Genomic DNA, 57,671 nt, shown 5'->3' on the forward strand with positions numbered 1-57,671 from the left:
CACCCGGAAAACGACACGCCATCCCCACAATCGCAATCGGCTCATCCACCACCCCACCACCCGACGACACCTCAACCAACCGCTCCGGCACACCGAGGATCAGTCCCAGCAGGTAGGTCGTGACCGCATCGACGTTCGGGTGGTCGAAGGCGAGCACGGTCGGCAGTCGGAGGCCGGTGCGCGCGGTCAGCCGGCTCCGCAGCCGTACCGCGTCCAGGGAGGTGAAACCGAGATCCTTGAAGGACCGTCGACCGGAGGCGTCCGCCACGCCGGTGAGTCCGACGACCTCCTCGGCGACGATGGCCCGCACGTACTCGCGCTGCTGTGCCTCTCCCATCTGTGCCAACCGGTCGCGTAGCGAGGCGACCAATGCGTCGTCGGGCGTCATTGCCGCCGCCGGCAGGTCGATCAGGGCCCGCAGTGGCGCGGGGACGGGGACGGTACCCAGCGTCGCCGGCCCGAGTCGCATCGCGACCGGCGTGACCGCCCCGGTCGTGCCGGCCGCGTCGAGCATGGCCAGCGCTTCGATCGTGCTGAGCGTGTCAGGACCACCGTCGGCGTCCCACGGACCGAGGCTGAGCGCGAGGCCGGGTAGTCCGTGCGCGGTGCGCTGTTCGGCGAGCGCGCAGGCGAAGGCCGCAGGCCCGGCCTCCGGCCCGCCGAGGACTCCGGTCGTGGAGGTGAGCAGGACGAAGGCGACCAGGTCCAGGTCCCGGGCGACCGCGTCGAGGGTGACGGTGCCGGCGGTGTCCAGTTCGGTGTGGAAGATCGTGCGGACGGGGTGCCGCTGCCGACCGACGAGTCTCCGGACGGCCGCCTGGTCACGTACCTCGCAGGCGCGCAGTTCCACCTCTGCGCCCAGGCCGGTCAGCTCGGCGGCCAGTCCGGCGGCCCGGGGGGCGGCGGTGCCGTGTCGGCTGGTCAGCAACAGACGCCGGGCACCGTGCGCGGTCACCAGATGGCGGGCCACCTCCGCGGCGACGGGCGACTCCGCGCCGGTGATCAGTACGGTCGCGGCCGGGTCGACGAACTGGACGGCGGCGGTGTCCAGCGGTGGGGTGACGCGGCAGAGCCTTGGCAGCAGCGTGATCCCGTCCCGGATGGCGAGCTGGGATTCGCCGGTGCCGACCGAGGTGGGCAGGGCGGCTGCGGACACGTCCCCCAGATCGAGGTCCACGATGGTGATCCGGTCGGGGTGGCGGGCCTGCGCCGTGCGGACGGCGCCCCAGACCGCCGCCTGGGACAGGTCGGTGAGTCGGTGGTCGCCGGTGGCGGTCAGTACGGCGCCGCGGGTCGCGACGACGAGGAGGGTGCCGGTCAGGTGTTCGTCGGCAAGCGCCGCGTCCAGCGTCTCGGTGATGGTGGCGGCGGCGGCCCCCGCCTCGTCGGCGAGCGAGCCGGCGGACCGCAAGCCACGGCCGGTGGAGAGCAGCAGCGCCTCCGGGGCGGCAGCCCCGTCGGCGACGGCACGGCGCAAGGCGTCGAGGTCACGGAACGTCTCGACCGTCACACCACCTGCGGTCAATACTGCGGCGAGCCCGAGCGGGTCCGCTCCGGCGACCGCCCACCCGTCGATCCGGGCCGCCACCGGCGGTACGGACGGCTGCGGTATCCAGTCCAGCCGGAACAGCGACTCGAAGTGTGCGCTGCTGGCGGCGCGCAGCCGGGCGGGCCGGTGCAGCAGGGCATGCCGGGTGATCTTGCCGGAGGCGGTACGCGGAATGCGGTCGATCTCGTACAGTTCCTCGGGCACCTTGAAGTAGGACAACCGGTCCCGGCACTGCGCGATGAGTTCCGCAGGGTCGAAGCCCTCGGGCCCGGGAACCAGGAACGCGACCGGCACTTCGCCCAGCACCTCGTGGGGCTTGCCGGCGACCGCCACGTCGGCGACGCCCGGCATCCGACGCAGTACCTCCTCGACCTCGCCGGGATGGATGTTCTCGCCGCCCCGGATGATGAGTTCCTTGATCCGGCCGGTGATGGTGAAGTACCCGGCGTCGTCGCGCCGGGCCAGGTCTCCGGTGCGGTACCAGCCGTCGCGCAGCGCCTCGGCGGTCGCCTCGGGCTGGTTGTGGTAGCCGACCATGACGCTGGGGCCCCGGACCCAGACCTCGCCTTCGTCACCAGCCGGCACGTCCACGCCGGTGGTCGGGTCCACGACCCGGACGCCCAGTCCCGGCACGGGCAGGCCGCAGGAGCCCTCGACCCGAGCGCCGGTCGGCCAGTTGATGGTGATCGACCCGCACGTCTCGGTGCTGCCGTAGGCGTCGATCAACGGCGCTCCGAAGGTCTCCTCGAACGACTGACGCAGCGCGGCCGTGGTGACGGCGCCTCCGACCAGACACATCCGCAGACTCGGGGCGCGGAATCCGGTGCGACGGCCGGCCTGCACAAGATGGTGGTAGACGGTCGGCACCCCCGCCAGGAAGGTCGAGTCCTCCTCACCGAGCACCCGCAGCACCTCCTCGGCGGAGTACCCGTCGAGGATGCGCGCGGTGGCGCCGACCGCGGTGACGCCGAGCACGCAGGCGATGTGCGACAGACTGTGGAACAGCGGCAGCGGCCAGAGCACCCGGTCCTCGGCGGTCAGCCCAGGGATCGGCACATAGCAGGCCGCCACGGACCAGAGGCAGTTCCGCTGGGTGGAGAGCACGCCCTTGGGCCGGCCCGTGGTGCCGGAGGTGTAGAGCATCCAGGCGATGTCGTCGAGCCCGAGGTCGTCGCGGGGCGGCAGGGCCGGGGTGGTGGTGGCCAGGGTGTCGTACGAGACGGCGCCGGGAATCGCGCCTTCCGGAGCCGTGACCACCACACGCAGGTCCGGGCGGGCCGCTCGGAGCGCCGCCAACATGCCCACGTGCGCCGGATCGGTGATGATCACCCGTGCCCCGCTGTCCTCGATGAGGTAGGCCAGCTCGGTCTCCGTCACCCGGGGGTTGATCGGTACGCCGATCGCGCTGGTGCGGGTGATCGCGAAGTAGCTCTCCACCAGTTCCACGCAGTTGCCGAGCAGCATGGCGGCGCGGTCGCCGCGCTGTAGCCGCATCTGGGCGAGGTGACCGGCGATGCGGCCGGTGCGTGCGTGGAGTTCGGCGTAGGACACCGACCGGCGGTCGTCCCGGAACGCGATCTTGTCGCCAAAGGTCTCAGCCTGCATCCGCAGCAGATCGTGCAGGGGCCGGATCAGTTCGGTGCGGAGCATGCCACCATCCTTGGCTCGACGGGGAACCACCGTGCTGCGCCGAAATCGCCGTACACCGACAGGCACGCGGCACGAGGCTCCCCGTCATTGTTGTGCCACCAGCGGCCGCCCCAACCCCTGCCGTACCCCCTATCTGGTCCCTGAAATCGAGGCACCTCAACAGCGCGATGGAATGCTTCGACCGATCGCCAATACGATGCACCGGGAACGCTTCGGGGCCTGCCGAGCCGCCCCTTTTCTCCGTTCTTCGCTTTCATTCTCGACCGCTCCGGAAAGGATCTGCGGTGACCCGCGACTGGTCCTTGTACTGCCTGCGCCGCGCGACGCCCGGTACGGCCGACCTGGCCGTGCCGGACGTCTCGGACCGGCTCCTCGCCTTCGCCGACGCGCTGCGCGCGGCCGACCCACGGGCACGCTGGCTGTTCCAGCGGCTCGACAACGGATCCCGGCCCTACCTCGGGGTCTGGACGGACTGCGACCCGGCCGCGGGGTCGGGGGCGGCGGCTTACGCGGCCCTCGCCGTCGACCCCGCCGCTGCGGAGGTGCCCGAGCGCTATCTGCCACCGATCGCCCGCTACCCGGACGGACCCGGTCGCGAACTGGCCGAACTGCTGGCCATGGCCTCCAGCGAACTGATCGCCGAGACACCGGTTCCGGCCGCCCTGCCCGTCGTGGTGCTGCACCTACGTGAACTGGTGGAGTTGCTGCCGGCCGCAGACCGGCCTGGCTTCCTCTTCACCTGCTGGCAGGAGTGGTCGAGCGAACTGGGACCACGCCGTCGGGTGGAACTGGCGGTGGAATCCGACTACCAGGCGGAGCTGCTCGGCACGGCCATCCTGGATCCGGCGCTCGCCGGCGAGCGTGGCCCGGCCTGGGCGGGCTATCTCGACACGCTGCGGCACGTCGCCGGCGCGGCGCACGCCGATCCGCAGACTCCCCTGGGTTACCTGTTGTTCGACCACGCACACCTGACACACAACCGGCTCGGCGTCACACCGGACCTGGAGGCGATGGCCGCCCGGTTGCTGCGCGCCGTGCTGCGGAACGGCTCGGGCGCGCTCGCGACTGCGCACCACAGCCGGCAACAGCTGCTCGATGCGGGCCGCGGCGGCACCTCATGATCACCGCTCCGCCCCACGCCGTGATCGACGTTCCGCTCGGCGAGCGGGCCTACCAGGTGATCGTCGGAGCCCGCGTACGCGAGTTGCTTCCCGCGCTGTTGGCCGGGCTCGGCGCCGGTCGGGTGGCGATCGTGTCCGCCCGTCCCCCCGAGTGGGATCCACCCACCGGCCTGCCCACGTTGCGGCTGCCCGCTCAGGACGGAGAGCGGCACAAGACCCTGGCCACGGTGGAGCGGTTGGGTCAGGCCTTCGCCGAGTTCGGCCTGACCCGCGGGGACGCGGTGGTCTCCTGCGGCGGTGGGACCACGACGGACACCGTCGGCCTGGCCGCCGCGCTCTACCACCGTGGTGTGCCGGTGATCCACCTGCCCACGACGCTGCTGGCCCAGGTGGACGCGAGCGTCGGTGGCAAGACCGGGGTCAACCTACCGGCCGGCAAGAACCTGGTCGGCGTCTACTGGCAGCCGCGGGCCGTGCTCTGCGACACCGACTTCCTCGGCACGCTGCCGGAGCGGGAGCGGATCAACGGGTACGGCGAGATCGCGCGGTGCCACTTCATCGGCGGTGGGGACCTGCGCGATCTCCCACTGGTGGACCAGATCGTGGCGAGCGTGACGCTGAAGGCGTCCGTCGTGGCCGCCGACGAGCGCGACGCGGGTCTGCGCCACGTGCTCAACTACGGCCACACGTTGGGCCACGCGCTGGAGCGCGCCACCGGGTACGCGCTGCGACACGGCGAGGCGGTGGCGATCGGTACGGTCTTCGCCGGCCGGCTGGCCGCGGCGCTGGGCCGTATCGGCGAGGATCGTGCTGCCGAGCACCTCGACGTGGTCCGTGGGTACGGTCTGCCGACCCGCCTTCCCGACGGGGTCGACGCGACCGGTCTGGTCACCCTGATGCGGCGGGACAAGAAGGCCACCGACGGGCTCACGTTCGTCTTGGACGGCCCGTCCGGCGCCGAGTTGGTGACCGACGTGCCGGAGGCCGTGGTCCTCGCCGTCCTCGCCGAGCTCGTCTGACCCGAAGGCGCGCGAGCGGGCCGGCGGTCTGTGGAGGATCCGCAGACCGCCGGCCCGTTCGCTCTCAGACGGCCACCGTGGCCGTCAGGATCGTGATCAGCTCGTCCGGTGAGCCGGCAGCCAGATCGGGGCCGGCAGCGAGCAGGCGTTGGGCGTCGCACTCACCCCACAACGCGGCGATCGAGGTCACCCCGGCCGCCCGGGCGCTGGCCAGATCGGTGACCGCGTCCCCTACCATCACGGCTTCCTCGGCGCGCACGCCCATCAGGTCCAGGGCACGTCGCACGATGTCGGGGGCCGGCTTGGGCCGGGCCACCTCATCGGATCCGATGACATGATCGAAGAGGTCCAGCACGCCCAGGTTGTCCAGCAGTGAACGGGCCCGGGGGCCGCTCTTACCGGTGGCCACGGACATCCGCAGCCCTCGGCGACGCAGATCGGCGAGCATGTCCGGTATACCGTCGAACATGGTGACCCGCCCGGCGAGCCGGTAGCTCTCCCGGACGAACGGCCCCTCCATGGCCAACGGGAGATCCATGATCCGCATGATGTCCGGGAAGTAGCGCCCCAGGTGCTGCTCGTACTCCTCGAACGGGGCCGGGCCGGGCCCGACCACCTCGGCGTAGGCGACGGAGAAGGCCTCTCGCATGACCGCGAAGCTGTCGACCAGTACGCCGTCGAGGTCGAAGACCACCGCGCGGAGCGGATGTTCTCGCGGTGTGGCCGTGGGCATGATGACGGTTGGCACGTGCATGACGTTGTCTCCTTCGATTGACCAGGCCCGGGGGTCGTGTCCCCGGGGAGGCCTCAGCCGCGGCGCGCCGGTGTGGCGGTGCGTCGCGTCCGGGCGGACTCGTAGAGCCGGCTGATCAGGGCGATGGTCCGGTGTGCCTCGGTGACGGAGCGGCCGCGGGTGGCGGGCTCGGCGAGCAGCGCGGGCAACTCGTCGAGCTGCCGGTCGTACTCCGAGCCGACCGGCTCCGGAGGTACCTCGGCGACGACGACTTCGCCGTCGCGCAGGAGGGTCAGGACGGGGCTCGGTAAGCGGTTGGGACTGAAGCCGAACGTGCAGCGCAGGTGGACGGTACCGGCGCTGCCCTCGACTCGGATGGATGTGACGTCGCAGGGTTCGTGGGAGGCCCAGCTCGCCCGCAGCGACACCGCCGTGCCGGCCGGCGTCACGAGGAAGCTGCGCACCGTGTCCTCAACGTCGATCGGTGCCGCGTCGGCGGACGGCGGTGCGTCCTCGTGGTGCCGCCACGCCGCCGCGGCGTCGGAGGCGTGGACGAAGTCGTCGCTGGTGGTCGCCACGGCCTGCTCGAACTCGACCTCCCCGAGTATCGGGCCGACGATGTCGAGCAGGTGCCACCCGAGGTCCATCAGGGCCCCGCCCCCGGCGAGGCGACGCTGGGTGAACCAACCGCCGCCGTCCGGCACGCCGCGCGCCCGCACCCAGGCCAGGTCGATGTGGCGTATCGGGCCGACGGTCCCGGCCAGTTCGTAGAGGCGTCGCACGTCCGCCCGGCAGCGGGCGGCGCTGCCCGCCACCAGGACGCCCTGACCGTTCGACTCGGCCTCGGTCAGCCGGTCCGCCTCGGCCGCGCTGAGGCAGACCGGCTTCTCCACGAAGACCGAGACGTCGCGCCGCAGCAGGCGGGTGGCGACCTCGCTGTGCAGGTGGTTGGGGACGGCCACGACGGCGAAGTCCACCCGTTCGCGGTTCAGCTCCTCGACGGTGGCGAGCACCGGGACGCCGGCGCTCGCGGCGGCGGCTGCCGCATCCGGCCGAGGCGCGGGGTCGACCGCCGCGACCAGGTCGAAGGCGGGGTGGCGACGCAGGCGGGGCAGCCAGATCGCGCTGCCCGCCCAGCCGAGTCCGATCACCGCCGCCCGCACCGGGCCGGGCCGGTCGTCCATCACGCTCCGACCAGCACGTCGCGGACGATCTCCGCGATCCGCTCCATCTGCACCTCGTCGGCGAGCAACGTGCGGTGATGCAGCCAGATTGCGTCCCGGGTCAGCTCCTCGGTGACCGGGCAACGCTCGGCCAACTGCGTCTCGGTCAGGTGGGGCGCGCCGGCCTCCCAGAAGCCGTTGGACCGGTAGATCGCCCGGAACGCGGCGAAGGCGGGCAACCCGCGTGCGATCAGCTCGTCCACCAGGCGGTTGCGCCGCTCCTCCGTGCAGCCCGGGATGCGGAACATCGCCATGTAGTGCGGGTTTCGATCGCACCGGTCGTCCCGGCCCTGCGGCACCACGCCGGGGATCTCGGCCAGCAGCCGGGCCAACACCGGCCAGCGACGTTCCCGGGTGTCGATCTGCTCGCCGAGGCGTGCGAGCTGAGCCCGCAGCACGCTGGCGGTGAACTCGTTCATCCGGAAGTTCGACCCGGAGGTCTGGTGGAAGTAGAGGCGGTCGGTCGGGGGTCGGCCACAGCTGTGCCGGAGGAAGCCGTCCTGGTACGACTCGTCGTCGGGGAAGAGCACGGCACCGCCCTCACCTGCGGTCATCAGCTTGCCGTTCTGGAAGCTGAACGCGGCGATCGAGTCGAGTTCGCCCATTCGCCGGCCGTTCCAGCGCGCGCCGTGGGCGTGCGCCGCGTCCTGGAGGATCGCCACTGACGCGTCGGCCGCGAGCTTGTTCAGGGCGTCCATGTCCGCGACCTGACCGGCCATGTGCACGGGCATGATCACCTTCGTACGGGAGGAGATCGCCTCCGCCGCGGCTGCCACGTCGATGCAGTAGGTCTCCGGGTCGACGTCGACCGGAATCACCGTCGCACCGAGACGTTGGGCGGCCTGCGACGATGAGATGAAGGTGAACGCCGGGACGATGACCTCGGTCCCCGGACCGACACCGAGCACCTCCAGGGCGAGTTCCAGCGCGTGCGTACCGTTGGTGACGGCCAGCGCCCGCGGCGCCCCGTGGTACGCGGCGAACTCCTCCTCGAACGTCCTGACCTCGCTCCCGGTGATGCGCCACCACTGTCCCTGTTCGAGCGCCCGGATCAGCCCCGCCCGTTCCTCGTCGCCGAATTGCGGCCAGGCCGGGAATTCCGGACCGCCGGAAGGTGAACCACTCATGATGGACCGTCCTATTCCGGAGTCGTTCATACGGAGGGCGGCGCCGATTCACTGACGCCGCCGGAATACCGCGACCGTACGTCAGCGCCGACGGCGGGAGCCTCCCCTAATCGCCCCCCTACCGAACCCGAAGCATTCCGGCCGGCAGCAATTCACCGCTACCAGCTGCTATAAAAGCCTCAGTCAACCGAGCGGCCGAGGGGACAACCATGGAATTGCTGCTGCTGAATGGGCCGAATCTCGGTATCCTCGGCCGACGCGAGCCGGAGATATACGGCACGGACACGCTCGCCGACATCGAGGAGGCCGTGCAGGCCGAGGTCGTCGACAGAGGATGGAAGGTCGTCTCCCGGCAGCACGATTCCGAGGGCGACCTCATCAGCACCATCCAGGGCGCGTACCACACGGTGGGCGCGATCGTGAATCCCGGCGCGTTGATGATCGCCGGCTGGTCGCTGCGGGACGCGCTGGCGAGCTACCCCCGCCCCTGGGTGGAGGTGCACCTGTCGAACGTCTGGGCGCGTGAGTCCTTCCGGCACGAATCCGTCATCGCCCCGCTGGCCAGCGGCGTCGTCGTCGGGCTGGGCGCGCTCGGCTACCGCCTGGCAGCCCGTGCCCTGACCGAACTCGTGGCGTGAGCGGCGAGGGTGTTCCGGATGAGCGCGACGACCGCAGCGGCGTGATCGACGAGAAAGAAGTGGCCGCCGGGGAAGGTCCGCAGTTCGCAGGGCCCAGTCGTGTGCTGGGCCCAGGCGGCCGCGTCGGCGGTGCTGGTCACCGGGTCGGCGTCCCCGGTGAGGACGGTGAGCGGACTGCGTAGTCGCCCGCCCGACGCGCACTGGTAGGTCTCCACAGCCCGGTAGTCGCCCCGTACCGCAGGCAGGATCACCGCCAGCATCTCCGGGTCGTCCAGCGCCCGCTCGTCCGTACCGCGCATCCGACGCATCTCTCCGATCAGGCCGGCGTCGTCCAGCAGGTGCACCTGCTCCCCGGCACGGCGCAGCGATGGCGCCCGTCGACCGGAGACGAACAGATGCACGGGTCCGCCGCCCGGTTGCGCCTCCATCCGCAGGCCCAACTCGTACGCGACGAGCGCGCCCATGCTGTGTCCGAAGATCGCCACCGGGCGGTCGTCTGCAGGTGGAAGGGCCGGCAGGATCGCGTCGGCGAGTTCGGAGATGCTGCCCGGCACCGGCTCCCGCCGCCGCTCCTGCCGACCCGGGTACTGGATGCTCAACACCTCCACGTCAGGCGACAGCGCGGTGGCGAGAGGCAGATAGAAGGGGGCGGATCCACCCGCGTGCGGCAGCGCGACGAGCCGAGGCGCATCCGGGGCTGCGGGGCGGAAGCGGCGTACCCACAGATTGTCCATCATGTCTCCCTGCGGCTCCCGAACACGGCGTCGAAGGCCGACGATATGAGCCCCACGGGAGCCCGACCACCCCTGCCCGCCCCCTCAATCGGCCCGTACCCGGCCGCCTGTCTGCGTCGGCCGACCTCGACGTCAACCGACAAGGGCCTGTTTCATGAGGGCGGTCGAGCCGAGGCGGAGTCCAGCCGATGGCCGACCGTGGCGTGCGACTGTACGGCGAGCCGGGTGCCGGTCGAGTCGCCGGCCCGGTGCTCGGCTGCGGCCCGGGCGGCGAGTGCCCGGCCTTCGAGCAGCCGATAGCCGCACTGCCGCGCGATGGACAGCGCTGCGTGGCACCAGGCGAGTGCGGCGGGCTCGTCGAGGTCGGCGAGGCTGACGATGATGTCGGCCTCGATGTAGCGGTCCGCGGACGCGCGTGCGTACGTCAACGCGTCCAGCAGGATGCCGACGTTCCGGTCCACGACGCCCAGGACGTGCAGTGCGAGCGCTTCGAGTCGGGGCTCGGCCGGCTCGCGCGCCATGTCGAGTGCCTGACGGGCGAGCGAGGTGGCGCGGGCATCGTCACCGCGTGCGTGGTGCACCCGGGCCAGTGCGCACAGGGTGCTGGCGCGGCCTCGACTGCCCGTCTGCTCGTGCAGCTCAAGCGCGGTCGTCAACGTCCGCACCGCATCGTCGAAGCGGCCGAGGAGGTGATAGACCGAGCCCAGGTTGCTCAGGATCAGCGCGCGGCTGCCCACCGCCTTGTTCCGCTGTGCCAGGGCGAGCGCCGCGTGGTGGTGGTCGGCGGCTTCGCCGAGTCGGCCGAGGTCGGCGCAGACCAATCCGAGGTTGTTGTGGTTGACGGCGACGCCTGCCGAACGGCCGCTGCTCTCGTTCAGCTCCAACGCCTGTCGCACGACCCGCAGCGCTTCGTGTGGCTGGCCGGTCATCCGGTAGACCGGGCCCAGGTTGCCCAACGCTGCCGCCTGCCCTTCGCGCCATCCCGACCGGTTCGCCGACCGCAGCGCCAGGCGGTACTCGTCGATCGCCTCGGAGAACCGTTCCAGTCGCCAGTACAGGGCCGCCAGGCTCAGTCGGGCTGCCGCCTCGGCCTGGTCGTGGCGGGCGGCCCGAGCGGCGGAGAGACCGAGGCGGGCGACCTCGGACCATTGGGCGGTGTGCATTCCCAGCCACAGGTATCCGCGTAACGCGTCCGCCAGTGACCAGGCCAGCGTGTGCAGTTCCTGACGCGTCGCGTGTCGGGTCGCGGCGACGAGGTTGTGCCGTTCCGCGTCGAGCCAGGCGAGAGCGTCGACGTGGCTGGTGAACCGCAGGTGCCCACGCGCGGGGACAGCTGACTGCACGGGTACGCGCAGCACCTGCGGATACAACCGGTCGGCTGCGGCGTACACGCTGAACAGGTACCAGGAGAGCAGGTCGTCCAGGGTCCGTTGGTTGTCGTCGAGGCTCGCGAGCTCGGCGACGTACCGGCCGAGCAGGTCGTGGGTGCCGAAGCGGCCCGCCGTCCGCTCCTGCACCAGATGGGCGTCGGCCAGGCGGGAGAGCAGTTCGGCCGCCTCCGCGGTTCCACATCCCAGCATCACGGCGGCCGACTCCGCTGTCACCTCGGCACCGGGCACCAGGCCGAACAGTCGGAAGAGTCGCCGGAGTCGCGGTGACAGGGTCCGGTAGGAGGCAGCGAACGCCGATCGGACCGCGATCTGCTCGTCCTCGCGGACGGTCAGCATGGTCAGCGGGTCGCCGGCGCGCAGCCGGGCCAGGTAGTCGCTGATCGTCTCGTGCCGGCGGGTTTGCAGGTCCGCCGCGGCGATGCGCAGTGCCAGCGGCAGATGGGCGCAGTCCCGAGCCAGTTCGGCGAGCGTGGCCTCCTGCCCGCTGACGCGGTCCTCGCCGATGACGCGGGCCAGCAGCTCGGTGGCCTCCGAGGGTGCGAGCACGTCCAACGACAACCGTTGCGCGTCGTGTCGGGTGGCCAGCCCACCGAGGTGGCTCCGGCTGGTCACGATCACCAGGCAGCCGGCGCCGCCGGGCAGCAGCGGCTGGACGTGGGCCGTGTCCCGGGCGTTGTCGAGCAGGAACAACATCTGTCTGTCGGCGACCACGCTGCGGTAGAGATTCGCCGCCTCGTCGACGTCGTCCGGCACCTGGGTGGGCGGCACACCGAGCGCGCGAAGGCAGCGTGACAAGGCGTCCAGCGGTGCCAGCGGCGCCCCGGGTGAGTGTCCGCCCAGGTCGAGAAAGAGCTGGCCGCCGTCGAACTGGGACCGGACCCGGTGTGCCCACCGGATCGCCAGGGCCGTCTTGCCGACCCCGGCGGTGCCGATGATCGCGACGACCGCCAGGGCGCCGCTCGCGCGCGCCCGCTCCAGCATCGCGTCCAGTTCGGTGAGCGCGTCGACGCGACCGGTGAATGTCGACAGGCCGGCGGGCAGTTGGGCCGGGCGCGGGCTCGGGCCGGTGTTGACGACGGCGGGCGCGGGCCGGCTCGGCGGGAACTGCTGCCGCAGCACCTGTCTGTGGGTCTCCGCGAGCCGCGCTCCGGGCTCGACGCCCAATTCGTGGGCGAGTCGGCGACGGATCCGCTCGAACACCCGTAGCGCCTCGGCCTGATGGCCCGATCCGGCCAGGGCCGTCATCAATCGCACGACGAGGCCCTCGTGCCAGGGGTTCGCGGCCGTCAACCTGCGCAACGGCGCCACCGCCTCCGCGTGCCGGCCGAGTGCGAACTCGGCGTCGAACAGGTCCTCGGACGCGGCCAGCTGTTTGTCGTGCAGGCTGGCGGCGGCCCCCGGCACGAACGCGGCGGACGCGCCCGCGAGCGCCGGGCCGCGCCACAACGCCAGCGCCTGTCGCAGCAGGGTGGTCGCCGGCTCGTGCTCGCCCGCGTCGGTGTGGCGGCGAGCATCCGCGACGAGACCGGAGAAGACCGTCGTGTCCAGGTCGGCGTCATGGAGGTCGAGACGGTACCCGCCGGATCCCGAGAAGATCATTTCGGGTAGGTCCGCGGTACGGGTCAGGTGCCGTAATCGGGAGACGCAGACCTGGACCTGCGCGCGTGCCCGTGCGGGCGGCGCCCCGCCCCACAGCGCTTCGGCCACCTGTTCGGCCGACACCAGCACGTTCGCGTTGAGCAGCAGATAGGCCAGCACGGCGCGCTGCTGGGGCCGCCCCAACGGCACCGGCTCCCCGCGCACCACGGCCTCGACCGGACCGAGCAGGCGCCATCTCATTGGTCCCCCACCTCAGCGCATCCATCGCATTCTATTCGCCGCCACCTGGGCGGCTATCGGACGGCTAGCCGATGGCAAGGCGGCCCGCGCAGCCTCAGAGATGACCGGGCGAACGACCCGGATCGATATCGCGAAGGAGCTTCAATGGGAGGAAGAATCCGCGCCGCCGTGGTCGCCGCAACCGTGCTCGGCCTGCTCGTCGCAGCAGCCGGCATGGCACAGGCCGACTCGGCGTCGCAGCCCGCGTTGCGGGACGCCCGGGCCGCCGCGACAGCCTCGGACGGGCTCGGCACCGCTGCGAAGGGTGGCATCGGCATCGCCGCGACCTGGTTCACCGGCACGGTCGCAGTCGGCGGCACGCAGGGGTGGACCTGGAACAACGCCCCCGCCGACGCCGCCTACGTGGTCGGCTACAACCCGGCCGGCGCCACCACCTCGACCATGTGCCAGTTCGAGACGATCAGCAGCCAGTACGTCCAACTGTGGGGCGGGCAACGGCAGTTCCAGTTCACGCTCAAGAACGTCGGCTCGATCGCCTGTGGCGCGACGGTGCAGCTCGCCGCGGTGAGCAGCTCGGCCTACGCCTCCACCGGCGGCGTCAGCCCGGGCGGCACCCAGACGCACCTGTGGAACATCCCCTGGCACACCAACTGGGTGGTGGGGCTCAACCCGAGTGGCGCCACCAGCTCGGCGGCCTGCCAGTTCCGGGTGACCCGCACCTGGTTCGTGCAGCCGGGTGCGGCGGGTGCGCTCCGTCAGTTCTGGGTGGAGGTCAAAAACGTGGGCTCCATCGCCTGCCAGACCGATATCCGACTCGGCTCCACCGCCGTCTCGTACAGCTTCAACATCGCCTCCATGGCGTCCGGCGCGACGTGGTCCACGACCTGGACCAACGCGAACCCCGTCACCTCGGCCTATCTGGTCGGCGCGTCACCTCAGGGCAGCTACCCCATCACCTGCCAGTTCGAGGTCACCCGCATGATCTACCGCCAGCGCATCAACACCAACGGAACGTCCGAACGCCAGATCACGATCTCGTTCAAGAACCTCGGCGGGACCACCTGCGGAGGACTCGCCGAACTACAGACCCTCGCGGCCTGATCCCGTACCGCTCCCGCGACCGTCGGGCGACAACCACCGTTGTCGCCCCACGGCCGGGCGCGGTCACCGCACGGTGGGAGCGGATCCGATCGTCGTCACACCGCCCAAGGTGTCCTAGGAAGTCATCCTGATCGTGGTAGACGCCGAGCGCCCGTCACGTACCCTGGCCCCTCGCCGACGTCTGTATGTGGGCACCGAACCGGCGCCACAGCTTCGGGCGTCCCGGCGTGTCGGCGCGTGGCACGGTGCGGTCAGGCCGCGCCTGCCAGCAGCAGGGCCAGCACCTGCCCGAGCAGGTTGTTGGTGACGTGTACCGCGACGGCGGGCCAGATGGAGCCGCTGCGGCGGAACACTTCGGCGGCGACCAGGCCGACGACCAGTGCGGTCACGAAGACGAGGTTCAGGCCGTGCATCAGCGCGAAGATCAATGAACTGCCGACGACGCCGACGACCGCGCCGTAGCGCAGCAGTGCCGTGGTGACGATCCCGCGGAACAGGAACTCCTCGCCGATGGGCGTCAGGACGGCCAGAAACAGCAACGACAGGATCAGCGTGAGGATCCCGTCGCCGGCCGCGTCGAGATACGGCTGCTGGACGTTCTCGGACGGACTGGTGAGGTAGTAGACCGCGGCGGCGACGATCCGGGAGACGACCAGGGCGACCAGGCCACCCGCTACCCCGAGCAGGAGCCAGCGGCCGGTCGTCGGACGGACACCGAGGTCGCTCCAGTTCGTGGAGCGGATGCGCGCGGCGGCGGCGAACGCGATGAGACCGGCGACACCCGAGAGGGCGGCCAGAATGAGGCCGGACGTGACCGGGCTGAGCGCATCGGCCGCTCCGGTCCGGTCGAGGGTGATGGGGAGGCCGTAGCCGACCAGCGCCATCACGGCCAGCCCGACGAGGATCTCCGGCCATCCGGGCCTCTTCGTCTTCACCGACGCGTCAACGGCCATCGCGAGAACCTCCACTGTGTACTCCGAATCGGGCCGAGGCAGATAGTTGCCCTTGTTGTCCTATCCCAAACCGAACGATTCGGACCTTGCTGAGCGCGCTGTCCACCAGCGGACTGCGGGCGGGGCCGTCCGGCGGCCATGGTGGACAGTAGGCTTCGATTCAGGGCGATCGGTCGTGAACTTCGGCCCACTCGCGGGCGTAGTAGGCAGCGGATTCCATGACGAGGAGGGTCGCTGTGCAGGTGACGTCTGGCGCCGACGCCATCCGTCGGATCGGCGACCTCGCCGTGTCCCTGGCCAGGCGTCTCGTTGCCCGCTACCGCCGGCTCGACGTGCGGCTGCGTCGGGCGGTCGCGATCACCGGAGTGCTCGCCATGCTCGGGGTCTCCGCCGTGGCGTCCAGCATCGGCACCGCGACCGCCGAACCGGCCGTTCTGGTCGGCAAGGACGTACCAGCCGACCAGGCGACGGCGATCGTCGCGGCGGCACTGTCGTGTCCCGCGCTCACCCCGGCGCGTCTCGCCGGCCAGGTGATGGCCGCCTCGGGTTTCGAGGTCAACCAGCGCTCCGCCGCCGGCGGTGCCGGTGTGGCCGCCCTCACCGAGGCGACGTGGCAGCGGTGGGCACCGTGGCCGCAGGCGCCCCGGCTGGACGCCGCCGCGAACATCCTGGCGCTCGCCCGGCACATGTGTGACCTGGTCGGCCAGGTAAGGCACGCCGGTGTCAGCGGTGAACCGTGGCGGTTGGCGCTGGCGGCGTACCACTCCGGCACCGACGCGGTCCGCGCGGCCGGCGGGGTACCGACGTCCGCCGAGGACTATGTCGCGACGGTCGCCGCCTACGCCGAGGGCTATGCCGGCCGGTCGGACCTGGCCGTGACCGTCGAGCCGACTCCGCCGCCGCGTCCGGTCGAGGCCGCACCGACGCCGGGCACCACGCCCCGGCCGGTCCCCGGCGCCTACCTCGACCTGGTGCTCGCTGCCGGGAAGGTGTGCGCGACCGTGACCCCGGCCCGGGTGGCGGCACAGCTGATGGCGTCGTCCGGCTTCAATCCCAACCTGCTCGGCCCCAACGGCGGACAGGGCATCGCGCAGTTCCTGCCGGCCATCTGGGCCCGGTACGCCGCACCGTCGGCCTCGCCGTGGGATCCGACCGTGGCGATTCCGACTCTGGGGCGGGCGATGTGCAGCCTCTCCGGTGAGCTGGCCGGGCTCGGGACCGACCCGTATCCGATCGCCCTGGCCGCCTACCAGTGGGGCACGACCGTGGTGCAGCAGGCCGGTGGGGTACCGGACGCGGCCGGGCTGCGCGATTTCACCGGCATGGTGCTGGCGTACGCCGAGCACTATGCGCGGGACCCACGGCTCGGTGCGCCCCCGGCCGCGCCGACCACCGGCCCGAGGTCGGGTAGCCCGTCGGCACCGCCACTCGCCGAGGCTCCCCCACCGGCCCCGCCGGCACCACCGACTCCGGCTCTGCCGACCCCGGGCCGGGCGACGCCGGCGCGCACGACGCCACCTCCGGCGACGACCGCACCACCCAGCTACCCCGGACGACCCATGATCGGCTGGGAGGACCGGTGCATCGAGGTGCCCGGGGCCAGGTCGGTGGATGGTGCCCAGTTGCAGATGGCGCGCTGTGTCTCCGGGAACGTCGGCCAGAAGTGGTCGTTCAGCAAGGGCACGATGATGGCGCTCGGCAAGTGCATGGATCTGGCCTGGGCGGGAACGACCGACGGTACGGCCATTCAGCTCGCCGACTGCAACGGTGGCTGGGCTCAACAGTTCCGGCTGACCAGTGCGGGCGACATCGTCAACCCGCACACCGACAAGTGCGTCGACATCCGGGACTGGGGCACCCGCCTGCAGTTGTGGACCTGCTCGGGTACGGCCAATCAGAAGTGGCGTCGGGGCTGAGGCTCAGCCGGTCGGCGTGGGGGTGACGGGGTCCAGGCGGGCCGAGACGACCGGGCCGCCGTCCGTCCGGGCGACGGTGAAGAAGGTCAGCTCGGCGAGGGTGGCGTCGAGTTCGCCGCTGACCTCCTGCGCGCCGGGCCGGCCGTCCCACTCGACCACCTCGTGGGTCTGTCCGTCGCGGGTGACCCCGAAGAGTCGGTAGCGGATGCCGCTCTCCAGCCCGACGACGCTGGCGACGATCGTCGACCGGCCCTCGGTCTCGGCGATGGAGACCGACAGGCGTGCCGAGCCGCCTCCCACGCCTTCGGCGGTCGCGACGCCGACCGGCGTGACCACCGTCGGCTCACCGGTGAGCCGGGGCAGACCGACGGCCAGGCCGCCGACGAGGACGACGGTCGCGGCCAGTGCGCCGGCAGCAAGCCGTAGCCGGCGGGAGAACCGACGCCGGGGGTCTCCCGGTCGGACGCCCTGAGGTCCGGTCGGAGCCGTCCGCCTCGGCGTGCCGGCGGAGGTCGGTCGGGTGCCGGGCTGGTCCTCGACCTCGCCGGACCCGGCTGTCGGTGCCACGGCGGATCCGGCCGCGTGGGTGGTGTGCGCGGGCGCGGCCACGGAGCCGGGCTCGGCGTGCGGGTCGAGGTCGGACGGCTCGTCGTCGAACTGCGCCAGGGCCAGCGCGAGGGGCCCTACCCGGTCGCACTCGTCGAGGCACTCCGTGCAGCCGGCGAGGTGCACCTCGAAAGCGGCCTCGGCCGCCGGGTCCAACGCGCCGGCCAGGTAGAGGGCGCAGGTCTGCCGCGCTGCTGCGTGGTCGTTGTCGAGGTCAGTCATCGGGCAGGTCCGGATCGGCGCGGTGCTGCGGCGGATGGCACATGTCATACCCCGTCCGTCGGCCCGACGATGGCGCGCAGTGCCCGCAGCCCGTAGTGGGCGCGGGACTTGACCGTACCCTCGGGGATGTCGAGCCGGGCGGCGATCTCGGCGGTGGACCGTCCGTGGAAGTACAGGTCGATCAACACCGTACGCTGCTCCGGCTTGAGCCTCGGCAGGGCGTCGTGGACGGTGTGCACGGCGACGATCTCCTCGACGTGGTCGGTCGTGGTCGGCATCCGGGAGACGTCGACGGCACCGACCTCGGTCGGGCGGGCCTGTCGGGCCCGCGCCGCGTCGATCGCGATCCGCCGGGCCACGGTGAACAGCCAGCGGCGCTGGGTCTCCGGGTCCGACGACAGGTGGTCGATGTTGCGCCAGGCCCGAACCATCGTCTCCTGCAACAGGTCCTCGGCGATGTGTCGGGCCCCGAGCGAGAGCCTGAGCAGGAAGCGGAACAGAGGTTCGGAGTGGGTCTCGTAGATCAGGCTCATCCGGGATTCGGCACCGGGTGTCGGTGTCTCGTCCGGTGTGGCGCAGGCGTCTGCACCGGCCCCGCTCGACACCGTCGCCACCGACCCGCCTTTCCTGTCCGGCCACCGTCGGTGCCGGGGCGGGGCCCACTTCTCGGCCCTGCCTGGCTTCGTGTACCGACGGTGCGGGCGAAAGCATACGGGCGTCACTTCACGATCCGGTACCGACTCGCGCATGGTCGCCGATGTCACATGTGGACAGTCGTTCGGGCCCGGACGTCGTCGACTCGCAGCGTCCGCAGGTCGTCGACGCTGGGGGCGGTGACCGAGCGGAGCCGGCGCGCCTGCCGGGTGACCACCTCGTCGAGCAGTTGCCGGGCGTACCGGCCGTTGCCGAACGTACGGCCGGTCTCCACCTGCTCGAAGTGGCTGCGTAGGGCCGTCAACGTGTCTCCCGGGCATTCGTACCCGCTGGCCCGGGCCAGTCCCTCGAAGATCGCGACGAGTTCGTCCGGCGAGTAGTCGTCGAAGTGGATCCGGCGGGTGAACCGGGACTGCAGGCCGGCGTTGGCGGCCAGGAAGGCGGCCATCTCCGTCTCGTAGCCGGCGGCGATCACCACCACCTCGTCACGGTGGTCCTCCATGAGCTTGACCAGGGTGTCGATCGCCTCCCGTCCGAAGTCGTTGCGGGCGTCCAGCGGCGCGAGGGTGTACGCCTCGTCGATGAACAGGACGCCACCGCGAGCCCGTTCGAACGCCTCTTTGGTCCGGTGCGCGGTGTGGCCGACGTACTCACCGACCAGGTCGGCGCGGGCGACCTCGACCAGTTGCCCGGCCGTCAGCACACCGAGCGCGTGGAGCAGCCGGCCGTAGAGGCGGGCGACGGTGGTCTTGCCGGTGCCGGGCGGGCCGGAGAAGACCAGGTGCCGCGAGACCGACGGGGCGGGTAGTCCGGCGCGGACCCGTTGGCGGATGTTGGCCAGCAGGTCGATCAGCTCGGCCACCTCACGCTTCACCCCGGCAAGTCCGATCATGTTGCCGAGTTCGCCGAGCAGCATGTCCAGTTCGGAGAGTCGGGGCGTACCCGGGCTGCCTTCGGCTTCGGGCGCGACACCGAGGTCCTGGGGCAGCAGTTGCGCCAGTTCCACTCCGGAGGAGGCACCGGCCTCGGAGAGCCGGTAGGCCTGCCGGCCGATCATGTCCTCGAACACCTTGCGGGCGACCCGGGCGTTGCCGAACGACTCGCCGCGCGGCATCGCCCGGAACCATCCGGCCAGCGCCAGGCGGGTGTCGTACTCCAGCGAGTAGTGGTGGGTGCTGCACAGCCGCTCGACGATGGTGACCAGCTCGTCGTCGGTGTAGCTGTCGAACTCGACCGTGCGGGAGAAGCGGGACGCCAGCCCCGGGTTCGAGTCGAGGAAGGCCCGCATCTGCGGGGAGTATCCGGCGACGATCACCACCACCTCGTCGCGGTGGTCCTCCATGAGCTTGACCAGGGTGTCGATCGCCTCCCGTCCGAAGTCGTGACCGCCGCCGCCGTCGACCGGCGCCAGCGTGTACGCCTCGTCGAGGAACAGCACGCCGCCGATCGCTTCGGTGAACCGTTGCGTGGTCTTCACCGCCGTGCCGCCGACGTGCTCGGCGACCAGGTCGGCGCGGGACACCTCGACCAGTTGTCCGCCGGGCAGCACCTGGAGTGCGGCCAGGATCTGGCCGTATAGGCGGGCCACTGTGGTCTTGCCGGTTCCGGGGGCGCCGGCGAAGACCATGTGCCGGGACATCGGCGGCATCGGCAGGCCGGCGGCGCTGCGCCGTCGCGCCACCCGGTGCAGTCCGACCATCGTCGCCACCTCGCGTTTGACTGCGGCGAGTCCGACCAGGGCGTCGAGTTCCGCCAGCAGCGGGGTGGCCGGGTCGTCGCCCGGCCGGTCCGGTCCGTCCGCGGCGACGGGCGGTGCCGGGCTGCCGGGCGGTGCCGGTGCCGGGCGGGCCGCCGGTGCCGGGGCCTCGTCCGACCGGCCACCGTCCGCCGGCACGGATCCCGTCGCGGGTACGGTCCGGCGTACCTGCTGGCCGGCGTTGCCACGGACGGTCGTGCCGTCCATCGGCACCGGCTCCAGGGTCTCCACCACCACGCCGTCGCCGGTGTTGTCGAAGACCTCGCACCGGTCGAGTCGTCCCCCGGACCGGCTGGCGAACCGTATGCCGTGGCCGGTGCAGCCGTGCACCCGGGTCTGCACGAGACGCAGCCGTGCGCCGGCACCGACGTCGGCACCCGATCCGCCGGTCTGCGCGACGTCGCAGGAGGTGGCGGTGACCGATCCGTCGTCGGCGACGAGCAGCCCGACGCCGCCGCCACGGATCCGGCAGTCGGTCAGGGTCAGCGCGCTGTCGGCGGCCACCCGGACCGCGGCCGTGCCGCCGGTGACCGTGCCGCCCTGAACGGTGCCACGGCCGCCGTCGACGGACTCGATGCCGTAGCCGGTGCAGTCGCGGACGGTTGCGTCGGTCAGCACCGGGTCCGCACCGGCGCGCACCAGGAAGCCGGTCCGGCCACCGTCGACGGTCACTCCGGTGAACGTGCCGCCGACCGCACCGTCGAGCAGCACCGCGATCCCGGTGCCGCCGCCGATCCGGCCGCCCTCGACCCGGGGCGTGGCCTGTCCGGTGACGGCGAACGCGGCGGCCCCGGTCGCGCCGATCTGGCAGTCGACAAGTGTGCCGGTGGTGGTGCCCAGCACGATCACGCCGTGGCCGGTGGTGCCGGTGACGGTGCACCGACGGGCGGTCGGATCGGCGTCCCCGGAGACGACGATGCCGTGGCCGCCGAGGTCGCGGAACTCGCAGTCGTCGAGTACCGGTCGACCGCCGGTGGTGATCAGCCCGGAGCCGGGGCTGTCGTGCACGACGCTGCGTTCGACGCGTACCGTCCCGTCGTGCTCGACCGCGACGGCCGGGCCGTCGACCGCGCTGATGTCGCAGCCGTCAACCAGGCCCCGACCGGCGCGGGTGGACAGCACCCCGGCACCCCGCACGTCGGTGACCGTGCAGCGGCGGAAGACCGGGTCGGCACCGCCTGCGATCACGACGGCCGCCGCCGCCACGTTGCGCACGGTGGTGTCGGTGACCGTACCGGCCGCACCGCCGTCGATCAGGAAGCCGGCGCCGCCCGGGTTGCTGACCAGGCAGTCGCTCAGTTCGAGGCGGCCGGCGGCGGCGTGCACGCCGACCACCGCGTCGGCGTGCACCTCGCACTGGGCCATGCGCAGGGTGCCGGTGGCGACCTGGACCGCCGGGAACGCCTCGTCGCCGCCGGTGAGGACCAGCCCGCGCAGCGCCACGGTGCCACCGGACTGGAAGACCGCCGGGCCGCCCACGCCGTGCACGGTGACCGACCCCCGGCCGTCCTCGGCGACCAGGGTCACGTCGCCGGTGAGCCGTAACCGTTCCTGGTAGATGCCGGGCTGCACGACGACGGTGACACCCGGACGGGCCAGGGCGAGTGCCTCGGAGATGGTCGGCAGGCAGTCCGGATCGGTCTGGGAGACCGACAGCACACTCTGGCTCACGGTCGGGTACCTCCACGTTCGGGGTCGGATGCCGGGCCGGTGGCCTCGGATGGCTCGGGGACGAGACGCCGGCCGTCGTCGTGCAGGCCGGGGGCGAACCGCAGCAGCCGGCTGGTCCCGTGGGGGTCGGTGGCGTCGGACGGTGGCGGGACGTGCTGTTCCTGCGCCTGGCGTAGTCGGTCGCGCATCCGGCCGACGGTGCGGGCTGGTTGCGGCCCGGCGCCGGCCAGGTCGCCGAGCAGTACCCGGGGCGGCCGGCCGGGGGTGTCGGCGGGGTCGACCGCGAGGACGACGAAGCGGCTGCCGGGCGGGAAGAGGGCACCCGATCCGAACCGGTCGACGCGGCGGGCGGTGGCCGACCAGATCGCGAACTCCACGGTCGCCGCCGAGGTAGGCCGCCGGACCAGGTCCACGTCGACGAAGGCGGGCTCCACCAGTTCGTCGCCGGGCTGGTAGCGGTCGAGTATCGGGCTCGGAACCTCCCCGTGCGCGTGTACCGGTCCCAGGACGGTGGGCAGCCGGCGCAGTCCGTGCCGGGCCCCACGGGCGAGCAGCAACAGCTCCGGGACGCCATCCGGGCCGCCGCGCAGGGCGTCGTTGATCCGGTCGCGCTCGGATCCGCCGTACGCGCAGAGTGCCACCAGGGCGGCGACCACGTCGGCGGCGGCGCCGGCGGCCCGGAGTCCCGGCTCCTCGGCCAGCACCCGGGTCACCATCCGGGCGTACCCGTCGTAGCGGCCGTCGAGCACCTGTCGGAGTCGGGTCCGGTCGTCCGGGCCCCACCTGTCGTCGAGCCGGCGCGCGACGGCGCGGGACGGGGCCGGTCCGGGCGGCGCCTCGGGGTGCGTGTGGTCCGGGCCGGTGGGCCCGGGCCGCGGCGTGGGCGACCCGGACTCCCCTGGCACCACGGGTGGCGCGCCAGCGGTCCGTCCGCCGGACGTCACCACCGGCGGGACCGGCGGCGGACCGTGGACAGGTGCCGGGCCGGTCGGGCTCGGCCTCGGGCTCGGGCTCGGGCTCGGGCTCGCGGGGACCGTGACCGGGATGTCGGTGGCGAGTCGGGCGGGGTCGACCGCCGTCGGCACCCGCCACCGGTCCCCGTCGCGCAGTTCGATGATCGTGGCAGGGTCGAGGGCCACCGGCATCGGTTCGTCGCTCGCCGCAGGACCGTCCGGATCCGGGTCGACGGAGAGCGTGGCACCGATCTCCTGTGGACGTGGTGTGGTGGGACCGTTGCGGGGCGGCCAGCGGTGGAACGTCGTCGTGGTCGTCAGTGTTCCGTCGTCGGCCGCGGTGACCGTGCCGGTGCAGACCAGGATCGGTTCACCGAGGGCGGCGGCCAGCCCGCCGAAGATCAGTCCGGCGGCGGCCGGCCCGGTCGGTGTCGTGCCGGTGACGACCAGCACGACCGGACGGGGGTCGTCGTCCCGAACGGTCGTGAGCAGGGTGGCCAGGGTCGCCGGTGGCACCGGCCGACCGGCGATCCGGAACCCGGTCGCGCCGACCTCGATCTGCACCACGAATCCCGCCGCTGCGCTCCCAGTGGCAGGTGACCCGGCGACGGGTGAGCCGGTGTCCAGCAACGACCACCCGGTGGCGGTGCGTACGCCCGGCGGCACGGCGCGGGTGGGCGGTGTCGGGGCGGGCCAGTCCTGGCCTGTTCCGGCCGGGCGGCCGGGTGGGTAGACCCGCCACTCGTACGGGCCGGTCCACCCGGTCTGGTCCCCGGGCAGCGGGTCCCGTGGGATCGTCACCGCCTGGCCGATCCGCTCCGCCAGCCCACGTGCGGCCCGGTCGACGACAGAACGGTCGGCGTACTCGCCGAGCGGCAGCAGCCGGATCCCGTCGGCGCTGCCGCCCAACTCCGCCCCGAGCACCCGGGACAGCACCACGAAGAACTGCGGCAGGGCGGTGACCTGTGGCGTACTGACCACCGTGATCTGGTCGGCCTCGGCGGGCAGCGAGCCGACGAGGCGTACCACGGGATCGGGGTCCTCGGCTGCGGTGCGCAGCAGCAGCGCGTCGCCGACCGACTCGGTCAGCACCCCTCCCACCGCCGCCCTCGTCGAGGCCATCCGTGGTTCTCCCTTCCACCCGGTCGCGGGCGTACCGGCCGAGTGCCCCCACTACGACCGGAGGGTCGGGACGGTTCATGGTCGGCGTGGGGTTTCCCGCCGGTCGGTGGGCGTCGAGCGCAGTGCGGCCCGGGCGCGGTGTAGCGCGGCGGGCCCGACCTCGGGCGGGTCGGTGCCGCTGGCGAGCAGATGGGCCAGGAAGGCGGGACCGGGTGCGAGCCGGTGCCGGTCGAGGTAGTAGGTGATCGTGTCGCTCCAGATCCACTCGCCGTCGGTGCGCAGGTCCGTGGGTACGGCCCCGGTCCGGGAGCGGTCCAGGGCGTCGTCGAGGAGGGTCGCGGTGGTCAGCAGCGGCACGCCGGACGCGAGACAGGTCAGCGCCTGCTCGCGGTCCGGCCCGTCGAGGCGGGGCTGGTCGGGGGTGAAGTCGGGTGACTCGGCGACCCTGATCGGGGGGTGTGGCCGGGCGGTCCACAGCAGCGCCGCACAGTCCAGGGCGATCCGGTGCTGCGCGGGCAGGGTCGTCTCGTCGTCGAAGACCTGCACCAGTGGTGCGCTCTCCCCCGCTTCGCGCAGCACGGCCTGCAACCCGGCGGCGGCCGTCGGCAGCGGGCCGTCGGGTCGGTGCACGAGGTAGGCGCGCCGGGGTGGGGTGCCGTCGGTCGGGTAGCGCCATGACCGCCACAGCGCCTCGACGCCGGTCACCGCCGGCATCGTGGCGACGATCGCGGTGTCCACCGGGTCCGGTGCGCCAGGGCCGGCGTGCCCGCTGGTGAGGTCGAGGATGGCCGGCATCCGCTGTGCGGCCAGTGCCTTCGGATCGGCGGGCGCCAGCCCGTATGTGGGCGGTGGCGGTCCGTCGGCGCGTCGGACCTCGGCGAGGGCGGCGGTGTCGGTGCCGCCCGCCGACAGCGTTTCCGAGAGTACGGCGGCGTCCGTCGCCGTCAGCGGGACGTCACCGGTCAGCGCGGTGAACACGATCGCCTGGGCGACGTCGAGCGCCAGGCCGTCGGCGAGCCAGGTACGCGCCTCGCTGACCAGGTCGTCGGGGAGGCGGCCGTCGAGGCGGAGCAGGAGGTGGTGCAGCGCGAGCGTGTGGTCTCCGGTCATGGTCCCGCCTGGAAGGTCGTGGGGAGGTGGCCGTGGTCGGCGGCGTACCGGTCGGCGGCGGCCACCGGGTCCGCGCCGTTAAGCAGGGCCTCCTGGATCCGTGTGCGCAGTCCGTCAAGGAACGCCGGATCGACCGGTGGGGACAGGTCGTACCGCATGACGACGGCGTCGACTGCCTGGTGCAGTGCGGTCGGATCGAGATCGGAGTGGTGCCGCTGGAGTGCGCTCCCCGATGCGGTGGTGCCGGACGGTGGCGGGTGCACCCCACCGGCCCACGTGGTGCCGTCGGCCGGTTCGAGGGACTGGAAGTGGTTGAAGGTGCGGGCGACGTAGAGACGGCGGGGCGCCAACGGCTGCAACGGCTGGGGTGCCCCGGTCACGAACGGCACGCGGCCGGGGCCTCCGTCGATGGGGACGACGACGATGTCGAGGTCGAGAGCCAGTGCCAGGGCGGTCGGCACATCGTCGCCGATCGCCGAGTTCCACAAGTCGCGCTGCCGCATCGCGGCCTCCAGCAGTTCCACACCGCTGGGTGCCCGGCCGTGTCGTTCGACGGTGTCGAGGACCAGCCTGACCACCTCGGCGTTGCCTGCCTCGTCGCGGTCGGTGAAATGGACGGCGAGCATCCCCAGGACGTTGCGATCGCCGCGGTCGACCCGAGCGGCGACCTCGTCGCGCCACTGCACCACCGGCTGACGCCGCTCCCGCATGGCGACCGTGCTCTGCACGTGGTCGGCGATGGTCCGCACGGTCGCGGGGTCCTTCTCGGTCAACACCGCACGCAGATCCTCCCGAGTGAGGTCGTCGACGCCGCTCACGTCGTGTGCTCTGGCGCGGCGGCGCAGCTCGGCGAGCTCCGCCTCGTCGCGCCATGCGGCCCGGGTCTCGGCGGTGGGCGGCGCGTACGTCCAGCCAGGGGTGAGGCGTGTGTCGACCTGCTGGTGCTCGAGCTGGTCGGCGAGGATCCGGCCGGCGGTACGACCGAGATGCGGCTCGAACCTCGCTGGGTGCTGCGCAATCAGGTCGGCGGCGTGGGCTCGCAGATCCGCCGGGCCGGCCGGGTCGCCGGGCAGCGGCACACGCTGCCGCCGCCCGGCTTCGATCACCGCCCAGAACAGACAGTCACGGTCGTCGGGGACGTCACGTAGCCGCAGTCGCCCGGCACCGGGCACGGTGATCTGGGCGCCGGCCGGGCGCCAGGCCCGGGTGCGTTCGCGCAACCGGCGCAGCTCGGCGTGGTCCGGACTGTCGTGCGGCACGCGGGACAGCATGCGGTCGAGCCGGTCGCGCAGGCCGTCGACCATCTGTTGCCTCTGTGCGACGGAAAGGAGCCGCTGCACGTCGGCGATGGTCCGCCCGACCTCGGACCGGCTGCCGTCGGTTCGGTCCACCGGGGCGGTCGGGTGTCGCTGGCGACCGCCGGTGCCCTGCTGTCGGGGCCGGAGGTGCAGCGACCCGTCGGCGTGGGAGGCGTCCTTCGCAGCGGCCGGGTCGCGATCCTGATCGGGGTCCCTACCCTTTGGTCGACCGTCGATCTTTCCGTCCCCGTCGGTCTTTCCGTCCCCGTCGGTCGGTCCATCCCCGGGGGGCGGCGGTCCGGGTGGGCGGGGGGTCCCACCGTCCCGGTCGACGCTGCCCAGCCCGTCGGTCTCGACGACGAGGACACTGCGTTCGTGCCACGCCTGTCGCCCGAGCGGCACCCCGTGCGCGTACTCGTCGGCCCGGTCCCTCCGGTCGGCCTGCGCGGCCTCGTCGCTGCTGAGTCGGTCAGCCGGGCTGTCGTCCCCGACCTGCCGCATCGCCTCCGCCTGCGCGAAGAGGCGGTCCAGTTCTCCCGGCGTCAGTCGCAGTTGCCGGGTCGGGTCCAGCTCGGCGATCAGGGCGTGGACGGCCGCGATCTGGTGGTCCAGGATCGAGCTGACCAGCAGGTCGGGCAGATGCGCGGGTGCGGTGTCCGGGTCGAGTCGGAGATGGGCGGCCAGCAGGGAATCGTTGTACGCCTGGCTGCGGCCCATCCAGTCCGGCGCGTCGTCCGCCGAGGCGGTGAGCCGGTCCTGTTGGTCCGCCACCGTCTGCCGCCAGTCGTCGAGCGCGGCCCGTAGCTCCCGCAGGTGCGTCCGTCGTCGCCCGACGGTGGCGTCTGCGGGCAGCCGGTTAGCGATCCGGTTGAGTCGGGCGTGGTGGCGGAGCCACTCCGTCGGGGCCTCGAACTGCTGCCGGCGATACGTCGACACCGCACCGGCCCGCTGCGGGGCCGGGCCGTCCGGCGAGTCGCCGTACCGGGCGCCGGAGAGGGCGGCCCGACCGGTGGTGTCGCCTCGCATCGCCCGTGGTTCGAGGTGGACGGTGTCGACGCCGAGCAACGCCGACAGGTCGACGCCGCTACCCGGCATCCCGACGGAGAGCAGGGGTCGGTGGCCGTCCTGTCGGAGCCGGTCCAGCAGGTACGCCTGTGCGGCCGGGTCGGCGGGAGCCGGGCCGACGCCGGTCAGGTCGGCGTCGGCGAACACGTCGGGTCGGCGGGTCCGCAGCGCGGGACCGGGGTCGTCGCCGATCAGCAGCACCCGCCCGCCCGGCTGGCGGTGCCGGTATCCGTCCGCGATCTGCTCCAGGAAGGCGTCCGGCAGGTCCGGCTCGGGGTACGAGCGGCGTACCCACAGCAGCATCACCGGCTGCCCGTCGTCGAGCCCGAGCGTGCGGATCCGGTCGTCGAGGTGGTCCCGGCGATCCTGGGACAGCCTGCCCGGGAGGCCGGTGCGTAGCCGGTCGCGGGCGGCCGGTTCGTCGGTGCGATAGTGGTCGGCGACCAGCTCGTACGGATCGCCGGCCGCCCGGCCACCGATCTGGTGGACGTCGTCGGTGTAGACGAGTCTGATCCGGTCCGCGGCGACGCCGAGGTTGATCAGGCCGTCCCGGATCTGCTGGGCGCGGGCCAGTCCCCGGCGGGCGAAGTGTCCGACCACCTCGGACCGGGGCGCGTCGGGGCCGGGTAGGTCCGGCTCGCCGGGGAGGCGGGCGTGGTCGACCGGGTCGTCGAGTCCCGCCGACTCGGCGGCCCGGGTGTACTCGGCCAGGTGGGAGACCGGGTCGTAGTAGATCTCCACTCGGTTCTCCGGTGCCAGGTGCAGCGCCGCCGCGTACATCGGCAGGTCGTCGTTGTCGACCATCGAGATCCGGTGGGTCCGGGAGCCGGTCGGGGTGGGCTCGGGGAACGCTTCCTGGCCGGCGGCGCGCAGCTCGGGGCGGAGGTCGTCGACGAGGCGGGCGTCCTCGGCCGTCCGGTCGACCGGTGTCGTCGGCGGGTCGGTGGGTGGGTCCTGGGTCTGGGCCAGTCGGCGGGCGACGGTGTGCGGATCGGTGCCGTCGAGCAGCGCACCGATGACCCGGTAGCCGTGGTCGAGTAGTACGGCGGCCGACTGTGGCGTACCGGCGTCGTGTCCGGCGGTGATGGCGTCGGCGCGGCGTCGGAGCTGGGTCGCTGCGGCGGGGTCCAGTGCCGCGATTCGCCGGTCGACGGTGGCCCGGTCCACCGGCGGCAGGCCGGGCGGCGGTGGGGGCGGCAGGGGCCGGTCGGTGAACTCGGCCGCGTACCGGGCGGCGGCTGCGGTCGTGCCGGTCTGCCAGCGCGCCTCGATCTCCTCGGCCAAAGCGACGAGCGCGGCGGCCCGGGCCAGCAGGTGGTCGCCGCCGGCGCGACCACCGGGTCCGACCAGCCGGCGGAACTCCTGCTGCAGTTGGCGTCCGGCGACCGTGCGCTGGAGCCGGGCTGCCGTGCGTTGGAGCCCTGCTGACCTGTGCTGGAGCCAGGTGCCCCGCCGGGCGCCGGGTGATCCGCTGCGATGCCGCAGTGCCCGGCGCTGTGCCCGCAGCACCGAGGTCAGGTCGGGCTCGGCAGGTGGGTTCGCGGTGACCTGGTCGAGCAGGGCGCGGGCGGCAGCGGCGAGGTGCACCAGCGTTTGGTCGACGCCCGGTTGTCCGGCCGGTTCCCCTCGTCCGTCGTCGACCTCGGCGTTCGTCTCCGGGGTCAGCTCGCCGCGACGCAGCTGGTCGGCGAGCTGGACGAGCTGGTCGCGGTTGGCCCGGGCGGTCGCCAGGTGACGCAGCTGGTCGACGGTGGCGGTACGCGGGCGGCGCAGTACCGCCTGGAAGTCGGTGGTGTGACGGTCCAGGGCGGTGGTCAGGTCCTGCGCGGTGGTCAGGTTCAGGTTGCCGAGGGACCGTCCCCGCTCCTCCTCGAACCGTCGTCGGGCGGCCTGGTCGTCGGGCAACGCCGGGATCCCGTCGGCCGTCACGTCGTCCGGCTGTCGAGGGCGACCGGCGGCCAGCCGGTCGGCGACTCCCTCGGCCTCCGATCGGGCCTGCAGGTACTGCTCCTGTGCCGCCCGGCTCTCGGCTCGGGCCATGCCGGCCTGTTCCTCGGCCAGCTCCCGCTGCTCCGTCGTGGCGTCGTCGGGAAGGTTGCGCACCTCGGTGTCGGCGGCCCGCCAGTCGGCCGCCTTCTGCAGCCAGGCGGCGCGGCTGGTCAGGGCGTTCTCCCAGGCGGCCACCGTCGAGTCGATGGCGTGACGGCGGGCCGGGTCGGTGTCGTCGAGCCAGCCGTTGGCGCGGGCCACCTCCTCCGGCACCTGCACCTCGATCGTGCCGGGCAGCGTCACCTCGGTGCCGACCCCGTCTGCGGGCGGATCCGCCGGGTCGCGGACGACGTGCCGCTCCTGCGCGGTGAAGGTGAAGACCATCGTGCGGCCCTTGTACTTCACGTTCGAGCCGGTGTTGGCGGTCGCGCCGATCCGGGCGGCACCGGCCGCGCCGACCCCGAGCTGGCCCGGCATCGGGGCGTCGTGTCGGGTCACCGGACTGATGCCGGCGGTCCCGGTCCGCACGTCGGCCTGGAAGCCGGCGAGGTTGCGGGACTGCGCCTGGGTGGTGGTCGCGACCGAGACCTGTTTGGGCCGCTCCATCCGGTCGTCGGTGACGATCCGGGCCAGCGACGGCGGGCCCAGGCGGGCGTACCGTTCGTGGACCGCTCGGTAGCGCGGGACGATGCCGGGGCCGGTCAGACCGGTGGTGACGCCCTCGTTCGCGATGCGCGGGTACTGCGCCTTCGACCACTCCGGTGTGGCCTGGTCGTGGACGGCCGCCGGGACGATGGAGCGCGGGTTGCGCAGCGGGTCGGTGCCGATCGCGCGCTGGACGGTCGAGGTGCGGGCGTGGGCGGCGACCGCCATCCGGGCCGCGTCCTCGGAGGCTCGCGCGGCCGGGAAGGAGGTGACCATCGCCTCGGTCGGCAATCGGGTGCCACCGCGTTGCCACCGTCGGATGGCGTTCGGCTCGGTCTGCGCGGGGGTCAGCGCGCGCGGTCCGCCGGTGGGACGCCGGTCCGGGTTAGGCGCACTCAAGTCCGCCGCCCGGAGGTCGGGCGCGGGTTCACGGACCCGGGTGGCGGACTCGGGGATCCGTAGTCGGATCGGTACCCGGATCGGTTCGCCGCTCGTTCCGCTGGGGGTGGTGACGGTCAGTTCGAGGATGCTCTCGAACTCGATCAGTGGTCCGGTGCCGGTGACGACCCGTTCGTCGACCGTCGCCGTGGTGGTGTTCCGGTCCGCCTCGCTCTGGTGGCCGACCCGGGCGCCGGGTCCGGCACCGAATGTCCCCCCGTGGTGCGTCGGTGGGTTCTCCGGGTCGCTGCCGCTGGTGTCCCGGCCGGGCGCGTAGCTTCCGCTGACGTCGACGGTGATGCCTCTCGACCTGTCGGTGGCGGCGGTCCGGCTGGCCTTGGTGTAGTACTCGATCTCGGTCGGATCGGAGATGATCTCCGTCAGGCGGGGTGGGGTGAGTCGGGCCCGGATCCGGATGTCGACTCCGGTGGTCGTGCGGGCGATGAAGGCGAACCGGCGCATCCGTCGCCGGTCGTAGAGCCGTACCAGCAGGTCGTTGGAGAGCAGGCTGTCGAGGAACGCGGCCAGACCGAAACGGCCGAAGATCGCTCGGGCCCGTCCGACGTTGCCGAGCGGATCCTGCAACGGCTCGTCCGGCAGCAGGTCCACCCCCTGCTCCCGGAGCCGGTCGCGGACCTGCGCGTACAGGTCCGGACCGCCCAGGTTGTCGACCCAGGCCCGGCCCAGGTCCCCGGAGTCCAGGGCCAGGTGCTCGGGCAGGTGCCAGGTCGGTGCGCCGGTCGCCGGGGTCAGGTGGATGGTGTCCGGCGGGGTGGGTGCATCCGGAGGCAGTGGCAGTGGCGGGATCTGCCGGTCGGCGTGGGCCGGGTCGGCGTTGTGCTGCGCGATCCAGGCGTTGGTGGTGTGGATGTCGCGCAGGGCGACGGCGATGAGCATTCCGCTCTCGACCGACACCCGCTGGTGCCGGACGCCGATCGCACCGGTGAGGAAGTCGGACGCACCGGCCCACCGGGTCCCTGCGGTCAGGTGCCAGTCGCCGTCGACCCGGTAGAACACGAACGGGCCGCTCTGGACGACGTTGCGTTCGGCACCGCCGGTGTCGGTCGCAGAGGTGGTGCGCAGGTCGGTGTGCCACTGCAGACCGGGTTGCAGGCTGGCGTTTCCGGCGTAGTCGCCGTCCTCCCGGTGCCCGAAGATCCCGAACAGACGCAGGGTGTGCATCCCGCCGGTGACCTGCGCCGAGGTGATCGGGTAGCTGCCCGCCATCGACGATTCGAGTTCCCAGGATCCGGGATCGACCGGACGGAACGCGGTCGGCACGAACGCGACCTGCAGCGAGCCGAGGTCGTCGCGGAACACCCCACCGGCGAACAGCGTGCCCGAGGTCTCTCCGGGGCTGATCAGGGTGCGGGTTCGTCCGTTGGCGAACTCGGGGGTGAAGAACGCGTCGATCTGGCTGCGGGACGCGGTACCCGGAGCCGTCAGCACCTCACCGTGCGGCAGGCTTTCGACCAGTTCGAGCGCAAAGTTCCGGATCGGGGCGAGCGGACCGACGGCCTCGGTGTGGAAGCGCAGTGGAAGGCCGGCGAAGGGCAGCGGCGGCGGGGCGGTCTCGGTGACGTCGTGGAGGACCGGGACTGCCTGGTCGTCCGTGGCGCCGGGCGGTCGAGGGGCTGGCTCCTCGATGCCCATCCGGTCGGCCCACAGCTCGGACACCCAGACTCGCATCGTGCCGGACCGCAGCCTGATCGGTTGCTCGATGCCGGAGAACTCCAGGTTCTCGGCTGCCAGTTGCTGCCTTTCCGGCAGGCTGACCCACTGCTGGTCGCTCCGGTGCGACAGCAAGCCGGCGGAGAGGGTGCGGTAGAGCGCCCGGGGCCGGGTGTACGACGACACCGTCACCTGGAAGTCGAGGTCCAGCTCGTACTCGCGAACGGTGGTCCGGCCGTCCTTCGGCGTCGGGCTGACCGACATCTCCACCTGGGCGACCTGCTGTCCGGTCACCAGTTTGCGTCCGCCGGTGTGGGTGTACTGGTAGCCGAGGCCGGCGGCGGCCAGCGCCCGGGACGACGGTTTGCGCCACCGGTCGAAGAATCCGAAGCGGATGCCGGCCTGGTAGTCCCGGCTGACCGAGGTGTGGGCCTGCGCCCGGTCGCCGCCGATGTCGGTCTCCCGCATCGAGATCGTCTGGGACTGCCCGGTGCGACGTCCCGCGGTCCGGGTCGCGGTGAGCTCCACCCGCACGTACTCGTTGCGATACCAGCCGTACCGCTTCAGCTCCACGACGATGCCGGTGTCGAACAGGCTGTCCACCATGGCCCGTACCGCTGGCTGACTCAGCGCGGTCCGTAGCGACTCCTCGTTACGGCGGTGCGCCATCAGGTCCTGCAGGGTCCGGATCGTGTCCACCGGTGCCGGGCCGTCGACGACGAAACCCGGGTACGCCCTGAGGACGGTCTCGATGTCGTCGAGAACTCCGGCGAGACCGGTCACGTCCCGTACCGCCCCGTCGCCGAGCGGCGCGGTCAACACCTGCGCATCGGCCGGCAGGTGGGTGCCCTGTCCGGACGGTAGGTCCGGCGGGAGGTCGGTCGCCACCCGGACGAAAAGGTGGTCGGGTTCGGTGGAGCTCTCGTCGATTCCGGCGCCCCGGATCGTCCAGGTCACCGGGTAGTCACGTAACTCGGTCTCGCCGGTGTAGATCACCGCCCGCTTGCGTCCGCCGCTGCCGCCGCCCAACGCCGCCTGTTCCCGCCGGCCGGAGACCCCGACGCCGACCGACCCGGTCAGCGGTACGCCCGTCTCGTCGCGCGGCCCATTCCACCCGGCCTGTAGCGCCGCCCCGAAACTCGCCGAGGCCGCCGCGCTGTGCTCGTTGGCGACCACCAGTTGCGCGCTGTCGCGCAACACCACGTCCGAGGCGGTGGACCGGACGATGTGCTCAGCGCTGCTGGCGGTGATGGTGAACGGTCCGGCGGCCTCACCGGTCACCTCGTTCCACAGCGCCGGGATCCGCAACCCACCGGCGAACTCCTCCAGCGCGGCCTCGACGTTGCGGGCGCTGAGCAGGCGGGTCAGCTCGGCCCGACTCGCCGAGCCGACCGCGAACAGCCCGATCGGCAGCGTGCGCTCGGCCAGTCGCCACAACTCGGGTACGACGGCGGCTTCGACCTGGTGCACCCTCGGAGTCGTCGCCGACGGCCCCAGTCCTCCCTCCCGCGACTGATTCTGGTCGGCGACCAGGGCGTGCCGGGGAATCTTCAGGACTGCTTCGGTAGGTATCAGCCGGGCTTGGCCGACCTGCTGGTTGGTTCCGTCGCCGGCGCGTTCCCACAGTTCCAGCCGGTACGTCGCCCTCGCCGCGATCCGGTCGGCGCCGTTGCTCGGCCGGGCCTGCCGATGGGTGACCAGGGACCGGACCGTGGACAACGCCTGCGTCAGTCGCCGGAGCGTCGCGTGCAGGTTGAGCCCGCCGCCGACGAAGCCGGGCTCGACAGCCCCGGCCGGGCTCACCGTCACCGACGCGTCCACGCCACCGCTCTTCGACTTGGCGATGCCGCTCGTCGTGGTGACCGCTCCGGCCCGGTCGACCCGGGTCAGGACGCTGTCCGGATCCTGGTCGGGGGTCCGGCGGAGGTCGTCCAGCGTCACCGAGACGCGCAGTTCCACCTGGCGGCCGTCCACGGTGACCGGGACGTGTTCCCCGCGACCGACGAACCCGTGCAGGTCGCCGCTGCCGTCGGCGTCGTTGTGCAGCCGGCGGAGGAACTCGTCGAGGCCGCGTACCTTCCGGCTGCCCCGCTGCCCGACGAGATCCCGCGCGGCCTGCTCCACCTCGGCGAGGCCGGCCACCCGGACCACCTCGGCGGCGCCCAGTGAGCCGGCGGACAGATAACGGACCGCCACCAGGCCGTCGTCGAGCGGATCCGGGGCGGGATGCCTCCCCTCCTGATCGTCGTCCCGGTGCAGCGCTGCGTCCTCGTTTCCCTCGATGCCCTCGGGCGTCGGCGGCGGGACGACTGTCTCGGCGTCGCCGCCGGTGTCCGTGCCGGTTCCGGCGGACGTGCCCGCCCGACCGCCGGTGGTGTCCGACGAGCGGCCGCCGATCGGCACGTCCAGGCCCCGGACCGGGCCGTCGACCGGTACGCCGTCCGTGGTCGGGACGAACAGCACCGTGTCGGGCTGAATCGTGAGGTCGGCGAGCGTGCCGTTCTGGCCGTCGAGGAAGACCACCCCGTTGTGGTCGTGGACCACGTTGAACGCGTGGGCGAAGTCCCGGCCCGCCCGGTGCACGACGACGATGCCCCGCGACCCCTGCGGTGCCGAGCGCATGACTCGGGTGACGGCGGCGAAGTCCGCCACGGCCACCGGCGCGCGGTCGCGGTATCGGGTCAGGTGTTCCAGTGGAGCCAGCGTGGACGGTGACGACTGTAGGCGTTCATCGGGCCGCAGTATCTCGGTGAACGCCATGTCGGTGACGATCGCCGTGAGTACGCAGTTCGTGCCGAACTCGCCCCGCCGCTGCCGGTACGGGTTGATCCCGGGAAGCCACGGGTAGTCCCGCTGGACGACCGTGGCGTCCGGCTGGGAATCGGCTCGCGGGATGGCCTCGATCCCCGACTCGACGTTCCGCGCTCGGAGGTCCCCCCTCGGTCCACCGTCCGTTTGCGGTGTGGTGTCCGTCGGCGGGGTGTCCGTCGGCCCGAGGGCGGGCGGGGTGGCCGGGCTGAGGTTCGGCGTGACGGTGATGGTGCTCGCCCCGGTGGTGGCCGCTGTGGGCGCGGCTCCCGACCGGCCGGCGAGCGGGGCGGTAGGCGGCGACGCGGAGGCGGTGGTGGCCGAGGAGGACGGCACCGGTGTCGGCGCAGTGGTGGAGGTGGCCAGGGACGACGACACCGGTGACGGCGCGGGGGCGGCAGCCGTGCCCGCCACGGCCGCCGGCCGGACCGGCACCGGACCGTTCGACGGCGTGCCGGGTGACGGCGTGCCGGGTGACCCGGTGGGCGCCGGGCTGGTGGACGAGACCGTGGTGCTGGCCGGGGTGACCGTTGTGGTCGCCGCTGCCGGCACCGGCGTGGGGGCGGCGACCGGCACGGGATTCGCGGCCGCCTGCCCGCCCACTGTGGGTGCAGGGGTCGCGGGCGCCTGGCCGCCGACCGAGGGCGTAGGGGTCTCCGGGGGCGCAGGCGCGGCAGGCGGTACCGGTGGAGCGGAAGCCGGCCCACCGGCCGTGGCGACGGCTGCCGCCGGGACGACCGATGGCCGGGCACCCTCCGACGGGGTGGCGCCGGTGGTCGGGGCACTCGCGACACCGTTGCCGGTGACGGCACCCGCCGCTACCGGTCCGCCCGCCGGGTGCGGCCCCGTCGGGTCACCCTGGCGCCCGGGGCCGACGACCCCGGTGCCGTCCGACGGTGGTGATCCTGACCGGTCGGCATCCCGCCCCCCGGGTGTGCCGGGTGCGGTGGCCGGGGCCGGCCCGGCGGACGTGGTGGATCTGCCGTCGGAGGGTCCTCGGGGCGTACCGACCACGGCAGGCGTACCGGTGCCGTCGGGCGCGGCGGGGGTGCCGACCCCATCCGGACCGGGCGGTGGCGGCATGTCGGCCGACGAGGGGTCGTCGAGGGGTGGCGGGGTGTCATCAGACGGTGAGGGCGACGACTTCGAGGTGGGATCCGGTGTCGGCGTCGTGCGAGGGGGCGCCGGGTCGTCGGGCTCGGCGTCTCGGGTACTGCCGTCGGGGTCCGGCCGGATCGCGTCGCCGATGTTCGTGCCGGCGGCGCTGGCAGCTCCGGACACCGCGCCGGAGACCGCCGCCGCACCGCCGACGTTCCATCCCTGGCCGGTCATCACCCCGTAGAGGCCCTCGGTCAGGTACTCGACGACCGCCTCGGAAGCCATCTCACCGGCCGCGTCGGCGGTGGCCTGACGCCCGGTCGGCTTGGGCTCGGGAGTGGTGAGCGCCTGGCGGAACGTCGAACCGGGCGGGGGCGCGGAGTCGGCGCCGGTGTCGGTCAGCGCCCGCGCGCCGGGGCCGCCGAGTCGCCGAGCCAGCAGGTTGATCGCCGGACCGAGGAAGGTGGAGACCGCACCACCGAGCGCGCCGACCGCCGCAGCGTCGCGGGTCAGCTTGCTGTCCCAGCGGTCGCGGGTGCCCGCCGACAGTTGCAGTCGCTGGACGATGGCGTCCATCAGCACCTGTAGGCCGATGCCGACCACCTGGTTGACGGCGACCATCTGGATCAGCCGGCCGAGCAGCGTACGGACCAGGAAGCGGAAGACGGCGACCCGGGCGGCCAGCCAGTTCAGTGCCGCACCCGGATTGAAGAACGAGAAGGCGAGGGCGACGATGAAGTCGATCATCAGCTGGATCAACGCGCCGATGATCATCATCTTGACGTACTGGACCTGGGTGCCCGAGGCGCGGCTCTTGGCACCGAGGTCGCGCAACTGATCGGAGGCGGCCGCGAGGTAGCCGGGATTGCGGACGTACCCCTGCATCGACTCGACGAACGCCTCGTCGGCCCGGCCGGAGACGCCGCGTCGGATGGAGCGGACGGCGTCGACGAGTAGCGGCAGGGCGGAGTCGACCCCGTCGGCCGCGCCGCTGTAGGCCCGTGAGAGCCCGAACAGGCGGTCCTCGTCGGTCCCGGGGAAGTCCTCACCCGAGATCCACTTGAGGAAGCCGGCGAGGTCGTCCGACGCCTCGATCCCCATCTCCGCTCACCTCCCCCGGTCCGACACCGTCAGGTACGCACCGGACCGTTGCCGGACCAGCCGGTCGCCGTGTCGCCGTTCTCCGCCTCGTACCTGGCCAACAGCGCGGCCAGATCCGCCACGCGGCTGCCATCGCCGACCGCCAGCTCCCGCAGGCCGGTCAGCACGTACCTCGCCAGCGGCAACTCGCGGTCCAGATCGGCGGCGACCGCCTCGTCGACCTCGCCGCGCACGCTGAGCACGACGGGGGTATTCGCGCCCACCTCACCCTCGAACGTCTCGACGACCGCCTGCATGTGCGCGAAGTAGGCGGCGAACGCCTCCTGTCGCAGCCGGTCCGTGTCCGCCGAGAGCGGGGCGCTCACGTCCGGCTCCCGGTGCCGTCGCCGCTCGTGGGCGCTGCTCCCCCGGCCGGTCGAGACGGGGGTGGGTCGGCGCCCGGCCACGGGTCGTTCACCAGCCGGAGCGCGTCGCTCATCATCGACTCGAAGTCGGCCTCCCCGTTGATCATGTCGAGGACCGGCATCCCGGGCGGCAGGACCGAGGCGAAGGCCGCCGCGACGACGGCCTGGGCCTGCTGTCGGGCCTCCCCGATGGTGTCGACGAGCAGGGTCGCCAGTTCGGCCGAGGGCATGCTGCGGTACGACCGGCTCAGGAACCGGACGTCGACGAGGTCGCCACGGCTGTTCACGGTGACCGTGATGACCCGGTTCTTCGACGTCACGCTCGTCTCGCCACCGTCGAGTCGGGCCTGCACGTCGGCGATCGCCGCCTGGCTGGCCGCCAGTTCGGCGTACGCCTGCTCGATCTGGTCCTGCATGGGACCTGGCATCTCGTTCCCCTTCCGCTAGTTCCGGCGCCGGGTGGTGTCCCGGTGCGTCGGGCCGTACGGCGATCCGGGGCCGCGCGACGGAACGGCCGGTCGGCCGGTGCGCGTACCCTCACCGGAGTCCGCCTCGCCGATGTCGTCTCTTCCGATCACGGCCGGTGCGCAGTCGGGATCGGTACCCCACACCTCTTCCTCCTCGGCGAGCCAGGTGGTGCGCTCGCGGTCCTTGTCGTTGTCCCGGCCGCCGCCCTGCCCCATGCCACCCATCGGCGGCATCATCGGGAAGCCACCCATGCCGCCCATGCCGGGTATGCCGACGCCGGCTGCACCGGCCGCCCCAGCCGATCCGAACGGTGCGCCGGCGGTGAAGCCGCCGCTGGTGACCGCGCCGGTGCCGGTGCCCGCCACACCGGCGAAGCCGGGCAGGGCCGAACCGGCCACGTAGCCAGGCGGCGGTTCGCCGATCGGGCCGATGACCGCGCCGCCGTTGAGGCCGCCCGACGAGCTGCCGGAGTCGAAGCCACCGGCGCCCACACCGCCGACCGCGTCCGGGTCGACGACCGAGGGGTGCGGCGTGGACGGCGGGGTCAGGCCACCCAGGCCGCCGCTGCCACCGGTCGACACACCGCCGGAGGCCGAGCCGTCACGGCCCGGACCGCCGACGACGCCCGAATCACCGCCCGACGGGTTCGGCGTGGATGGTGGGGTGAGGCCGCCCAGACCACCGCTGCCGCCGGACCCGGATCGGGAACCGCCACCGGACCCACCACCACCGGGCGTACCGCCCACGACACCGCCACCCAGGCCGGGCAGAAAGGTGCCGGGCCCGACAGAGCCGCCGCTGCCGACCGGGCCGACCCCGCCGCCCGTTCCGTCGCCGATACCACCGGTGCCGCCGCCCAGACCGGACGGGTCGAAGCCACCGGCGGACGGCCCGCCGGTGAACCCGCCGCCCGCGCCACCGCCGCCGAACTCCCCACCCGCACCGCCACCGGATCCCCCCGCTCCCAGGCCGGACGGGTCGAAGGATCCACCGGAGCCGGATCCGGTCTGTGCACCGTCCGGACCGCCGCCGAAGCCCGCACCGCCCGGCCCACCGCCGATGTTCGCACCGCCGGAGCCCCCACCACCGAACTCCGCGCCGCCGGAGCCGCCACCACCGCCGCCGAACTCCGCGCCGCCGGAGCCGCCGTCGTTCCCGCCACCGCCGAAGTTGGCGCCGCCGGAGCCGCCCCCACCCGGCCCGTTGCCGAACGGGTTGTTCGGCCCGTTGCCGAACGGGTTGTCGTCCTGCGGCGAGTAGTAGACACCCCGGTACAGCGGGAAGACCCCGCGTCGCATCGCCTGGATCGTCTGGTCGAAGCTGGTGACGAGGGCCTGCGTGGCGTTGAGCGAGGCGAGGTTCAACGCCTCCAGGTTGCTGACCCAGGTGGACTTCATGCCGTCGTTCAGTTGAGTCCAGCCGTCGTTGCTCATCAGGTCGTACGTGCCGAGACCCTGGTCCGGGAAGGAGAAGATCCACGGCTGCTCGGGCCCGGCCGTCCACGTCCCGCTGCTGGTGCGGGCGTCGTACTCGTCGACCTGTCGCTCCATGGAGCGCAGGACCTCCCAGACGAGCGTGTTCGGGTCGTGGTACCGGTATGCGACGAATGCGTTCCAGGCGTTCTCCATCGCGGTCTTGAAGGCGTTGACCGCGTTGCCGTTGTCGTTGAGCAGTTGGACCCAGTCACCCTGTTCGGTGATGTTCTCCTTGAGATAGAGCATGGTCCGGGCCATGTCGTCCATGGCGAAGACGAACGCGTCGGCGGCCGACCCGTCGAAGCCGGCCCGATCCTGGTCGATCCGGTCGACCACCGCCCGGACGGTGGGTTGGCCGCCGTTCATCAGCCAGTCCGTCACCTGCCAGTAGAGGTGGGCGGCGTCGAAGAAGGTCTGTGCGTCCAGGAACTCGTTGGCGCGGATGCCGGAGACGATCGGTCCGCTGGCGGTCACCGTCTTCTGCGAGTGGTTGGCCGGGGAGTTGTCGCCGCCCTCGAAGAAGGTGACCCAGCCACGGATGAGCTGGAAGTACATCCGGGAGTCCCGGCCGCCGTGCCGGCGTTTGCGATAGAGGGTGATCCGGTTCCAGCCCTCCTGGTCGCCGGGCATCCAGTGGTTCCACGGGCTCTGGTTGCCGTTCTCGGTCACCTGCCAGAACGAGGTGTCGAGCTGTAGCCAGGTGTTGCGGGCCGCGACTCCGGGGTCCGCCTGTTCCTCGGACCCGAGCACGTCCCGCAACGCCGGCATCCACTCCATGGACCGGCCGGCGGTGGGACCGCCACCAGGCTGGGTCATGTTGTTCCCTCCGTTGTCGCAGGTGTGCCCGGGCCCGAGGCGCGGGTCAGAAGGCCGGGAGGCGGGCGCCGAACTCGGCGACCGACATCTCGTTGAGCGTCTCGGCACCGTCGGTGAGCGCCATGAACGAACGCAGCTGCTGGCCACGGGTTGCGGACAGGGTGCTGATCTCGTTCAGCCGCGCCTGGATGTTGGCGCCGTTGGTGCGGATCAGGTTGCCGACGGTCTGTCCGATCGCGAAGTTCTGGTGTCCGGGGCGGATGACCAGGGTGTCGATCGGGCCCTTCGCGGCGGCGGGTGCCTCGGTGGCCAGGGTCATGTTGACGGCGACGAAGTCGTTGAGCATGCCGTCGTCGACGTGGATCGGCATCGTCGTACCCCGTTCAGAGGTTGCCCTGGAACAGGGCCGCGCCCTGGGCGTCCGCGACCTGGTACGTCTCGCGGATCCGGTCGATGGCGGCGGCACCGGAACCGAGTGAGTTGTTCATCGTCGTCATGCCGCCTTCCCAGACGGTCTGCGCCGCCCGGTACGACTCGGCGGCACCGCCGAGGTTCATGGTGATGAACCGGTTGACGACGGCGTTCAGCTCGTCGAGTGCGTTGTCGATCGACCGGGTGACGCCGCGCAGCTCCTCTCCACTGCCGAGCAGACCGTCGGGGTTCAGGCCGTAGGTAGCCATCGGGATTTCCTTTCGTTCGGGTGCGGAGGAGGCGGTCAGTCGCCCTGGTACCAGCGGGAGTGCGTGGAGGTCTCCTGCTCGGCGTTGCTGGTGGCCTGGAGGTACTGGCTCATCGCGGTCCGCAGCATCTCCAGGCCGTTGCGGACCTGGTTGAGGCCGCCGCGCCAGTTCGCCAACTCCTGTCCGTAGAGGGTGCGGGCCTCGCCGTGCCACTGCATCGACGAGTTCACCGCGTCGACGCTGGCGTCGGCGGCGTTGCAGTTGGCCATCGCCACCTCGAACGCCGACAGCAGCTGGCGGATGGTCTGTTCGTCTACTTCGGTCTGTGCGGGCATCTCGCTCTCCTTCGTGTCGGATGTCCGGTCCGTGCGGCGTCGCGGGCGCGGCGCCGGTCATCTGCGGGCCAGTTCGGGGTCGAGCAGTGGTCCGGTCGGTAGCAGGTCCAGCAGGGCCCTGGTCACCGTCGCCGCGCCGTCCGGGGGGTAGCCGAGGGTCTCGGCGACGGACGGGTCGGCGAGCGGGTACTTGATCCCGGCATCGGTGACGAGGAAGTAGCCGGTGCCGGGAAGCTGTCCGGGTCGACCGAGCCGGATCAGGCCGCCGACCCCGGCGGCGATCGACACGGCACCGGCCGTCTGGGCGGTGCGGGTGATGCCGGTGCCGTCGACGGTGCGCGCGCCCGGCGAGGTCAGCGGCGGTCGTGACGTCACTCCGATGCCGCCGCCGTCGGTGTGCTGCACGCACCAGACGCGGCCCGGTCCGGGGTCGGCCCGGGTCGGCGGGGTGGACGGCAGGTCGGCGGCGACGGTCGGCTGTGTGGAGACCGGCAGCCGGGCCAGTGCCGCGGGGCTCAACGCGGTGGGTTCCACCGGCGTCGGCCGGTACGCCCGGGCCGTGTCCGGGTCGCTTTCCACCAGTCCGTGGGCCAGCGGGCCGAGTTGGCTGAGTCCGTCGCGTTGCAGCAGGTAGTGACGTTCGGGCAGGCCGGCGACGCGGACCACGAAGAGCTGGCCGATGCGGGTGGGACGACCGTCCACCTCCGGTCCCGGTCGGCCCCGGTCGGGTACGGGCACCGGTGCGAGGTCCGGGCCGACCGGCAGTTGCTCCAGCCAACCCGGCTCGACCAGGACGGGTACGCCGTCGTAGCCGAAGGCCCGGCTCAGCCAGTCGCGGGTCAACGCGAAGCGTCGTCCCTGCCACACCAGGAACGTCGGGCCGGCCTCGACGCGGGCGACCATCGCCTGGTCCGCGGGGAGCGGGGTGCCGGTCGTCGACCGGTCGACCGCCAGGGTGGTCGTGATGGCCTGGGTGCCCGCACCGTCCCGGGTCGCCAGCGCACACACGTGCCAGGTGGTGCCGTCGAGCGCTCCGGGTGCGGGCAGTGCGTCGGGGGCGCCGACGATGCCGAGCGGGCGTCCGCGTGGCACGTCGGCCAGTGAGCGGCCGGAGACCGAGACGACCTTCGGGGAAGCGCCGAGGATCAGCCGGGCGGAGGTGTAGTTGAGCACCGGGCGCAGCGTGCCGTCGACGAGGACGTACCGGCTGCCGGTCTCCTTCTCGACGACGAGTTGTCGGGGTTGTCGCCAACTGTCGGCGCCGCCGGGACGCAGGAATCCGTAGACCGCGAAGCCGGCGACGACCAGGGCGGCGACCAGCAGCCCGGCGAGGCTGCCGACCAGCATCCGGCGGTGCGGGTTCTCCGGCGTCTCCGGCTCCCCCGCCACCAGGGCACCGGTGAGCCGGCCCAGGACGTACGACTGGGCCTGCACCTGGTCCCGACGTGACTGCACGGCCCTCAGCCGCCCAACGCCCGGGCGAAGGCGTAGACATCCAGAACGGCGAGCAGGACCGGGAAGACCGCGACCATCGCCAGGGTGTGGGTCAGGTCGCCGATCCGCCCCCAGTACGGCATGAGCCGCCGGCCGGGCAGGGTTCGGGCGGTGGTGACCAGCAGTGCCGCGCCGATCGGCACCAGGAACGCCGGCACCAGCAGGCGCGGCCAGCCGGTGCCGGTGGTGCTCAGGTGCAGCAGAACCGTGGCCAGTCCCACCACGGCCGGTCCGCAGAGTGCGAGCCGGTGCCATGCGCTGGTCATCGGGCGGGCGGCGAGCAGCCGTACGGCGGCGACGAGGACGACCAGCGCCGTGGCCGCCCAACCGTCGGCGGCACCGACCAGCGTCAGGGCGCCGAGCGTGACCGTGGCCAGGCCGGCGTGGAGCGCGGTCATGTAGCGGTCGGCGGTGGCGGTGCGGGCGAGCAGTGGTTCGCTCGGCTCCGGGTCGATGCCTTCCTGCAGGTGCTCGGGCTGGACGGGCAGTGGTTCGAGGTGCAGTCCGGCCAGGCGGAACGCGAGCAGGGGAACGGCCGTACCGGCGATGGTGGCGGCGACCGCGACGACGGCGGCGGCCCGGACGGTGCTCATCGGGACGAACGCGGCGAGTGCGGCGCCGGCAGCGGTGAACAGGGCTGCGGTGAGGACGGCGGCGAAGAGTGGACCGGCCCGGCCGAGCAGGATCCGGCCGAGGGCCGCGGTGGTGAACACGGCGGTCGCGGCGACGACGAGCCGTGGTCCGTCCACCGTCAGCGCGGTGTCCGGGCGGCCGATCTCCGGCACCAGCAGACCGGCTAGGCCGGCGTGTGCGACGGCGGCGACCAGGAACACCGTTCCGGCGGCCCGGTCGCCGACGGCTCGGGTGAGGGCGAACGCGGCGGCCAGGCAGCCCAGCGCGAGCGCGGCCGCGCAGAAGAGGCGGGGTACGGGTGGGCCGGGCGCCGCCAGCACGGCGGCGCCGGTGCCGAGCAGCACGGCGAGTACGCCGAGCGCCGCCCAGCGCACCATCTGTGGTCGCCACAGGCCAGACCGGGCGCGGGATCCGGTGGCCACACCGTCGATCAGGTCGTCGAAGTCGACCGGCGGGATCTGTTCGGCGCGCGGGCGCAGGTACACCGTGTCGCCGTCGCGCAGGCCGAGTGAGGCGACGGTGCCGTCCTCGTCGAACGGTGGCGCGCCGAGGCGTTGCAGCACCCAGCCGCCGTGCAGCAGGCCGGTGTCCGCCAGGTCCTCGCCGAGGTGGTGCAGCAGCGCCGGCAGCAGGTCGGCGACCAGCACCTGGGCGGGTACGGCCAGCTCGATCTGCCGGTCCGGTCCGCTTACGACCAGTCGGCACATCTGCTCACCAACGGCGATGCTCATGCCCTCTCTACGGGCCGTCTCCGAGGCGGTTCAACGAAGGTGCGGAATATTTTTCTGACCCGCCGACCGGCCCGGCGCGTAGTAGGACGCACGCGGGCGGTCGGCAGGGGCCGGCCCGCAGCGGGACAGGAGGCGGACCGTGACCACAGTGGTGTTCCGGCGACCGGCGCGGCGCAACGGCCCGGAGATGCCGGCCGGCGAGATCGGCCTCCAGGAGCCGCCGGAACTGCCCGAGACACAGTCCGGCGGGCTGCGGCACGTCATGACGATCATGCCGATGATGCTGATGTCCGGCGTCATGATGCTGATGTTCGTCGGCGGCGGTCGTGGCGCGATGACCTGGGTGATGATCGGCCTGATGATGGTCGCGATGGGCGGGATGCTGGTCGGTCAGATGCTGGGGGCCGGCGGTGACCGTAGGCGGCGGCTCGGCGGCGACCGTCGGGACTACCTGCGGTACCTGGCCCAGAACCGCCGTCGGGTGCGGCGGACCGTGGCGCAGCAGCGGGACGCCGGCGCGTGGCGGCACCCCGACCCCGGTGCGCTGTGGTCGGTGGCGATGACGTCGCGGCGGTGGGAGCGGCGGGCCAGCCATCCGGACTTCCTGGAGGTGCGGTTGGGCACCGGCCGAGCCCGGTTGGCCACCCCGATCGTGCCGTTGCAGACCAAGCCGATCGAGGACCTGGAGCCGTTGTCGGCGAAGTCGCTGCGCCGCTTCATCAAGGCGTACAGCACGCTTGAGGAGCAGCCGGTCGCGGTGTTCCTGCGCGGCTTCGCCCTGATCCGGTTCACCGGTGACGCCGACGGTGTCCGCGCGGTGCTGCGCGCCATGATCACCCAGCTGGTGACCCTGCACGCACCGGAGGAGGTGGTGGTCGCGCTCTGTCTGGGTGGGGAGGGCGCCGCTGCCTGGGAGTGGGCGAAGTGGCTGCCGCACGTCCAGCATCCGGTCGAGCAGGACGCGGCCGGGGCCACGCGGCTGGTGGCGGAGAGCATCGAGGGGGTGGAGCGGCTGCTCGGTGAGGGTTTCCTCGCCCGCCCCCGCTACGAGCAGGGTGCCACGCCGAGTCGCGACGAGCCGTACGTGCTGGTCGTCTGCGACGGTGGGCGGATCCCGACCGGGGCCCGGATGACCTCCGGCGGTTACCGCAACGCCGTGCTGGTCGACATCGGCGTCGCGCCGGCCAGCACTCCCCGCCATCTGCTCTGGCTCGATCTGGTCGAGGACCGGTTGGAGATGGTGCGGCACGACGCGGTCGGTCGGGAGAAGCGGTCGCCGTTGGCCCGCGCCGACCGGCTCAGTGTCGCCCGGGCCCGGGCGGTGGCGAGGATCCTGTCGCCGTACCGGCTCGGCATCGCCACCGAGCCGGTCGCCGAGGCGCTCGACTCCGACTTCGACCTCGGGGCTCTGCTCGGGGTCGCCGACCTGAGTCGGCTCGACCTCGACGCCGTCTGGGCGCCCCGGTCGGCGACCGAACGGCTCCGGGTGCCGATCGGGGTCGACGCCGACGGCGCGCCGGTGGAGTTGGACCTCAAGGAGTCCGCGCTCGGCGGGATGGGCCCGCACGGCATGTTGATCGGGGCGACCGGCTCGGGCAAGAGCGAGCTGCTGCGTACCCTCGTGCTGGCGCTCGCGGTGACGCACTCCAGTGAGACGTTGAACCTGATCCTGGTGGACTTCAAGGGCGGTGCCACGTTCCTGGGGCTGGACCGGTTGCCGCACACCTCGGCGGTGATCACCAACCTGGCCGACGAGGCGGCGCTGGTGAGCCGGATGCGTGACGCCCTGCACGGGGAGCTGGTCCGCCGGCAGGAGCTGCTGCGGCAGGCCGGTGGCTACAGCTCGGCGTTGGACTACGAACGCGCCCGGGCGCAGGGAGCTCCGCTCGATCCGCTGCCCACGCTGTTCGTCGTGGTCGACGAGTTCAGCGAGTTGCTCGCCGCGCACCGTGACTTCATCGACCTGTTCGTCATGATCGGTCGGCTGGGGCGGTCGCTCGCGGTGCATCTGCTGCTGGCCAGTCAGCGCCTCGACGACGGTCGGATCGCCCAGTTGGAGTCGCACCTGTCGTACCGGATCGGGCTGCGGACGTTCTCGTCGATGGAGTCGCGGGCGGTGATCGGTGTGCCGGACGCGCACGAGTTGCCCAGTCAGCCCGGCAACGGCTACCTGCGGACCGACGTGTCGACGCTGATCCGGTTCAAGGCCGCGTACGTCTCCGGTGCGCACCGACCCCGGGCGGTGCGGTCCCGGCAGGACGTCGTGCAGCGGCAGTTGGTGCCGTACCTGTTGGAGCACGTGCCGTACCGCACTCCGGTGGAGACGCCCTCGGCGGCGGAGGTCACACCGGACGAGGCGGACGTGGCGTCGCCGAGTGTGTTGTCGGTCGTGGTGTCGCAGCTCACCGATCAGGGACCGCCGGCACACCAGGTGTGGCTGCCACCGCTGTCCGCCGCCCCGACCCTGGACCAGTTGCTGCCGGCACTGGCCCCGGATCCGCAGGCCGGGCTGCGGGCCGCAGACTGGCCCGGCGTCGGGCGTCTGGCGGTGCCGGTGGGGTTCGTGGACAAGCCGTTCGAGCAGGTCCGGGAGCTGATGGTCGTGGACCTGGCCGGCATCGGCGGGCACGTCGGCATCGCCGGTGGTCCGCAGAGCGGCAAGAGCACGCTGCTGCGTACGGTGATCTGCGGGCTGGCGTTGACCCACAGTCCGGCACAGGTGCAGTTCTACTGTCTGGACTTCGGTGGGGGAACGTTGTCGACGATCGCCGACCTGCCGCACGTCGGCAGCGTCGCCGGCCGACTGGAGATCGACCGGGTGAGCCGGATCGTCGCCGAGATCAGTGCGCTGGTCACCGAGCGGGAGCGACGCTTCGGCAGTCTCGGCGTCGACTCGATGGCCACCTACCGGCGGGCGCGGGCCGAGGGCACCATCACCGACGACCCGTACGGTGACGTGTTCCTGGTGGTCGACGGCTGGTTCACGTTGCGGCAGGAGTTCGAGTCCGCCGACTCCGCGATCCGGCAGATCGTCGCGCGGGGGCTGAACTTCGGGGTGCACGTGCTGCTCACCGCCGCCCGCTGGTCCGAGGTCCACCACGGCATGCGGGATCAGCTCGGCACCCGGCTGGAGCTGCGTCTCGGTGACGCCGTCGACTCCGCCATCGACCTGCGGATGGCGGCCACGGTGCCGCACCTGCCCGGTCGGGGGTTGACCGCACAGAAGATGCACTTCCTCGGCGGGCTGCCGCGGATCGACGGTTGCGGTGAGGCGGAGAGCGTGGCCGAGGGTGCTCGGGATCTGTCCGCGTCGGTGCGGGACTTCTGGGCCGGGCCGCCCGCCCCGCCGGTGCGTACGCTGCCTGCGCTGCTGCCGGCCGGCGAGTTGCCGCCGCCGGACGGCGACCTGCGGGTCGCTCTCGGCATCGACGAGGAGCGAATGCAGCCGGTCTGGCACAACTTCGAGGAGGTGCCGCACCTGACCGTCCTGGGCGACACGGAGAGCGGCAAGACCAGTCTGCTGCGCCTGCTGGTCGACGGGGTGACCCGCCGGTTCACGCCGAAGGAGGCCCGGATCATGGTGGTGGACTACCGTCGTCGGCTCTTCGATTCCGTTCCCGGTCCCTACCGGCTCGGATACTCGGTGTCGCCGGGGGCGACGAAGGAGACCGTGGCCAGCGCCGTCGAGGGGTTACGCAGCCGGATGCCGGGCAACGACGTCACCCCGGAGCAGTTGCGTCGCCGCGACTGGTGGACCGGGCCCCGGCTGTTCGTCTTCGTCGACGACTACGACCTGCTCGCCGGTCACGACAGCCCGCTGGCACCGCTGATCCCGTTCCTGCCGCAGGGCACCGACATCGGTTTCCATCTGGTCCTGACCCGGGGTGCGGCCGGGGTGATGCGGATGTCGATGGATCCGCTGATCCGCCGTATGCAGGAGACGAACAGCCCCGACCTGGCGCTGTCCTGCCCGCCGTCGGAGGGTCCGCTGCTCGGCAACACCAAGCCGCGCATCCTGCCACCGGGGCGGGCACTGCTCTGCACCCGCCGGGGGCATCGACTGATCCAGACCGGGTGGACGCCGCCGCCGGAGCTGTCGCCGCCGGCCGGTGCGGTGGCCGGTGTCGCCGGATGATCGGTGGTCAGCGCGGGTTCCACCGGCGTCGTCGCCCGCGCCGCAGGACCGCGATCGAGGCCAGTGCCACGGCGGTCGACAGGAGCAGCGCCGTTGCCGCGACGGCGGCGCGACGGACCGCCGGATCCGGCGCCGGAACCGGCGCCAGGACGACCGGTGGTACCGGTTCGCGGGCCGGGGTGCCGGCCAGCGTCGGATCGATGACGGCGACCGCCGCGTACGGGTCGACGGTGCCGGCGCCCAGCCGGGGGTCGCCCGGTGTCGGGGGCGGTTCGGCGGTGAGCCGCAGCCGGTCGCGTACCTCTGCCTGTGTCAGCTCCGGGTGGTACGACCGCACCAGCGCGGCGGTCCCGGCGACGTACGCGGCGGCGACGGCGGGACCACCGACCCGGTAGTGGCCGGTGCCGGCGGGTGCGACGCTGACCGCGCCGGTGGCGGGCGCCACCAGGTCGACGCCGGCGGACGGCGGGTTGTCCTCGGTCGGTACGCCGTCCGGGTCGATCCCGCCGACGGCCAGCACCTGCGGGAACGCGGCCGGATACCAGGCCGGTGGCGCGGTTGCCGACGACGGCGTGCTCCGGTCGCTGACGGCGGCGACCACCACGATGTCGCGGGCGACGGCCTCGGCGACCGCGGAGGCAAGCCGGTCGTCGGTGCCGGGGCGACCGGCGCCGACCAGGATCACGTCGGCGCCGAGGGTGGTCGCGGCCCGGATCCCGTCGGCGAGCCCGGTCGGCGACACCCGCCCGTCGGGGCCGGTGATCCGGATCGGCAGCACCGTCGCCGCCGGGGCGATCCCGACCACCGCGCTGCCGCTGACCGGGCGGGCGGCGACGATGCCGGCCAGCGTGGTGCCCCGGCCGAGACAGTCCCGGTCGGCCCGGCCGCCGTCGGTCACGTCCCGGCCGGCCGCGACCGCTCCCCGCAGGGCCGGGGCGGTGGCGCTGACCCCGCTGTCGACCACGGCCACGGTCACCCCGGCGCCACGGCTCAACGGCCAGGCCGCCGACGGCCCCAGTCGGGCCACCGCCCACGGCATCCCCGTGGCGGTGACCGGTGACGCGCCGACGCACCCGTCGGTCACCGTCGGCAGGGCCGGCGGTTCGTTCTGTCGGGCCTGGGCGGGAGCCGCCGGTACGGCCAGCGCCGTGACCACGACACACGTGCCGAGCGCCGCTCGGGAGACCGTTCGTCCGACGGGCACCGCCGTCTCCTCTCAGCCGGTCTGGTCGGCCGGCGACCCCGGCGGTCGGGCCGGCGGATCGTCGGGCCGGTGGTGGTCGTCGTGGCTGGGCACGGCGTCCGGAAGCGTGTCGACGGGCCGGTTCCGGGCCCGCCGTGACCACCAGGCGAGACCTCCGGCTGCCACGGCCAGTAGGAGCACCACCAACGCGGCGACCGCTGCCGGAGCAGGGGTCGCGTCGTCGCCGAGGGTGGCGAGCTCGTCGTGCCGTTCCTCCTCGGACAGCGTGGCGGTCACGGCGGCGCCGGCGTCGACCATGCCGAATCCGGTCAGCGGGTCCGGTACCCGCGCGGCGGCCGGGTTCGCGGTGACCCGCAGCCGGTGGGCCACCGCCGCCGCGTCGAGATTGGGCAGTGCCGCCCGGACCAGCGCCGCGGCCCCTGCCACGAACGCGACCGCGTACTGGGTTCCGCTGCTGGCCCGCGTCCCGTCCTTGCCGGCGACCAGGGTGGCGATGTCGATACCGGGGGCGACCAGGTCGACCCCGCCGCTGTGGTAGTCGGCGGCGAGCTGGCCGTCGACCCCGACGCCGGCCACCCGCAGCAACCCGTCCGCATCGTCGGGGCCGGTGGCGGCACCGGTGTCGGTCGTCGCGCCGGCCACGACCACCACGTCGTGCGCCAGCGCGGTACGGATCGCCTCGGCCACCTCCGGGGCGGCCGGGTCGACGTAGCCGCCGAGCGCGATCACGGTACTGCCGGCCGAGACGGCGACCTCGATGCCGGTGGCCACGTCGGCGGCGCCCGACTGGGGGGCCGTCGTCACCACCCGCACCGGCAGCACGGCCGAGGCCGGGGCGACGCCGCCGCCGCCGGAATCTGTGCCGTCGCCCCGGGCGGCGATGATGCCGGCCATCGCGGTGCCCGAGCCGAGACAGTCGACGTCGCCGCGCTCGTTGCCGGCGACGATGTCGACCCCGGTGGTGATCCGTCCACCGAGTGCAGGACGGCTGCTGTCCACTCCGGAGTCGATCACCGCCACCAGGACACCGCTGCCCTCGGTGAGCGTCCACGCCTGCTCGGCTGCCAGTTCCTGCCAGGCCCAGTCCGAGCCGGTCTGCGGACCGGCCGCGACCGCGCAGCGGCCGGTGTCGGGCGCCGGGGACCGTGCGGGGCGCGGGGTGCTCGACGGTCGGGTGCCCGGCGTCGGTGTGGTAGGGGCGCCGACCGAGGAGAGCATGCCGTAGCGGACTCCCTCGCCGTAGGCGTCCCACGGCAGCACGATGATCCAGCCCGGCCGCAGCTGGTCCGGGTCGGTGAGCCGGCCGCCATCCGGTTGCACCCGGCCGGCATTGAGGTGCAGGACGTCGGTGGTCCGTGCCGTGGTGCCCAGGAACCGCTGTGTGATCATCGACAGTCGCTCCGGTTCGCCCTGGTAGGACGAGGTCACGACGTAGTACTTGGCATAGGTCTCGACCGGGGCGGCGAGCGCCCGATCCGGTGTCACCAGCGACGCGACGACGGCCAGCACGAGCAGCCCGCACCACCATCGGATCCACCGACGCCGCTGTGCCGTCACCGACAGCCTCCTCCACTCGGGTGGGTCCACCTCATGTCGACGCCTGCACTACGCACGCCACGCCGGACCGGTTCATCACGGGTGTCGTCGGCGATCCACAAGGGTCGTACGGCGGTGCTATAGATGGACGATATGCGGCCCATCGCGCGCGCGGCGTCCGGCGGTCCCCCTCAGCTCCGCCGCCTCGACGCGGCCCGGCACCGTCGGGTCGAGGGCCTGTTCGACGTCTGGCTGGAGCCGCGACCGGACGGCGCGTTGGCAGCCGTGGGGACGGACGGCCCGGCGCTGACCGCGAAGGACGTCGCCGACCTGGTACGCCGGTCGGGGGCAGCCGGTGACGACGTGCGGATGCTGACAGCCGACGGAGAGCGCCGGGCGAGCCTGTTCCGCGAGGTCGCCGCCATGCTCGGTCAGGACGTGCTGATCACTCCGGCAGGCGCCGACGTCCGGCACCGGTGGCTGCCCGACGAGCCGGAGGCACCCCGGGACGCCGTCGCCGTGGAGCGGGCCAGCGGCAACCCGGTCGACTGGACGGTGATCCAGCCGCCCGGCCTGGAGTCGTCGCTGCCCGGCTGGTTCGATCTGGTCGACGGGACGGTGCAGGCCCGGACCGGAACCGTCGCGCTGGCCCTGCCCGGCGGGCTGGTGCTGGCGACCCGGGCCGATTTCACCGCCCGGCGGGCGGCGGTGGCCCGGCTCGCCCCGGGTGACCCCGATCTGGTCACCGTGGCCGTCACGATCCGGTCCGCCGGGTTCCTGGTCGGCGACTACCGGGGCACCCAGGAGATCCTGACCGGCCCGGCGCTGGCCGCGGCCCTGTCCACCCTGCCGCTGTACGGCGGAGACCTGCGACTGTGGCTCACCTGGCCGGCTGATCCCGCCGAACGGGTGCGGCTGTCCGCCGCGCTCACCGCGCTCGCCGAGGCCAGTGGGGCGACGGTGTGGACACCGCCGACCGGCGGCACCGCCGAGATCCTCGCCGACTCCGGTGACCTGCGTGCGCTGGACGCCGGCGGCATGCCGGGCCGGTGGCGGGACCATCAGCCGGACAGCGAGTGCGGCGGTCCGCCGCGCTACCTGAGCACCGCCGACGGTCGGCTGCTGCCCACCACCGAGGTCATCATGGCCGGCCTGGCCGCCGCCCCTCGGAGCAGTGTGGTGCCGACCGACGTGCCGACCGACGAACCTGCGGGTCGTCGCCCGGTGCTGGCCGCCGACCCGCAACGTCCCGCCGGGTACGGCGTGAGCTGGTTGACCGACGGCCTGCCGGTGAACACCGCCCCGGTCGAGTTGTACGTGACGGCACCGGTTCCGCCCGCCGAGGTGCTGGCCGGTGGCGTACCGGCTGCGGAGCTGTTCCTGATCGGTCGTCCCGATCTGGCGCAGGCCGCCGCCGGCCGCCGTGACGGGTACCTGTTCCGGGCCCGGGTGGCACCCGGCGGGGCCGTCCGGGTCACCTCCCTCGACCTGCACGTCCCGGCCGACCTGCAGCACCTACTGGCGCAGGCCGACGCGTACCTGTTGCCGGCCGGTCGGCTCGACCGGGTCCGGTTGCTCGCCGCCTACTCCCTGGACCGGGCCTCGGTGTCCACGCTGGAGCAGGAGTTCGACGAGCCGGCACCGGTCCGGTTGTGGTGTTCCGGGGCCCGGCACGGGGTGGTCGGCCTGCCCAACGACGCGGACCGCTGGCCCCGGGCCCGCATCGGCCGCTGCTACGCGCTGGTGCCCATCACGGCACGGGCGCTGCCCGGCGGCTGGCTGCCCCTGCACCGTGAGCAGCCCGGTGTCCGGGACGGCCACTGGCTGGTCGAGCTGCGGGTGCCCGCGCGGCGGGCGATCGACGTCGCGGCCACCGCGGATCGGCTGGGCGATCTGCCGCTGGTGCGCTCGCGGGCCCCGCGCCTGCGGGCTGCCGGGATCGCTCTGGTGCTGCCGAGCCGGGCCTATCCCCGGGTGACGGTCACCCGCAGGTTCCGGCCGACGGCTCAGGGTTGGATGGTCGTCCCCGGGTCGTCGTCCGCCGTGTCGTTACCGGAGATGCTGTCGGCCGTGCCACCGTCCGCCTGAGTCGGGGTGACCGCTCCGGTCGGGGTCGTCACGTCGACCACGATCGACCATCGGGCGCGGAGGACCTCCCCGGTGAGCACCGGCACCACCCGACCGCCGCTGTCCGCCGCCATCCGTCGCGCGGCCCGCAGCCGGGCGCCGCGTAACCCGCCACTGAACACGACGGTCGGGCCGCTGTCAGGCTCGGGCACGTCCAGGGGGAACTCGTCCCACCAGCGGACGCCGGGCGGCGGGGCGGCACCGAGAGCGTCGCCGACGACCATCACGTCCACGCCCGCCGCCAGCAGTTGCCCGGCGAGTGACGCGGCCCGTCGTCGGCAGGCGACCGGGTCACCGGTCACGGTCAGGACGTCGGGGGTCCGGGCCAGGTCGACCCAGAGTGCCCACCCGTCGCGGTGGCCCAGCAGGACCGGCACTCTGGCGCCGATGAGCTGTTCGTCGTCGGCCAACCAGGCGTACGCGGGCGGCTCGGACGGTCCGGCCGCACCGACGAGCTGGACCCGCAGTGCGGTGGAAGCGTCGTCGAGTTCGGTCCGCAGTTTGGTGTATCCGCTGGTCACGCTCTCGGGCCGAGGGTGCACGGCGGGGTCCGGCCGGCCGGAGGTGAACCGCTGGTCGATCCCGTCCCGCGAGCTCGACGCGACGATCGGACCGTCCGACGTGCTGGCCGGGCTGCGGGAGGTGACGGTCGGGCCGTCCGGCGCGCCGCCGGTGTCCGGCCGGTCCGTGAGATCCGGGGCGCTCGTGGAGTCCGGCCCGGCATCGGCCACCGGGCTGGCACCGGTGAACGGGCTGGCACTGACGGCCGGGCCGACATCGGTGGCCTGGTCGCTCGCAGGGCCCGGTTCGGCTTCGGCGGTCAGACCGACGGGGGCGGGCACCGGTGGCGGGACCGGGACGGCGATCCTCTGCGGGTCGGATGCCGGGGCGATGTCCAGCGGTCCGGTGTCAGCCGGAACGACGACGGCGGGCATCGGCGGTCCGGATGCCCGGGCGACCTGCGCGCCGGATGCCGGGCTGCGCTCCGGTCGGATGCGCGGTGCGGGCGGTTCCCCGACCGACGCGGTGACGGCCTGGCTCGGTCCCGACCGCCCGCGTCGCAGCATCCACAGCACGATCGCGAGCAGCACCACCATGACACCGAAGGCCGCCAGCCGGAACAGGAAGCCGCCGACACCGTCCGGGTCCGGGTCGGTCGGCGGCGGTCCCGCGACCGGCGTCTCACTGGCGGATGCGGCCGGTGCCGTCACCTCCGGCAACGGTCCCACCGTCACTCCGGGGCCGTCGGCGTCGGCCGGCAACTCCAGCAGCCAGCCCTCGCGCAGCACCAGCGGGTCGGTGAGCCGCTCGCCGTCCGGCTGCAACCGGTCCCGGTTGAGCTCGAAGATCTCCCGGAACCGGTTGCCGTCGCCGAGGGTGCGGGCCGCGATCTGGTACAGGAACTCCGGTGCGCCCTGATCGGTCGCGCCGACGACGTAGTACCGGGTCGTGGTGGAGCCCGTGGCCGCTGGCGTCGGCGTGTCCGCAGGTGCAGCGGCACGGGCCGGTCCGGCAGTCGCGAGCGCCAGCAGGGCGGACACCAGCACCACGGCAGCCATGCCACCGGTCCGGCGTCGACTGACGCGAAGCCCCATCGTCGACCGTCCCTTCCCGACTGACATCCACTCCGGACCACCGGCCCGCTACACCGGTTTTGCCGCACCCACTACGCACGCCACCGCCGTCAGGTTCACACGGTGGCGGGAGCGCGATGATCGGTCAACGGCTGCGGCGGACCCGGGTATCTTGCAAGACGGCGGGGCAGTCGTGACGGGGGCGGCTGGTGACCTGGAGGTGTGATCGTTGGGAGCACCGCGACGGTTCATCGCACCGCTGGTCGCCACTCTGCTGTGTCTCGGCGCCCCCGTGCCGGCCCGGGCCGAACCGGTGCCGAATCCGGCCGGTTCCCACGTCAAGTACTACGTCGTGCAGGGCACCGACGGCGGCGCGGCGGAGTCGCTGTGGGACATCTCGACCCGGCTGCTGGGCAGCGGCGACCGTTACCTGTCGATCGTCGCGCTCAACCAGGGACGCACCCAGCCGGACGGTGGCACGCTCACCGATCCCACGGTGCTCCGGGTCGGCTGGCTGCTCGTCCTGCCCTGGGATGCGTACGGCGACGGGGTCCTGCACGGACTCCTGCCGACCCGCGTCCCGGCCCCGCCCACGCCACCGCCGTCGAGAGCCGACGGCCGTTCGTCCGGCGACGGTTGCGGTTCAGCGGCCACCACCAGCGACATGGCGGTGCCGTGGGCGCAGTTGCGGCTCGCGCCGAGCGTCGCCTGGCAGCGGAGTACCGGCAACGGGGTGACCGTGGCCGTGGTCGACTCCGGGGTCGACGCCACCGTGCCGGCGCTCGCCGGGCGGGTCCGCCCCGGTGCGGACGTGGACGTCGTCGACGGCCGGGGCGACACCGACTGCCTCGGGCGGGGCACGGCCCTGGCCGGCATCGTCGCGGCACAGGCACGCCCGGGAAGTCACTTCGCCGGGATGGCACCCGGGGCCGTGATCCTCCCGGTCCGGATCCCGCTGCGCGACGGGAGGGCGACCGGTGAGGACGTGGTACGCGCCGTCGGGCTGGCCGTCGACGCCGGTGCCGACGTGGTGATGGTGCCGGCCGAGGTGACTCTGACCGAGGCGCACCGCGCCGCCCTGCTCGGCTTCTCGGCCGACGCCGACGTGGTGCTCGTGGTCGCCGCCCCGCCGGCCGGCTCCGCGCTCGGCGACGGCCCGTACGACGGGCTGCTGCGCGTCGGGGCGGTCGGCACGGACGACGAACCGGCGTACCCGTACCCGAAACGGGCCGTGGACGTGCTCGCGCCCGGCGTCGCGGTGGCCAGTGTCGGGCTGGGCGGCACCGGGGAGATCGAGGCCAGCGGCACCGACTTCGCCGTGCCGTTCGTGGCCGGCCTGGTCGCGCTGGTCCGTTCCGCCCACCCGGATCTGAACGCCGCCGCCGTGGTCGACCGCGTCGTCGACGGCGCCGAAATGGGTCAGGAACGGGCGCCGGATCCCCGGTACGGCTGGGGTGTCATCGACCCCGCCGCCACCGTCGGTGCCGCCGCGCAGGCGGGGACCACAGGCGGGCGGACCGGCACGTTCACCGTCGACCGGGGTCCGGGCCTCGCCGTCGTGGTGGTGGTCCTGCTCGGGATGGTCGGGCTGCTGGTGGTGGGTGTCCGACAGGGGCGACGGCGAGAGTGACCGGCGTCCGAGGGTGTCCACTCCCCCGCACCTGCCACCCTAGGTCATGATCGGGAGTCGCCCGGCCAGGCGCCGTAGGCTCCCATCTGCTCGGACCGTCTATCGATCTTGAACAGAGGATCGGTGCCAGCGTTCTTCCGCGAGTTCGAGGCGCCTGCGCGTCAGCAGGCTGGGTCGGTAGGGCCGGAGTTCGAAACCCCGCTGCTTCGCATGTGACTCGGATTCGCTGATCACAGCTCGGACCTCGCCCGGTGGCAGCCTCAGTTCACGGATGGCGGTAGCGACCACCGCTGTCTGCACGGCAAAGGGACGTGCAGGACCGACGTCATCACCGGTGGCCGACCCGTCCAGCTCACGATGGATGATCCGCGACACCTCCTCGGCAGTGGCTCCCCGATCGGTGGCAACACATCGCACCACCCGCTGCGAGAACAGGTTGATCTCTGCGGGACCGAATCGGTTCTGGCACATCCGACCGATCACCACCACGAACGCACCTTCCAGTACGGCGGCACAAGCCCTCACATCCTGGCCCGCTGACGACTCGAGCCGACGTGCCAACGAACGGTCTCCGAGCAGGACGGCGTACAGGAAATGGCCCTGTGACGTCGTCAGGCCGCGGTTCCGCCGTGTCGTCATGCCCGCAGGGTACGTCCCGCCCACGAACACGAACCTGCCGGTGCCATCACGGCCTCATCACTGGCCGCTGTGCGTCGGCAACTGTGGACCTGGTCGACAGGTGACGACGGGCCGGCGCGTCGTCGGTTGATGTGCCAGGATCCTGCTGTGGTGGTGATTGAGATCGTGACGGGTGACATCACCCGAGAGCAGGTGGACGCCATCGTCACGGCTGCGAACGAGTCACTGCTCGGCGGCGGTGGTGTCGACGGCGCGATCCACCGCGCTGCCGGGCCTCGCCTGGCGCAGGCCGGGGGTGCGATCGGCCCCTGCGAGCCGGGAGACGCGATGCCGACTCCGGCGTTCGACCTCGACCCACCGGTACGGCACATCATCCACACCGTCGGGCCGATCTGGGAGGGCGGGGATCACGGTGAAGCAGACGTCCTGGCCTCCTGCTACCGCCGGAGTCTGCAGGTCGCCGACGAGCTCGATGCCCGGACCGTCGCCTTCCCGGCCATCGCCACCGGCGTGTACGGCTTTCCTCCCGACCAGGCTGCCCGGATCGCGGTAGCAACGATCAGGTCCGCTTCGACAGACGTGCAACGGG

General features: G+C 72.8%; 34 protein-coding genes (1 of these 34 running past the window's edge). 9 read left to right on the plus strand and 25 right to left on the minus strand.

All coding sequences use genetic code 11. The annotated features are described in order from the left end of the window. Nucleotides 1-3,199 (minus strand): AMP-binding protein (locus ACIBO1_RS23900; RefSeq protein WP_396750163.1); only part of this gene is annotated, 3,199 nt, incomplete at its 3' end. A gap of 284 nt (nucleotides 3,200-3,483) precedes the next feature. Here ACIBO1_RS23900 and ACIBO1_RS23905 point away from each other — a divergent pair. Together ACIBO1_RS23905 and ACIBO1_RS23910 are read left to right on the plus strand one after the other, a co-directional pair. Next, complete coding sequence (locus ACIBO1_RS23905) at nucleotides 3,484-4,320, plus strand: lantibiotic dehydratase C-terminal domain-containing protein (RefSeq protein ID WP_396750165.1); 837 nt, start codon at nucleotides 3,484-3,486, stop codon at nucleotides 4,318-4,320. Beyond that, nucleotides 4,317-5,339, plus strand: a complete 1,023-nt coding sequence (locus tag ACIBO1_RS23910) for a 3-dehydroquinate synthase family protein (RefSeq protein ID WP_396750167.1) — start codon at nucleotides 4,317-4,319, stop codon at nucleotides 5,337-5,339. The genes ACIBO1_RS23905 and ACIBO1_RS23910 overlap by 4 nt, the downstream gene beginning before the upstream one ends. Nucleotides 5,340-5,403: 64 nt before the next feature. On the opposite strand, the gene ACIBO1_RS23915 is transcribed toward ACIBO1_RS23910, so the two are convergent. From ACIBO1_RS23915 to ACIBO1_RS23925, 3 genes are read right to left on the minus strand one after another with little or no spacing between them, the layout of a single operon-like run. After that, nucleotides 5,404-6,093 carry an HAD-IA family hydrolase gene (locus ACIBO1_RS23915; RefSeq protein WP_396750169.1) on the minus strand — a complete coding sequence of 230 codons (690 nt, stop codon included), beginning with the start codon at nucleotides 6,091-6,093 and terminating at the stop codon, nucleotides 5,404-5,406. 53 nt (nucleotides 6,094-6,146) lie between these two features. Beyond that, a complete protein-coding gene (locus ACIBO1_RS23920) occupies nucleotides 6,147-7,256 on the minus strand; it encodes a Gfo/Idh/MocA family protein (RefSeq protein WP_396750171.1) in 1,110 nt (369 codons plus the stop codon). Beyond that, entirely contained in the window at nucleotides 7,256-8,422 is a 1,167-nt protein-coding gene (locus tag ACIBO1_RS23925; RefSeq protein WP_396750173.1) for a DegT/DnrJ/EryC1/StrS family aminotransferase, read from the minus strand. The genes ACIBO1_RS23920 and ACIBO1_RS23925 overlap by 1 nt, the downstream gene beginning before the upstream one ends. A 209-nt stretch (nucleotides 8,423-8,631) precedes the next feature. On the opposite strand from ACIBO1_RS23925, the gene ACIBO1_RS23930 reads away from it, so the two are divergent. Continuing rightward, complete coding sequence (locus ACIBO1_RS23930; protein WP_396750175.1) at nucleotides 8,632-9,060, plus strand: type II 3-dehydroquinate dehydratase; 429 nt, start codon at nucleotides 8,632-8,634, stop codon at nucleotides 9,058-9,060. On the opposite strand, the gene ACIBO1_RS23935 is transcribed toward ACIBO1_RS23930, so the two are convergent. Both ACIBO1_RS23935 and ACIBO1_RS23940 read right to left on the minus strand, forming a co-directional pair. Beyond that, entirely contained in the window at nucleotides 9,018-9,797 is a 780-nt protein-coding gene (locus ACIBO1_RS23935) for a thioesterase II family protein (protein ID WP_396750177.1), read from the minus strand. The two genes, ACIBO1_RS23930 and ACIBO1_RS23935, sit on opposite strands and share 43 nt — an antisense overlap. Nucleotides 9,798-9,946: 149 nt before the next feature. Next, nucleotides 9,947-13,024, minus strand: coding sequence for a BTAD domain-containing putative transcriptional regulator (locus ACIBO1_RS23940; protein ID WP_396750179.1), 3,078 nt, complete (start codon nucleotides 13,022-13,024; stop codon nucleotides 9,947-9,949). Between the two features lie 144 nt (nucleotides 13,025-13,168). On the opposite strand from ACIBO1_RS23940, the gene ACIBO1_RS23945 reads away from it, so the two are divergent. Next, entirely contained in the window at nucleotides 13,169-14,125 is a 957-nt protein-coding gene (locus ACIBO1_RS23945) for a hypothetical protein (protein WP_396750181.1), read from the plus strand. A gap of 251 nt (nucleotides 14,126-14,376) precedes the next feature. Here ACIBO1_RS23945 and ACIBO1_RS23950 read toward each other — a convergent pair whose 3' ends face one another. Further along, the gene (locus ACIBO1_RS23950; protein WP_396750183.1) at nucleotides 14,377-15,078 is read right to left on the minus strand and encodes a lysostaphin resistance A-like protein; all 702 of its coding nucleotides are present in this window, start codon (nucleotides 15,076-15,078) and stop codon (nucleotides 14,377-14,379) included. A 236-nt stretch (nucleotides 15,079-15,314) separates the two neighbouring features. Between ACIBO1_RS23950 and ACIBO1_RS23955 the strand changes: the two genes are divergently transcribed. After that, on the plus strand, nucleotides 15,315-16,994 hold the full coding sequence (locus tag ACIBO1_RS23955; protein WP_396750185.1) for a ricin-type beta-trefoil lectin domain protein: 1,680 nt from the start codon (nucleotides 15,315-15,317) through the stop codon (nucleotides 16,992-16,994). A 3-nt stretch (nucleotides 16,995-16,997) separates the two neighbouring features. Here ACIBO1_RS23955 and ACIBO1_RS23960 read toward each other — a convergent pair whose 3' ends face one another. The 14 genes from ACIBO1_RS23960 to eccD all read right to left on the minus strand — a co-directional run bounded on the left by ACIBO1_RS23960 (nucleotide 16,998) and on the right by eccD (nucleotide 44,237). Beyond that, on the minus strand, nucleotides 16,998-17,822 hold the full coding sequence (locus tag ACIBO1_RS23960) for a zf-HC2 domain-containing protein (protein WP_396750187.1): 825 nt from the start codon (nucleotides 17,820-17,822) through the stop codon (nucleotides 16,998-17,000). A 44-nt stretch (nucleotides 17,823-17,866) separates the two neighbouring features. Beyond that, the gene (locus tag ACIBO1_RS23965) at nucleotides 17,867-18,436 is read right to left on the minus strand and encodes a sigma-70 family RNA polymerase sigma factor (RefSeq protein ID WP_396750189.1); all 570 of its coding nucleotides are present in this window, start codon (nucleotides 18,434-18,436) and stop codon (nucleotides 17,867-17,869) included. Nucleotides 18,437-18,582: 146 nt separating this feature from the next. Next, nucleotides 18,583-21,903, minus strand: a complete 3,321-nt coding sequence (locus tag ACIBO1_RS23970; protein ID WP_396750191.1) for a right-handed parallel beta-helix repeat-containing protein — start codon at nucleotides 21,901-21,903, stop codon at nucleotides 18,583-18,585. Further along, nucleotides 21,900-23,978 (minus strand): hypothetical protein, encoded by a 2,079-nt coding sequence (locus ACIBO1_RS23975; RefSeq protein ID WP_396750193.1) that lies wholly within the window; start codon nucleotides 23,976-23,978, stop codon nucleotides 21,900-21,902. Before ACIBO1_RS23975 ends, ACIBO1_RS23970 begins: the two co-directional genes overlap by 4 nt. Before the next feature lie 75 nt (nucleotides 23,979-24,053). Next, nucleotides 24,054-25,088: a hypothetical protein gene (locus ACIBO1_RS23980; protein ID WP_396750195.1), complete on the minus strand. Its 1,035-nt coding sequence runs from the start codon at nucleotides 25,086-25,088 to the stop codon at nucleotides 24,054-24,056. After that, the gene (locus ACIBO1_RS23985; protein ID WP_396750197.1) at nucleotides 25,085-37,201 is read right to left on the minus strand and encodes a toxin glutamine deamidase domain-containing protein; all 12,117 of its coding nucleotides are present in this window, start codon (nucleotides 37,199-37,201) and stop codon (nucleotides 25,085-25,087) included. Before ACIBO1_RS23985 ends, ACIBO1_RS23980 begins: the two co-directional genes overlap by 4 nt. Nucleotides 37,202-37,230: 29 nt before the next feature. After that, nucleotides 37,231-37,566 carry a hypothetical protein gene (locus ACIBO1_RS23990; RefSeq protein WP_131053789.1) on the minus strand — a complete coding sequence of 112 codons (336 nt, stop codon included), beginning with the start codon at nucleotides 37,564-37,566 and terminating at the stop codon, nucleotides 37,231-37,233. Then, nucleotides 37,563-38,033: a YbaB/EbfC family nucleoid-associated protein gene (locus tag ACIBO1_RS23995; protein WP_396750199.1), complete on the minus strand. Its 471-nt coding sequence runs from the start codon at nucleotides 38,031-38,033 to the stop codon at nucleotides 37,563-37,565. Before ACIBO1_RS23995 ends, ACIBO1_RS23990 begins: the two co-directional genes overlap by 4 nt. Nucleotides 38,034-38,048: 15 nt before the next feature. Next, nucleotides 38,049-40,364: a hypothetical protein gene (locus ACIBO1_RS24000; RefSeq protein WP_396750201.1), complete on the minus strand. Its 2,316-nt coding sequence runs from the start codon at nucleotides 40,362-40,364 to the stop codon at nucleotides 38,049-38,051. A 46-nt stretch (nucleotides 40,365-40,410) separates the two neighbouring features. Beyond that, the gene (locus tag ACIBO1_RS24005; RefSeq protein ID WP_396750203.1) at nucleotides 40,411-40,734 is read right to left on the minus strand and encodes a hypothetical protein; all 324 of its coding nucleotides are present in this window, start codon (nucleotides 40,732-40,734) and stop codon (nucleotides 40,411-40,413) included. Between the two features lie 13 nt (nucleotides 40,735-40,747). Next, nucleotides 40,748-41,044 (minus strand): WXG100 family type VII secretion target, encoded by a 297-nt coding sequence (locus ACIBO1_RS24010; RefSeq protein WP_387256962.1) that lies wholly within the window; start codon nucleotides 41,042-41,044, stop codon nucleotides 40,748-40,750. Between the two features lie 35 nt (nucleotides 41,045-41,079). After that, nucleotides 41,080-41,379, minus strand: coding sequence for a hypothetical protein (locus tag ACIBO1_RS24015; RefSeq protein ID WP_396750205.1), 300 nt, complete (start codon nucleotides 41,377-41,379; stop codon nucleotides 41,080-41,082). Between the two features lie 57 nt (nucleotides 41,380-41,436). Beyond that, the gene (gene eccB, locus ACIBO1_RS24020) at nucleotides 41,437-42,834 is read right to left on the minus strand and encodes a type VII secretion protein EccB (RefSeq protein ID WP_396750207.1); all 1,398 of its coding nucleotides are present in this window, start codon (nucleotides 42,832-42,834) and stop codon (nucleotides 41,437-41,439) included. Between the two features lie 5 nt (nucleotides 42,835-42,839). Further along, entirely contained in the window at nucleotides 42,840-44,237 is a 1,398-nt protein-coding gene (gene eccD, locus ACIBO1_RS24025; RefSeq protein ID WP_396750209.1) for a type VII secretion integral membrane protein EccD, read from the minus strand. Nucleotides 44,238-44,424: 187 nt separating this feature from the next. On the opposite strand from eccD, the gene eccCa reads away from it, so the two are divergent. Then, the gene (gene eccCa / locus ACIBO1_RS24030; RefSeq protein WP_396750343.1) at nucleotides 44,425-48,372 is read left to right on the plus strand and encodes a type VII secretion protein EccCa; all 3,948 of its coding nucleotides are present in this window, start codon (nucleotides 44,425-44,427) and stop codon (nucleotides 48,370-48,372) included. Nucleotides 48,373-48,379: 7 nt separating this feature from the next. Here eccCa and ACIBO1_RS24035 read toward each other — a convergent pair whose 3' ends face one another. Then, nucleotides 48,380-49,576 carry a S8 family serine peptidase gene (locus ACIBO1_RS24035; RefSeq protein WP_396750211.1) on the minus strand — a complete coding sequence of 399 codons (1,197 nt, stop codon included), beginning with the start codon at nucleotides 49,574-49,576 and terminating at the stop codon, nucleotides 48,380-48,382. Between the two features lie 12 nt (nucleotides 49,577-49,588). Continuing rightward, a complete protein-coding gene (locus ACIBO1_RS24040; protein WP_396750213.1) occupies nucleotides 49,589-51,133 on the minus strand; it encodes a S8 family serine peptidase in 1,545 nt (514 codons plus the stop codon). A gap of 132 nt (nucleotides 51,134-51,265) precedes the next feature. On the opposite strand from ACIBO1_RS24040, the gene ACIBO1_RS24045 reads away from it, so the two are divergent. Next, on the plus strand, nucleotides 51,266-53,200 hold the full coding sequence (locus ACIBO1_RS24045; protein WP_396750215.1) for a hypothetical protein: 1,935 nt from the start codon (nucleotides 51,266-51,268) through the stop codon (nucleotides 53,198-53,200). Here the strand turns inward: ACIBO1_RS24045 and ACIBO1_RS24050 are convergent. After that, entirely contained in the window at nucleotides 53,119-54,798 is a 1,680-nt protein-coding gene (locus ACIBO1_RS24050) for a hypothetical protein (protein ID WP_396750217.1), read from the minus strand. The genes ACIBO1_RS24045 and ACIBO1_RS24050 overlap by 82 nt on opposite strands. A 244-nt stretch (nucleotides 54,799-55,042) precedes the next feature. Here ACIBO1_RS24050 and ACIBO1_RS24055 point away from each other — a divergent pair, with 244 nt between their 5' ends. Continuing rightward, nucleotides 55,043-56,443: a S8 family serine peptidase gene (locus tag ACIBO1_RS24055; protein WP_396750219.1), complete on the plus strand. Its 1,401-nt coding sequence runs from the start codon at nucleotides 55,043-55,045 to the stop codon at nucleotides 56,441-56,443. Between the two features lie 99 nt (nucleotides 56,444-56,542). Here the strand turns inward: ACIBO1_RS24055 and ACIBO1_RS24060 are convergent, their stop codons facing one another. After that, nucleotides 56,543-57,082, minus strand: coding sequence for a hypothetical protein (locus ACIBO1_RS24060; protein WP_396750221.1), 540 nt, complete (start codon nucleotides 57,080-57,082; stop codon nucleotides 56,543-56,545). A gap of 147 nt (nucleotides 57,083-57,229) precedes the next feature. Between ACIBO1_RS24060 and ACIBO1_RS24065 the strand changes: the two genes are divergently transcribed. Beyond that, nucleotides 57,230-57,671: the 5' portion of an O-acetyl-ADP-ribose deacetylase gene (locus tag ACIBO1_RS24065; protein ID WP_396750223.1), read on the plus strand. Its footprint extends 68 nt past the window's final position; 442 of the gene's 510 nt are visible here — the first part of the coding sequence; it begins with the start codon at nucleotides 57,230-57,232; the stop codon falls past the right edge of the window.

This window comes from Micromonospora sp. NPDC049903, from assembly GCF_044460945.1.
Taxonomy (GTDB): Bacteria; Actinomycetota; Actinomycetes; order Mycobacteriales; family Micromonosporaceae; genus Micromonospora.

Bases quoted from the DNA above. Each gene is read 5' to 3' on its own strand.
- ACIBO1_RS23910 (WP_396750167.1), top strand. From the start codon at position 4,317: ATGATCACCGCTCCGCCCCACGCCGTGATCGACGTTCCGCTCGGCGAG.
- ACIBO1_RS23915 (WP_396750169.1), bottom strand. From the start codon at position 6,093: ATGCACGTGCCAACCGTCATCATGCCCACGGCCACACCGCGAGAACAT.
- ACIBO1_RS23920 (WP_396750171.1), bottom strand. From the start codon at position 7,256: ATGGACGACCGGCCCGGCCCGGTGCGGGCGGCGGTGATCGGACTCGGC.
- ACIBO1_RS23925 (WP_396750173.1), bottom strand. From the start codon at position 8,422: ATGAGTGGTTCACCTTCCGGCGGTCCGGAATTCCCGGCCTGGCCGCAA.
- ACIBO1_RS23930 (WP_396750175.1), top strand. From the start codon at position 8,632: ATGGAATTGCTGCTGCTGAATGGGCCGAATCTCGGTATCCTCGGCCGA.
- ACIBO1_RS23935 (WP_396750177.1), bottom strand. From the start codon at position 9,797: ATGATGGACAATCTGTGGGTACGCCGCTTCCGCCCCGCAGCCCCGGAT.
- ACIBO1_RS23940 (WP_396750179.1), bottom strand. From the start codon at position 13,024: ATGAGATGGCGCCTGCTCGGTCCGGTCGAGGCCGTGGTGCGCGGGGAG.
- ACIBO1_RS23945 (WP_396750181.1), top strand. From the start codon at position 13,169: ATGGGAGGAAGAATCCGCGCCGCCGTGGTCGCCGCAACCGTGCTCGGC.
- ACIBO1_RS23950 (WP_396750183.1), bottom strand. From the start codon at position 15,078: ATGGCCGTTGACGCGTCGGTGAAGACGAAGAGGCCCGGATGGCCGGAG.
- ACIBO1_RS23960 (WP_396750187.1), bottom strand. From the start codon at position 17,822: ATGACTGACCTCGACAACGACCACGCAGCAGCGCGGCAGACCTGCGCC.
- ACIBO1_RS23975 (WP_396750193.1), bottom strand. From the start codon at position 23,978: ATGGCCTCGACGAGGGCGGCGGTGGGAGGGGTGCTGACCGAGTCGGTC.
- ACIBO1_RS23980 (WP_396750195.1), bottom strand. From the start codon at position 25,088: ATGACCGGAGACCACACGCTCGCGCTGCACCACCTCCTGCTCCGCCTC.
- ACIBO1_RS23985 (WP_396750197.1), bottom strand. From the start codon at position 37,201: ATGGGGATCGAGGCGTCGGACGACCTCGCCGGCTTCCTCAAGTGGATC.
- ACIBO1_RS23995 (WP_396750199.1), bottom strand. From the start codon at position 38,033: ATGCCAGGTCCCATGCAGGACCAGATCGAGCAGGCGTACGCCGAACTG.
- ACIBO1_RS24000 (WP_396750201.1), bottom strand. From the start codon at position 40,364: ATGACCCAGCCTGGTGGCGGTCCCACCGCCGGCCGGTCCATGGAGTGG.
- ACIBO1_RS24005 (WP_396750203.1), bottom strand. From the start codon at position 40,734: ATGCCGATCCACGTCGACGACGGCATGCTCAACGACTTCGTCGCCGTC.
- ACIBO1_RS24010 (WP_387256962.1), bottom strand. From the start codon at position 41,044: ATGGCTACCTACGGCCTGAACCCCGACGGTCTGCTCGGCAGTGGAGAG.
- ACIBO1_RS24015 (WP_396750205.1), bottom strand. From the start codon at position 41,379: ATGCCCGCACAGACCGAAGTAGACGAACAGACCATCCGCCAGCTGCTG.
- eccD (WP_396750209.1), bottom strand. From the start codon at position 44,237: ATGAGCATCGCCGTTGGTGAGCAGATGTGCCGACTGGTCGTAAGCGGA.
- eccCa (WP_396750343.1), top strand. From the start codon at position 44,425: ATGCCGGCCGGCGAGATCGGCCTCCAGGAGCCGCCGGAACTGCCCGAG.
- ACIBO1_RS24045 (WP_396750215.1), top strand. From the start codon at position 51,266: ATGCGGCCCATCGCGCGCGCGGCGTCCGGCGGTCCCCCTCAGCTCCGC.
- ACIBO1_RS24050 (WP_396750217.1), bottom strand. From the start codon at position 54,798: ATGGCTGCCGTGGTGCTGGTGTCCGCCCTGCTGGCGCTCGCGACTGCC.
- ACIBO1_RS24060 (WP_396750221.1), bottom strand. From the start codon at position 57,082: ATGACGACACGGCGGAACCGCGGCCTGACGACGTCACAGGGCCATTTC.